Genomic DNA, 57,325 nt, shown 5'->3' on the forward strand with positions numbered 1-57,325 from the left:
TCCCAATCCAGATCGGGCTTCGAGATCATGACGCGCGGCCCCGAGATCGTGAGCGGATCGCTCATCGGGGCGATATACGTGTTCTGAGCGATGTTCACGTCGCCCTCCCAGCCCGACCAGACGATATACAGCTTGTCGTCCAGCTCCAGGACGAGGCCGTCGATCGCCCATTTGTTCGTCTCGTCCGCGATTTGTCCGCGGAACGTCCACGAGCCCATCGGATCCGCCGTATCGGCTTCCAGCGCGTACATACGGTGGTTTTCGTTCCGACCGTCGTCGGCCGCGAAATAGATGTACCATTTCCCGCGAATGAATTGAAGCTCCGGCGCCCAAATATTGGCGGAATACATCGTGTCGACCGGCGGGTACCAGACGACCTTCCGCTCCGCCTCCCGGAAATCGAGCGTCCGGGATTTCATGAGCATGACGTCCGTCCCGTTATGCGTGAACGTCATGTAGTAATATCCGTTGTTGTAAACGACGCTGGGATCGGGGGTATCAATGTCCGCGATCGTGTTTTTGAACGTGCCGCCATGGCCCGCGTAGGGCTTTGCCGCCGTCCGCTCTTCCGTTCGCTGCATGAACGTCATCCCCCCTCCTATGATACATATTGCCGCGAAAACGATAAAAAAAGCAAGCGCTTTCTTGCTACGAAAACGAAGCATCCCGCTCCGTCCCTCCCCCCTTGATCGACGGACGCCTGGGCCGCCTTCACTTAATGCCCGACTGCGTGATCGCTCTTACGAACGAGCGCTGCCCGAACAGGAACACGAGCAGCACCGGCAGCGCGGCGATCGTCGTCATCGCCATCAGCTTCCCGTACGCCTGCGTGTAGCTGCCTTGCGCCATCATCGCGATGCCCGCCGTAATGGTGCGCATGTCCGGCGACGTCGTCGCGTACAGCGGCCATACGAAATCATTGTAAATGCCCATGAACGTGAAAATGCCGAGCGTCACCATGATCGGGACGGACGACGGGAGCAGCACTTTCGCGTACACCTCCCACTTGTTCGCGCCGTCGATGCGCGCGGCCTCCTCGATTTCCTTCGGGAACGCGGCGAAAAACTGATACAGCAAAAACACGCCGAACGCGTAGGCGGTGTACGGCAGGACGAGCGCGCCGTACGTATTGATCAACCCGAGCGCGTTGAATTCCAAATACATCGGCAGGAACGTCAAGACGCCGGGGATCATAAGCGACGCGATGAACGTCGACAACAGCGTGCGGCGGAACGGCACGTCTTCGAGCCTCGCCAGCGCGTACGCCGCCATCGAGTCGATCCACAGCACGAGCGCGGTGCCGGCGATGCCGACGGACAGCGAGTTCGCGATCCACCGCGTGATCGGCACGTTCATGAGCTTACCCGTGAGACCGGCGACGAAGTTGTCGACGGTCGGCTTTTTCGGAATGAAATTCATTTGGCCGGCGAGCGCCTCGAAGTCGTTCTTGAACGCCGTGGACAGCATCCAAACGAGCGGCAGCAGAAAGACGATCGCCGCCGCGATCGCCAGCAGCATCAGCAGCGCCTTTCTCATCGCGCATCCCCCTTCTTTCCGTACGTGAACCGGTACTGCACCACGGACACGGCGATCATGAGCAGCGCCATCAGCACGGCCATCGCCGACGCGGAGCCGACTTCCTTGCGGATGAACGCCTGATCGAGAATGTTGATGAGCAGCACCTTCGTGCTGTCGCCCGGGCCGCCGCGCGTCAGCAGGAACGGCTGGGCGTAAATGTTGAACGATGCGATCGTCGACGTGATCATGACGAACAGCATGACGGGCCGGATGGACGGCAGCGTAATGTCGACGAATTGGCGCCAGGCGCCCGCGCCGTCGATCGACGCCGCTTCGTACAAATCTTCCGGCACTTCGTTGAGCGCGTTAATGAAAATGACCATATTAAAGCCGATCGTCCACCACAGCGTCGCCAGCACGAGCGCGATCCACGCCCACGGCCGCCCCGTCAGCCAAGGCACCGGGTTCAAGTCGACGCGTCCGAGCAAGCTGTTGATGAAGCCGGCGTTCGTGTCGAACATCATGAGCCAAATGACGGCCATGACCGACGCGGAGAGCGCGTACGGCACGAAATAGACCGTCCGGAAAAAGCCCCTCGCGCGCCTCGGCAGCGCGTTCACGAGCAGCGCGAGGGCGAGGCCGACCGCGATGAGCAGCGGCACCGAATAGACGACGAATTGAATCGTCGCCCATAATCCGTTAAAGAACAAGCTGTTCAAATACGTCCCGGGGGTGAAAATGCCGATATAATGCCGCAGCCCGACGAACGGATGCTCCGCGGACAGCAGCTCGAATTGATGAAGACTGATGTAAATGCCGTACAGGATCGGAAACAATAAAAACGCGGCGAAGCAAAGCAAATACGGCAGTACGAACAACGACGACGTGAATCGGGATCGCCAAGCGGCTTTGTACATCTCGAACGCCTCCTTTTCGTTATGCTTGATGAGGAAAAAGACGGGAGCCGTCGCCGATTCCCGTCTTTGCGCTTTCCTCGAACCCCGCTTATTTGTTCATCGCTTGGCGCGATTTCGCCGCCGCGTCGTCCAGCGCCTGCTGCGGATCCTTCTCGCCGAGCAGCGCGCTGCTCAGCTCGCCCCAGATCGGCTCGGCGATCGTCGGCCAATTGAGCACGTTCGGCGCGAACTGCACGTACGAGAAGCTGTCCGCGATCGCGCTGTTCGGCAGCGCTTTGAACTCCGCGCTTTCGAGCATCGGCTTCGACGCGAGCGCCTGCCCGGACTTCGCCCAATCGATCGAGTTTGAGGCGACGTATTTGAGGAAATCGCCGACCGCGTCGAGCGTCGCTTGATCGGTGAGCGTCGCCGGGATGACGAAGTTATGGGAGCCCGCGAATACCGCCTGCTTCGCTTTGCCGAGCTGCGGCATCGGCGCGATGCCGTAGTTGATGCCCGCTTCGTCGAACTGCCCCTTCATCCACGGGCCGTTAAACTGAATCGCGTTCTTGCCCTGCAGGAAGAGCGTGTTCTCGCCGTCCTGCTGCACGTTGCCCGGCGAAATGCCGCGTTCGACGAGGCTCCGCATCCACTTCACCATCTCGACCGCTTCCGGCGAATTGTACGCGACATCCGAGCCGTTCCACAGGTCGCCGCCGTTCTGCCAGACGAGCGTCGGGAAGATGAACTGCTGCGGCCACAGCGTCGGCAGCACATAGCCGTATACGCCGGCGCCCGGGTCGGTCAGCTTCTGAATCGCGTCCTCGAATTCCGCCATGTTCGACGGCGGCGCCGCGATGCCGGCCTTCTCGAACAAATCCTTGTTGTAATACATAACGAGCGGATGGATGTCGAGCGGAATGCCGTACCATTTGCCGTCGATCGTCGAATATTCGACCGGCGCTTCCACGTAATCCTCTTTCTTGATGCCCGCCGCTTGCGCGAGCGATTCCATCGGAGCCAGCTGCCCTTTGCTTACGTACGTCGGAATTTGATCCACGTGCATGATCATCAGGTCGGGGCGCTCGCCTGTCGTGCTCAGCGCCACGTCGAGCTGCTTGTAGTATTCGCCGCTGGGCTGAATGACGAAATTGACCTTCACGGCATCCTGCGAAGCGTTGTATTTATCGACCATGTCCTGCATGAACGCGCCGTCCGCGCCCGAGAACGGGGTCCAGAACAAAATTTCTTTCGTGCTCGCCGCGCCTCCGCCTCCGCCGGAGTTCGACGCGCCGGTGCCGGCGTTCCCGCCGCCGTCCCCGCTGCCGGAACCGCCCCCGGATCCGCCTCCGGAGCAAGCCGCGCCGATGATTGCTACGGACGTCACAAGCGACACGAGGCTCAGCCAACGTCTTTTCGTTTTCATTTTTCAATACCCCCATTATCGATGATGAAGGGATCGTTCCCTTTGAGTCTCATCTTACCGAGGTCGAAACCGTAGATGAATGTCGCTTTTTTGGGAGGACCGGACATATTTTTAGGTGGGGGCAGCGCTTACAAAAAGGGCAACGGACTCGCCCTCGCGCGCCGCGGGCAACCCATCGTTGGGTATGATATAATCGTACGCATCACAATGCATACCTTAGAGGAACCGGAGGCATCTCATGCTTACCTTCGAACAAAAACTGGCCGTATTCGCGTCGTTCCCCGAACTGACGCGCAAAGACGTATCGCTCGGCCGCGTCAATTTCCAATATGACCGAAGCGCCTACGACAAAAAGAATGTCGGCTACCATCTGCATCCGAACGGCAACGGCTTCGTCTACGCCGGCCGAGTGCCGGGAGCGGCGACCGACGACAAAGGCTTCGTCAACATTCGCGACTACGGCGAAGCCGAGCTGCGCGAGCTGATCGCCGCTTCGATCCGTTCGCTGTCGCCGGAGGACGAGACCGAAACCGAGCCGGAAGCGGAGGCATCGGCGGAAGCGCCGGAAGCGCCGGGACAGACGTGGAAGGACGACCAAGGCCGGACGCTGCGGCTCGCGCTCGAGGACGACCATTGGTTCGTGTACGCGGACGACCTGGTCGATTCGGCCTTCGAGACGATCGAAGAAGCCGAACAATATTTGCGCGAGGAAGGCTTCTTCCCCGCATGACGAACGAAGGACCGTCCCGTGCAGCTTCACGGGCGGTCCTTCTTTGCGATAATCGTGCGGTTGCGTCCCTGCGCCTTCGCTTCGTACAGCGCCGCGTCGGCGGCGACGAGCAGGCTTTCCTCGTCCGCGCCTCGCTCGGGGTAGTCCGCCACGCCGATCGAGACGGTGACGCTGGCGCCCGTCGGGCTCGGCGTCCGCTCCAGCGTCCCGCGGATGCGCTCCGCCGACGGGAACGCCGCCGCCGCGTCGGCGCCGGCGAGCAGCACGACGAACTCCTCGCCGCCGAGCCGGTAGCACGTCCCCCCGGACGGCAGCGCGCCGCGCACGACCCCGGACAGGAAGCGCAGCACCTCGTCCCCCACGCCGTGTCCGAACGTGTCGTTGATCGATTTGAACCGGTCGATGTCCAATATGAGCACGGCGAACGCTCCGCCGCCGGCGGTAAAGCCCGCGATCGCCTCCCGCAGCGAACGGCGGTTGCCGAGCCCGGTCAGCGGGTCGGTCATCGCCTCGGTCGTCAGCCGCTCCGCGTCCTCTTGCACCGAGCGCAAGGCGAGCAGCATCGTCTTGCCGAGCGTGTCCGCTTCGCGGTTCCAATGGCCGCGCAGCAGCGATTCCGGCACCGTACCGCCCGACGTCAGCTTGCGGGCGACGACCGACAGCGCGACGAACGGCTCCGCCATGCGCCGCGCGAGATACACCGCGACGGCGAGCAGCGCCAGACAGCTCGGCACGAGGAACATCAGCCGGTCCAGCGTATGCCGCCGCAGCTCCGCCTCGACGGCTTCGACCGGCGTCTGCACCGCGATGCTCCATCCGTTCGACTCGACCGTCGCGTAACCTGCCAGCGCCGAATCGCCGGAGTCCCCCTTCGTTGCGAGGTGCCCGTTCCCCTCGCGGGACAACGCCTCCGCGACTTCGACCTCGGCCATCCTCTCGCCGATGAGCGACGGATCCGGGTGATAGACGTAAAACCCGTCTTTGTCGACGATATATGCGTACGTGCCCGATGCCTCCTCCGTACGTCCGCCGAAGGCGTCGGACAACACATTGTCCTCCTGCAAGTACACGGTTCCCGCCAGAAATCCTCGATAGTCCCCGCCTTGCCCGTATACCGGCTCCGTAATCAAGACGATCATCCGTCCCGTCAGCGCTATGTACGGCTGAGACATGTACGGAGCTTTCAAGCGCAGCGCCTCGACGGCGGCCTTCGACGTCAACCGCTTCCCGTCGATGCCGAGATGGTCCGGCGACGAGCCGACCACGACGCCGGCGTCGTCCGCGAGCACCAGCGAATTGAACATGCGGCCCCCGTTGCGAAGCAAATCGAGATACACCCGAAGTTCGTGTTCGCCGCCGAGATCCGTCATCGCGTCGGCTCCGTACTGCAGCGTCGAACGCATCGACGTGAACATCGCGTCCATCGTCACGGCCATTTTCTGCGCGTTCTCTTGATTCAGCTCCAAGGTCGTGTCATACAGAAGCTCCCGCTCCGAGCGGTAGCCGACCGCCAGTTGGATGACGGTCGTCGTCAGCACGCTCAAAAAAACAAGCCCGCTGAATAAGATCATTAAGCTGATCTTACCAGTGGGCTTACGAAACCTTCTACCAATCATAGATCATGTCGGCCCCTCTATATCGCTCGTTCTGCGTCGCGTTCGGCGGGCAAACCTTCCAGCATCGAAGCGTTCAACGCTTTGCGGCGAAACAATTCCTGTTCCAACAGTTCGATAAATTCCCGATCCAGGGCGTATTTCAATGAATCTCGGTACACTTGAATCAATGTTTCGATCGGCAGCTTCCGAATCATAGATTCCCCTCCCCGGTACGTCTTTACTGCTATCATACCGAAGCCGGGACCGCCGCTCCACGAAAATTGACGCGCGTCAAATGGAAGCTGCCGACAACTCGCCGCGGCGCAGCGGTCGTGAAGGTTCCTATCGAAGATGCGCCCTCGAGCGGAAAGGCCTACTTTTTGGCAATGACTAATTTGTAGCCGACGCCGCGAATCGAATCGATGCGGACGCTCTGCTGGTTCATCTCCAGCTTCTTCCGCAGCGACGAAACATGCACGTCCACCGTCCGTTGCCCCCCGACGTAGTCGAAGCCCCACACGACGTTCATCAAATCGTCGCGCGTCACGACCATGCCCGGACGCTGCACGAGGTACAGCAGCACCTCGAATTCCTTCGGCCTGAGGCCGATCGACTCCCCCGCCAGCACGACTTCGTACTTCTCGGGATAAATCTTTAAATCGCCGACGGCAATGATCTTCTCCTGCCCTTCGTCGGGATCCGGGTCCGCCTCGTCGGGACGGGATCGGCGGAGCACGGCGCTGACGCGCGCGAGCAGCTCCGCCACGCCGAACGGCTTCGTCATATAGTCGTCTGCGCCCAGCTTGAGCCCCTGCACGATGTCGCTCTCCGCGTTGCGCGCCGTCAGAATGATGATCGGCGTCCGATCCCCCTGCTGACGCAGCTTGGTGAGCACCTCGAACCCGCTCATGCCGGGCAGCATGATATCCAATACGATCAGGTCGTATTTGCGGCCGGAAGCCGCAAGCAATCCGTCTCCCCCGGTTTCGGCGGTATCGACCGTGTATCCTTCTTGAGTTAAATTGTAGGAAAGCAATCGGGATAGCGTCGGCTCGTCCTCGATAACCAAAATATGATGCGGCATAGCAACCCCCGATAACCGTAATGGGTTCATACGCAGTTATAAGTTCATAGTAACATATTTGCAAAAAAAAGGAACGCCCGGATCCGTTATTGCAGCACCGGCAGCTCGATAATGAAGCGCGTGCCCATGCCGATCGCGCTCTCCACGCGAATCGTCCCCTTGTGCAGCTCGACCAAATGCTTGACGATGCTAAGGCCCAGCCCCGTTCCGCCGGAGGCGCGGGATCTCGCCTTGTCCACGCGGTAAAATCGCTCGAAGATGCGGGGCAAATCCTTCTTCGGAATGCCTACGCCGAAGTCCTGCACCGTAATGCGGACCCGCTCGTACTCGTCGGGCCGTTCCGCGTCGGTCACCATCGGCTCGACGAGCACGCGGACCCGCCCCTCGTCCTGGGAATAGTTGATGCCGTTCGACAGCAAATTGATAAAAATTTGCTGCAGCCGGTCTTCGTCCGCTTCGATATACACGTCGTTGTCGACTTGCGCTTCGAGCGCGATGCTCTTCTTCGCCGCCTCCGTCGCCATCATATGGAAGATGCGGTTGACGAACGACTTCATCTCGATCGGCGAATAATGCAGCGGCACGCGCTTCGATTCGATTTTGGACAAATCCAAAATGTCGCCGATCAGCCGGTTGAGCCGCTCGCTTTCGTCGTAAATGATCTGCAGGAACGATCTCGTCGTCTCCGGATCGTTCGCCGCTCCGCCGAGCAGCGTTTCCGCGAAGCCCTTCACCGCGGCGATCGGCGTCTTCAGCTCGTGGGAGACGTTCGCCACGAACTCGCTGCGCATCCGCTCCAAGCGGCGAATCGCCGTAATGTCGTGCAGCACGATGAGAATCCCCGAATCCTCGTCCCCCGCGAGCTTCATCGGCACGAGGTGAATGTCCATCGTCCGCTCTTCCGGATAATGGAACGCCACCTCATCGCGCAGCGGCTCCCGGCGTTCGAAGCATTCCCGAATCATCCGGCCGAGCTCGGGCTGCGTCTTCAGCGCCGTGTGCGGGCGGCCCAGCAGCTCCGCGCCGGGGAAGCCGAGCTGCTCCTCCGCCGTGCGATTGAGCAGTACGACGTCGCCCTCCCGGTCGATCATGACGATTCCGCTCGTCATGTTCTCGAGGACGCTCTTGAGCCGGCTTTCGTCCTCTTGGATTTGATTCATCTGCACCTGCAGGCTTTCGGACATTTTGTTGATCGCTTGCCCGAGCTGTCCGATTTCGTCTTGATTCGGAATCGATACGCGCGCTTTGTAATTCATGTTCGTAATCTGGTACGCGACCTTCGTCATTTTCTCGATCGGGCCCGTCAAGTTTTGCGAAATGCGGTAGGCGATAAGAGCCGTCAGCACCAGCAGCACGAGCAGGCCGAGGCCGAGGTACGCCGCGATCTGCATCGTCTCGGCGTCGAGCGGAGACAAGCTCTCGGCGAACCGGACGAAGCCGACGCCCGCCGCGCCGAACGACGCCGGCACGGCCGCGTACATCACCTGCTCCCCGACGTCCGTATCCCTGCGAATGTCGAGTCCCGCCTTGCCCCCCGCGGCTTCCGCGATTTCCGGCGGGAGCGTCTCGTTCGTGATCGCTTCGCCGCGGGAATCGCCGAGCACGCGGCCGTCCTTATCGAAGAACGTCACGCGCGCTCCGGTTTTCCGCGACAGTCTTGCCGCCTCCTCGCGGAACATTTCCCCGCTCACGGAGCGGTTGCGAACATAGTTCCAGTCGACGGTCGCGAGGTACATCTCCAGCTGCTCGACCATCCGGTTCTCGAGCGCATGAATTTGCGAGTCCCGCATGACCGAGATCGTAAAAATGCCTGCCGCAACATTGGACAGGCCGATGAAAAATATGAAAATCAGCGTTAACCGATTCCGAAATTTATTCATTATTTAAAAACGGGCTCCTTGTACGTTTCGAGCTTCTCGAACGAGCTCTTGTCGACGTCGGCGTGCAAGCTGTTGCCGTGGGCGTCCATCGTGACGATCGCCGCGAAGCCCTCTACGTTCAGATGCCACATCGCTTCCGGTATGCCGAACTCCATGAAATCGACGCCTTCGACGCTCTTGATCGTCTCCGCGTAGTACTGCGCCGCGCCGCCGATCGCGTTGAGATACACGGCCCCGTGCTCCTGAAGCGCTTTGAGCGTTTTCGGCCCCATGCCGCCTTTGCCGATGACTGCGCGGATGCCGAATTTCTTAATAATGTCGCCTTGGTACGGCTCCTCGCGAATCGACGTCGTCGGGCCCGCCGCCTTCACATGCCAGCCTTGGTCGTCCTTCAGCATGACCGGTCCGCAGTGGTACAGCGCCGCGCCGTTCAGGTCGACCGGAGCGTCGTGATCCATCAGATGCTTGTGGATCGCGTCGCGGCCCGTGTACATGCGGCCGTTCAGGATGACGACGTCGCCGACGCGCAGCGAGCGCACCTGTTCTTCCGTGATCGGCGTCGTCAGCACGACTTCGCGGCGTTCCTGCTGCGCCGGCTCTTCCTTCGCCGCCTCGTCCATCGCTTCCGCCGTGCCGCGCTCGTATACCCAATCCGTAATCGCGCCGGAGCCCGCGTCGATCAGCACGCCTTGGCGGCGGAACGCCCAGCAGTTGTACGCGACGGAGACGAAGAAGCTTGCCGGCAGACGGTTGTTGACGCCGATTTTGCAGCCGAGAAGCGTGACTTCGCCGCCGAAGCCCATCGTGCCGATGCCGAGCTCGTTCGCCTTTTCCAAAATGTACTCTTCCAGCTTCCGAAGATCTTCGTGCGGATTCACGTCGTCGACCTTGCGGAACAGCTGCTGCTTCGCGAGCTCGTAGCCCGTCGTCCGATCGCCGCCGATGCCGACGCCGATGAAGCCGGCGCTGCAGCCCTGTCCCTGCGCTTGATACACCGCGTGCAGGATGCACTTGCGGATGCCGTCGAGATCGCGGCCCGCTTTGCCGAGGCCCGGAAGCTCCGTCGGGAGGCTGTACTGAATGTTTTTGTTTTCGCAGCCGCCGCCTTTGAGGATCAGCTTCACTTCGATGTCGTCGCGCTCCCACTGCTCGAAGTGGACGACCGGCGTGCCCGGCCCGAGGTTGTCGCCGGAGTTGCCGCCGGTCAGCGAGTCGACGGAATTCGTGCGCAGCTTGCCGTCTTTCGTCGTGCGCGCGATCGCCGAGCGGATCGCTTTTTTCATTTCGATTTGGTTCGCGCCTACCGGCGTATGAACGATGAACGTCGGCATGCCCGTGTCCTGGCAGATCGGGGACACGTTGCACTCCGCCATCGTGATGTTCTTCGTGATCGTGCCCATCGACAGCGCGGCGCGCGTGCCCGCGTTCTCGCGGCTCGCTCCCGCCTTGATGGCGCGGCGGACGTCCGCCGGCAGGTTCGTCGACGTTTCGACGATCAGGTCGTATATGCTTTGTTCGAATTGATCGAGATTCATAGGTTCGCAGGTTCTCCCCTCGAGATCTATTTGGTATATCATCTATCATACCATATCCCGCACAGCAAAAAGAACCGCCGGCCGCGTCAATTTGCGGCGGAAGCGGTTCGGTTGGGGCCGTGCTGGCGGATGCGCGGCGCGGCCGGTCTCCCGGCCGCTCGATCACGGCTCGTTCGGCACGATTTCGTCGAGCGTCTTCTCGAATGACGGAGCGAGATGCCGCAGGAAATAGTCGACCTCCGGCATGCCGAGCCCTCGGAGCGACGCTTCCAGCTGCGCCTTCGCGACCGCGAATTCCCGATTGCCCGCCGTCAGCTCCGTCAGCGATTTCAAATAGGCGTCCAGCAGATCGGCCGCCTTCACCCACGCGTACAGCTCGTCGTCGTGCGAATGGATTAGCGGCGCGTACACGTCCCGCAGCTCCTCCGGGATCATGCGCACGATCTGCTCCGCCGCCGCCTCCTCGATTTCCCGGAAGCTGCGGCGCACGTTCGGGTTGCTGTGCTTAACCGGCGCGGCTACGTCGCCGACGAACACCTCCGTCGCGTCGTGGAACAGCGCGAGCGACACGACGCGGTCCGTCGGCACGCTCTTGCCGTACACCTCGTTCGCGATCGTGCATAGGAGATGCGCGAGCGTCGACACGTAGTAGGAATGTACGGCGACCGACTCCCGGTGCGTGTTCCGCATCAAGCTCCAGCGCTCGATATACCGGAGCCGGTACAGGTAGGAGAAGAAATGGCTCTCCATGCGTCCCGCGGCTTAAATCAAATTCTCGTAATACATGAGCACGAGCAGCGCGAGCACGAGAATCGAGGCGATCGTGCTGAACGTCGTCAGCTTGGACGCGTCTTCTCTGGCCGCCGCTTTGCCTTCGCCCCCGTGCGCGATAATGCGCTTCAGCGGGCCCGCGATCATGCCCGACATCGCGCCGAGCGCCACGAACAGGACGAGCACGACGACCATCCACGGCACGCTGACGCCGGCTTTGCTGATCAAGTAGCCGCCCGTCAAGAATTGAACGATGAGCAGCCACTGGCCGATCCGGTTCAATCCGAAAATGCCCTTCGCGTAACCGACCTGCGCCTGCGGATTGAGACCCGCGAGCTTGCCGGCGACGAACGGCAGGAGCAAATAAAATCCGACCGCGAGCGAGCCGAGCACATGCAAAAACAAAATAAAATCGACCATCGTGAAATTCCTCCATCCGTTGCAGTAATGTCCCATACAAAGTATAGCTTATCGAGGAATCGTTTTCCAACGGGTGGCCGAACGCTGTCCGCGTCTCGCCGCTTTCCGCCGCGGTCGATTCTCTTACTTGTCCGCTCCTCTGAACGGCGTCGGCAGCCCGTCCAGGCTGACCGCGTTTTTCGCCGCGCGGTATTCCTCTAATGCCGTCTCCCCTTTACTCTCCGCCCACCGCGTCAATGTCTCCCGGTCGCCTTCGTAGCTCATGAGCGGCACGCCGAAGCCGCAGGACGTCTGGACCTCTTCGATGCGCATCGCGACGATTTGCCTCGCGCCCGGCATCGTCGGAAACAGCGGGGCGAGGCGCTCCCACTGTTCGCTTCCCGGCAGGATGACTTCGCCCTTCCCGTACAGGCGCAGAATGTTCGGCGGCCCTTCGAAGGCGCAGAACATGATCGTGAGGCGCCCGTTCTCGAGCAGATGCGCGCTCGTTTCGCTGCCGCTGCCCGTCAAATCGAGATACGCCGCGCGGTCGCTCGACAGCAGGCGGAACACGTCGTATCCCTTCGGCGATACGTTCACGTGCCCGTCGCCGGCGAGCGGCGCCGAAGCGACGAAAAATACGTTCTGCTTGCGGATGAACGCCTCATGCTCCGGCAGCAGCGCCGGAAATCGTTTCCCCATGCTTCTCGACTCCCCGATGCGCAAACAACCCCGACGGCGCTTTCGCCGCGGGGTTGTCGCTGGATGTGTTTAGCCCGTTACGATTTTGATGACGTTGCGGACGGATTCGGCCGACTTGTCGAGCGCCGCTTTCTCTTCCGGGGTCAGCTCGATCTCGATGATCTTCTCGATGCCGCCCCCGCCGAGCACCGTCAGCACGCCCATGAACAAATTGTCGTAGCCGTATTCGCCCTGCAGCAGGGCGATCGTCGGCAGAATGCGCTTCTTGTCTTTCAGAATCGCTTCCGTCATCTGCACAAGCGACGCCGCGGGCGCGTAATAAGCGCTGCCGTTGCCGAGCAGGTTCACGATCTCGCCGCCGCCCGTGCGCGTGCGCTGGACGATCGCGTCGATCCTTTCTTTCGGGAGGAGCTTCTCGATCGGCACGCCGCCTACCGACGTGTAGCGGACGAGCGGCACCATGTCGTCGCCGTGGCCGCCGAGCACGACGCCGACGACGTCTTCGACGGACACGTTCAGCTCCTGGGCGATGAACGTGCGGTACCGCGCGGAATCGAGCACGCCGGATTGGCCGATGATGCGGTTTTTCGGGAACCCGAGCGTCTCGTTCGCGACGTACGTCATCGCGTCCACCGGGTTCGAGAGGATGATGACGTACGCATCCGGGCATTTCGCCTTGATTTGCTCGCAGACGGATTTCACGATGCCCGCGTTCGTGTTAACGAGGTCGTCCCGGCTCATGCCGGGCTTGCGCGCGATGCCGGCCGTGATGATGACGATGTCGGAGCCCGCCGCATCGTCGTAATTGGACGTGCCGACGATGTTGCTGTCGAAGCCTTGCACGGGGGACGCTTCGAGCATGTCGAGCGCTTTGCCCTTCGTCGGGTTTTCGAGCTGCGGGATGTCGACGAGCACGATGTCGCCGAGCTCCTTCTGCGCCAGCATCAGCGCCGTCGTCGCGCCCGTGAAGCCCGCGCCCACGACGGTAATTTTGTTTCTGCGGATTGCCATATAAGTAAGACCTCCCTTTGGAAAAGTTCGTACTTATCGGTATTATGCGCAAAACAGGCAAATAAGGACATCGAAAGCCCTGATTTGCCTGTTTTTATGCTGCATCGCTAGCTGCGATTAACCCATATTTTTGATCAGCAGGTTCGCGAACTCGGACGTCTTGACCTCCGTCGCGCCTTCCATGAGGCGGGCGAAGTCGTACGTCACCGTCTTGTCTGCGATCGTTTTTTCCATGCCTTTGTAGATGAGGTCAGCCGCTTCGAGCCAGCCGAGGTGCTCGAGCATCATGACGCCGGACAGCGTGACGGAGCCCGGGTTCACCACGTCGAGACCTGCATACTTCGGCGCCGTGCCGTGCGTCGCTTCGAAAATCGCGTGGCCCGTAACGTAGTTGATGTTCGCGCCCGGCGCGATGCCGATGCCGCCGACTTGCGCCGCGAGCGCGTCGGACAAGTAGTCGCCGTTCAGGTTGAGCGTCGCGATAACGTCGAAGTCGGTCGGGCGCGTCAGCACTTGCTGCAGCGCGATGTCCGCGATCGCGTCCTTGACGATTACCTTGCCTGCCGCTTCGGCAGCCTTCTGAGCCGCGTTCGCCGCGTCGGCGCCTTGCTCTTCTTTAATGCGGTCGTACTGCGCCCACGTGAACGTTTTGTCGCCGAACTCGGCTTCCGCCAGCTCGTAGCCCCAGTTCTTGAACGCGCCTTCCGTGTACTTCATGATGTTGCCCTTGTGCACGAGCGTAACGCTCTTGCGGCCGTGCTTGATCGCGTACTCGATCGCCGCGCGAACGAGACGCGTCGAGCCTTCGCGGGAAACCGGCTTGATGCCGATGCCGGACGTTTCCGGGAAGCGGATTTTCTTGACGCCCATTTCCTGCTGCAGGAACTCGATCACTTTCTTCACGTCCGCGGATTCCGCTTGGTACTCGATGCCCGCGTAGATGTCCTCCGTGTTTTCGCGGAAGATGACCATGTCGACGAGCTCCGGACGCTTCACCGGCGAAGGCACGCCTGTGAAGTAGCGAACCGGGCGCAAGCAGACGTACAGGTCGAGCTCTTGGCGGAGCGCGACGTTCAAGGAGCGGATGCCGCCGCCTACCGGCGTCGTGAGCGGACCTTTGATCGCGACGATGTACTCGCGGATCGCCGTCAGCGTGTCGGCCGGGAGCCAGCTGTTATATGTATTGAACGCTTTCTCGCCCGCGAACACTTCGTACCACGCGATCTTCTTCTCGCCTTTGTACGCCTTCTCGACCGCTGCGTCGAGGATGCGCTTGGATGCGGCCCAAATGTCCGGACCCGTGCCGTCGCCCTCGATGAACGGGATGACGGGAAAGTTCGGCACGTTCAGCTTGCCGTTCGCGTCGATCGTAATGCGTTCGCCTTCCGTCGGAAGCGCGTATTGTTCGAATTGTACCATGGTATTCATTCTCCTCCTGAGTTGGTAGATCGCGGCAGGCCGCCGCACAAGCGGAGCGGGATATCCGGCTCGTCGCCGAACGTCCCGCCCGCGGGTACCCTATTGTGAAAAAGCTTAGGCGCGCTGGTCGATCGGAACGACCTTCTGGTCCGTCGGGCCGACGTATTCGGCGCGCGGGCGGATCAGACGGTTATTTTCGTACTGCTCCAGGATGTGCGCCGTCCAGCCGGATACGCGAGAAATCGCGAAGATCGGCGTAAACAAGTCGCGCGGAATTTCGAGCGCCGTGTATACGGATGCCGAGTAGAAATCGACGTTCGGCTTCAGGCCTTTTTGGCCCGTGACCAGCTCTTCGATTTTGATCGACATTTCGTACCACTTCATGTCGCCCGTCAGCTTGCCGAGCTCGTGAGACATCTTTTGCAGATGCTTCGCGCGCGGGTCGCCGTTCTTGTACACGCGGTGGCCGAAGCCCATGATTTTTTCTTTGTTGTTCAGCTTGTCCTGAATGTAGCTCTCAACATTGTCGAACGTGCCGATTTCCTCGAGCATCGCCATGACCGCTTCGTTCGCGCCGCCGTGCAGCGGGCCGCGAAGCGCGCCGATCGCCGACGTCACGCCGGAATACATGTCGGAAAGCGTCGCCACCGTGACGCGAGCGGCGAACGTGGACGCGTTCAGCTCGTGGTCCGCGTGCAGCACGAGCGCCTTGTCGAGCGCTTCGATCGCGACTTTGTCCGGCTGCTTGCCCGTAAGCATGTACAGGAAGTTTTCCGCGACCGTCGCGCCGGCTTTCGGAGCGATCGGCTCGAGCCCTTTGCGAATGCGGTCGAACGCCGCTACGATCGTCGGAATTTGCGCCTGGAGGCGAATCGCGATTTTCTTGTTCGTATCCAAATCGGATGCGTGCGCTTCCGAATCGAACAAAGCAAGAGCCGAAACGGCCGAACGCAGCGCCGCCATCGAGTTGGCTTCCTTCGGGAAGCTGCGAAGCATATCGATGACTTGCGCAGGAACCGCTGCGTTATCGCTAAGGTCTTTCAGCAGACCGTTCAATTCTTCTCGGTTAGGCAGTTTGCCGTACCAAAGCAAATATACGACTTCTTCGTACGTGGCGTTTTCCGCGAGATCGTCGATGTTGTAGCCGCGGTACGTGAGGACGCCGTCTATAATGGAACTGACCGAAGATGTCGTCGCGACGATGCCTTCGAGTCCCTTGGTGACCGTCATGGGATCCACGCTCCTTTTTCGTAATATCATGATTCGTTATAACAACTAATTCCATGATACCGAATAACGGGCAATAATGAAACAAAATCCGGCATAAAACTTCATTATCACGATCATAAAGCATTTTTCGCGAATATTTCTTTCGTATGCAAACTCGGTTACAATATTGCTAATGTTTTCTCCGCCGCACTACCAATCCGAGGGGGACACGCGCATGGAACGCATCGGCATTATCGACATCGGCTCCAACTCGATCCGCTTGGTCGTTTACGAAATTACGGAGTCAGGCGCCTATAGGGTCATCGACGAAACGAAAGAATCCGCCCGCCTCAGCGCCCGGCTCGACAAAGACGGCCGAATCGCCGAAGGCGATTTTCAATATATCGCCGACACGCTGCGCCGGTTCCAGCTGCTGTGCGAGCACCACGGCGCTTCCCGCATTCGGGCCGTCGCCACCGCGGCGATCCGCAATTCGCCGGAGGGACACGCCATCGTCCGCGCCTTGAAGGATCGGACGGGCCTCGCGATCGAGGTGCTGTCCGGCGAAGAGGAAGCGCGGCTCGGCTTCCTCGGCATGATCAACACGATCGACATCCGGGACGGCATTCTCGTCGATATCGGCGGGGGCAGCACCGAGGTGCTGCTCTTCCGCGACCGCGCGATTCAGCGCAGCGTCTCGTTCCCGTTCGGCGCGGTCAACGCGATGAAGCGGTTCGGCAAGAACGGCGACATCGACCCCGCCGCGGCCGGCGCGATTGCCGACATGGTCGAGAAAGCGGTGCGGGACGAGCCCTGGATCGGCGAACATCCGGGCCTTCCGCTGGTCGGTTTGGGCGGTACGGCGCGTTCGTTATGTAAGCTCGATCAGCGCAATCGGAATTACTCTTTGCCGCTAACCCATTATTACCAGATGACCGAGCAAACGGTGGAAGGCTGGGTGTCGCGCCTCGTCGCGGTTCCGTTCGAGCAGCGCAAGCGGATAGAAGGACTTTCCAAGGAACGCGCGGACATTATTGTGCCCGGGGCGATCATTCTCCATACCTTGTTTCGTTTGTGCCGTGCGTCGCATTACGTGATCAGCGGCTCGGGGCTGCGCGACGGCATCTTCTTCGAGACGTTCCGCCCGGACGCGCCGCAATTCGCCAACGTTCTCGAGCACAGCGTGCATAACCTGCTCTCTCTGCACCCGTCGGTCTCCTTGAAGCACGTACTGCAGGTCGAACGGCTCGCGATGAAGCTGTTCGCCGATTTGACCGACGAGCACGGCTTCGGCGGGCGCGTCGGTACGTATTTGCACGTCGCGGCGCTGTTGTATCGAATCGGCATCTCGATCAACTATTATAACTTCTACAAGCACACGTATTACTTGATGGCGCACTCGCGAGTGAACGGGTTGTCGCACCGCGAAATTTTGCTGTGCGCCCTGATCGCCTCGTTCAAAAGCGAGAAACGGCTGAAGCCGCTGTTCTCGGCGCACCGCGATTTGCTCTCCGACGCCGATTTCGGACTGATCGTGCGCCTCGGCTCGCTGCTGCAAATCGCCGTCGCCTTGGACCGCAGCGAAACGCAGCCGATCGCCACCGTGTCCGCCAGCGCCATTGGCCGGGAGCTCGTCCTTACCGTCAAGACGCGCCATGTTTGGGACATCGAAAAGCGGGAGCTCGAAACGCTCGCCAAAGATTTCCGCAAACTGTGGGGGCTGTCGCTGCTCGTCCGGGAAGCGCCGCCCGCTACGCCTTCGGCGTAGTCGACCATTCCAAAAACTCCAGCCGGTTGCCGAACGGGTCGTCGACGTAAAAGCGCTCGACGCCCTCTTCGGCGCGCGCTTCGTCGTCGATGACGCCGACGCCGCTTCGGCGCAGATGATCGCGGAGGCTGTTGAGGTCCGCGACCTCGAACGCCGGATGCGCTTTGCGCGCCGGCGCGAAATCGGCTTGCACGCCGATATGCACTTGGTGGCGGCCGCATTGGAACCAGACGCCGCCTCTCGCGCGCAGCGGCTCCGGCTTCGGGATCTCCGCCCAGCCCAGGAGTCCGGCGAAGAAGCGGCGCGCCTCCGCCTCGCAGCCCGGGGGCGCCGCCAGCTGCACGTGGTCGATGCCGATGTAGGAAAATGACATGAGCGTTCCTCCTTCGGAGGGTGTTTCATTTAATGAAACTTTGTTTCATAATGTAGATTTTACCATATTTAGGTTTGGCGGTCACCCCGTTTTTCGCTGCGACTCCCATTTGGAGGCGTCGGCCCCCGCCCGGGCGCCCGCCCCCGCCCGCCGGCTTATGCCGGCCACTCCTCGCTGCTGCCCCGGACAAGCTCATTTCTGCGCTTATTCGCTGCCCCTCGGCCTCCGTTCACCATGGTAAAGCCAATATTGCGCCGATTTCCCGCTTTTCGCCCACCGCATCGCTGTTTAACCGCAGTTTTGCGCTTATTTGCCGCTTGCCGCCCGCCGCAGCGCTGCTTAACCGCAGTTTTGCGCCTATTTCCCGCTTTTCGCCCACCGCAGCGCTGTTTAACCGCAGTTTTGCGCCTATTTCGCGCTTGCCGCCCACCGCAGCGCTGTTTAACCGCAGTTTTGCGCTTATTTCCCGCTTGCCGCCCACCGCAGCGCTGTTTAACCGCAGTTTTGCGTTTAATCCCGCTTGCCGTCCGCCGTTTCGCTACCTTTTTTCCGCCTAGTTCACAACTGGGAAGGGTCCGCAAGCGACAATTGTCCCTTATCCGGCGCTCCCGAGGCACCACGGCGAACTGCAAGCGACAAATGTCCCTTATCCGACGCTCCCGAGCCACCACGGCGGGCTGCAAGCGACAAATGTTCCTTATCCGGCGCTCCCGAGCCACAACGGCGGGCTGTAAGCGACAAATGTTCCTTATCCAGCGCTCCCGAGGCTCAACGGCGGGCTGTAAGCGACAATTGTCCCTTATCCGGCGCTCCCGAGCCACAACGGCGGGCTGCCCCTCCCCCAACGAAAACAACCCCCTCGCATTCGCGAAGGGGCCGCCTTACCTGCAATATTCGATCATTATTCCACTTTCCAATTGCTAATCTTCAGCGCCTCGAACTGGCTGCGGATCGGCTCGCCGCCCGTGCGAACGTGCACGTACGTGCCGTTCGGCTGCAGCTCGCGCGCCTTCACGTTATCCTGCAGCGACAGATGCAGCGAATTCACGAGGTTTTGGCGCAGCTTCCGGTCGAACACCGGGCACATCAGCTCGATGCGCCGCGTCAAATTGCGCGTCATCCAGTCGGCGCTGGCGATGTATACCTCGGGGTCGCCCGCGTTTTCGAAATAGTACACCCGCGAGTGCTCCAGGAACCGGTCCACGATCGAAATGACCCGCACGTTCTGCGACAGCCCCGGCACGCCGGGCCGCAAGCTGCAGACGCCGCGCACGATCAAATCGATGTTCACGCCCGCTTGGCTCGCCGCGTACAGCTCGTCGATAATCTCTTGATTCGAGAGCGAGTTGATTTTGGCGATGATGCGCGCCGGCTTACCGGCCTTCGCGTTCTCCGCTTCGCGGCGGATCAGCTGATACAAACTGTCCCGCAGACCGTTCGGCGCCACGCTGAGCGCCTTCCAATCCCGCGGCGCCGCGTAGCCGGTAATTTCGTTGAACAGCGCCGAAGCGTCCTCGCCGATGACCGGGTGGGCCGTGAACAGCCCGACGTCGGTATACAACTTCGCGGTCGTGTCGTTGTAATTGCCCGTGCCGACATGGACGTACCGGCGCAGCCCTTTCGACTCTTGGCGCACGACGAGCAGCAGCTTCGCGTGCGTTTTCAAACCTACGAGGCCGTACACGACATGGCATCCCGCCTTCTCCAGACGGCGCGCCCATGCGATGTTCCGCTCCTCGTCGAAGCGCGCCTTCAGCTCGACGACGACCGTCACCTGCTTGCCGGCCTCGGCCGCGCGCGCCAGCGACTGCACGAGCAGCGAGTTGCCGCTGACGCGGTAGAGCGTCATTTTGATCGCGAGCACATGCGGGTCATGCGCCGCCTGCACGACGAAATCGGTGACCGCGTCGAACGATTCGTATGGGTGATGCACCAGCACGTCCTGCTTCGAGAACGCCGCGAACAAATCGCGGTTGCCGTGCTCATCCTCCTCCGCCAGCTCGCGCGGGTACACCGGCTTCACCGGCGGATACCGCAAATGGTCGTATCCGGTGAGCGTCGACGCGAACTTCATCAAGTACGTCAAATCGAGCGGCCCGTCGAACATGAAAATATGGTCGTCGATTTCGAACTCGTCCTGCAGCATCTTGAGCGCGTACGGGTGCATGCCCTTCTCGATCTCGAGGCGTACGGGCGCCCCCCAGCGGCGCTTGCGCAGCTCTTTCTCGATCTCCTCGAGCAAGTCCTCCGCGCCTTCTTCGTTCAGCGTCATATCCGCGTTGCGGGTGAGGCGGAACGCCTGCACCGCGACCGGGACGTAGCCCGTGAACAGCGAGTGGATATGCCGCTTGATGATCGTTTCCATCAGGATGAATTCGACCTTCTTGCTGTTCGGCCGCTTCGGCAGCTCGACGAAACGCGGCAAAATCGACGGCACCTGCACGAGCGCGAAGTACGGCTCTTCCTCCGCTTCGCCTTCCCGCTGCAGGACGACCGCAAGATACACGCCCAAGCTGTGAACGAGCGGGAACGGCCGGCTTTGATCGACCGCCATCGGCGTCAACACCGGAAAAACGATCTCATGGTAAAACTGATCCATCGCCTTCTGCTGCGATACGTTCATGTCGTCGTACTCCGTCACGCAGCAAATGCCCTGCTTCGCCAGCAAGCGGCTCAATTCCCGGTACGTTTTATATTGTTCATGAACGATTTCGCCCGTCCGCTTCATGATTCGTTTGACAAGCCCGGAAGGAGTATAGCCGGAGAAGTCCTTTTTCTGATACCCCGCCTTGATTTGATCGATCATGCCGGCGACCCGCACGCTCATGAATTCGTCGAAATTGGACGAAACGATCGACAAAAATTTCACCCGTTCCAACAGCGGCGTATTCGGATCTTGGGCTTCCTCCAGCACTCTTCGATTGAACTGCAGCCAGCTTAAATCGCGGTTGACGTAGCGATTGCTGACATCCCGATTCAATGCTTCTTTCCTGGTCACGCCGAACCCTCCCGTGCCGTTTCCTGTCGAATCCTGTATCCCTAAATATTACCGTTTTCTTTTTGTGCAATCATGTTAAGATTTTGTAAAACTGAACCCCCTCATTAACGCATCCACCGGATGCGCCCGGTTTCGATGCCCCGTTGGATGAAACGGAGAATCCACTTTCGGAAAAAGAACCGCGTTCCCGGAAACAACAGCAGAAACCCGACCGTATCGGTCAAAAAGCCCGGGGTGAGCAGCAGCAAACCGCCAGCGAACACGCAGATCCCGTCCAAAATGGCCAGCGTCGGGATCGTGCCCTGCGACCATTCGTTGCGCGCGTACGCGAGCACGCGGCGCGCCTCGCGCTTCGCAAGGAAGGCGCCGATGCCGCCGGTCAGCACGATCAACAGGAACGTTTGCCAGCCGCCGATCAGCCGCCCCATCTCGAGGAACAGCCAAATTTCCAGCGCGGGTACGAGTATCATCAAAACGACGATCCAACGAAACATCGGCTATTCCCCTCCTTGAGCGGCGGCGGCCCGCAATTTTTCATACACATCCGGAGCGACCTTGGGCAAGCGAACGGGCTTCCACTCGCGGTCGACCCACACATGCCGGGACGACCCGGTCGCCAGCAGACGATCCGACTCCTGCGCGAGGCGCACCTCGTACTCGAATCGAAGACGTACCGGACCGACCTCCGCGACTTTGCAGCGAACCTCCACCTCGTCGTCGTAGCGGGCGGGGCTGTGGTACTGGACCGACACGTCGACGACCGGCAGCAGCAGGCCGCGTTCCTCGATGTCGCGATACGGGAAGCCGTGCGCCCGCGTCCAATCCGTGCGGGCGATCTCAAGCCACGTCACGTAATTGCCGTGATACACGACGCCCATCTGATCCGTCTCCTGATACCGGACTCGCAGCGTGATGCTGTGCCAAGTCCCCGTCTGCGGCGCTTCCATCGCTTTTCCCCTCCGTAAAATTCAAACGGGCGGCGCCGGCCGGCGCCGCCCGATAAGCGTGCTTAGTTGTACGTCTTCGTTATTCGAATTAAAGCACGTTCGCCCGGCCGGAGTAGATGACGCCGAGCTCGGCGTACACCGATACTTCCTCGCCTTCCTTGAGCAGCGTCGTCGCGTCGTTCACGCCGACGACGACAGGCTTGCCGAGGCTGAGCGCCACGACCGCCGCGTGCGACGTAATGCCGCCGCTTTCGGTGATGACCGCCGCCGCGCGTTCGAACGCCGGAACATAATCCTTGTCCGTCGAAATCGTCACGAGGATGTCGCCCGGCTGCGTTTTGTCGAGCGCTTCTTGCGCGCTGCGCGCTACGACGACTTTGCCGCTCGCGCTTTGCGTGCCGATGCCTTGGCCTTTCGCGAGCATCTGGCCGATCTGGTGGATCTTGATGAGATTCGTCGTGCCCGAACGGCCGACCGGCACGCCCGCCGTAATGACGACGATGTCGCCGTGGCTGACGAGGCCGCTCTTCTCCGCGCTTTCGACCGACATGTTGAACAGCTCGTCCGTATTCGCCGCTTCTTCGCCTTTAATCGGGAAGACGCCGAACACGAGATTGAGGCGCCGCATGACCGATTCGTCGGTCGTAACCGCGATGATCGGCGCTTTCGGACGGTACTTGGACACCATGCGCGCCGTGTACCCGCTCTCCGTAGGCGTAATGATCGCCTTCGCGTCGAGGTCCAGCGCCGAGTTGGCGACTGCCTGCGAGATCGCTTCGGTGACGCTCGTTTGCTGCGCGTTCGCTTGGCGCAGGAACATTTCGCGGTACTCGAGCGCGGACTCCGCTTTCTCGGCGATGCGCGCCATCGTCAGCACCGACTCGACCGGATACTTGCCCGCCGCCGTTTCGCCGGACAGCATCGTCGCGTCCGTACCGTCGAAGATCGCGTTCGCGACGTCGCTCGCTTCCGCGCGCGTCGGGCGCGGCATGCGCTGCATCGAGTCGAGCATTTGCGTCGCCGTGATGACCGGCTTGCCCGCGCGGTTGCACATTTCGATCATGCGCTTTTGGACGAGCGGCACTTCTTCCGCCGGAATTTCGACGCCGAGGTCGCCGCGCGCCACCATCAGGCCGTCGGACACCTCGAGAATTTCCGCCAGGTTGTCCACGCCTTCTTGGTTTTCGATTTTCGAAATGATCTGGATATGCTGCGCGTTATGCTCTTCGAGAATGGCGCGGATTTCCAAGACGTCGCTCGCCTTGCGCACGAACGAAGCCGCGATGAAATCGATGCCCTGCTCGATGCCGAAACGGATATCGGCCGCGTCTTTCTCCGTGATGCCCGGCAGGTTGATGCGCACGCCCGGCACGTTGACGCCCTTCTTGCTCTTGATCTGGCCGCCGTTGACGATCCGGCACACGATTTCCGTGCCGTTCACTTCTTCGACCTTCAGGCCGATAAGACCGTCGTCGATCAGAATCGTGGAGCCGACGCTCACGTCCTGCGGGAGCTGCTTATAAGTGACCGGAATACGGTCTTTGTCGCCGAGAATTTCTTCCGTCGTCAGCGTGATTTTCTCGTCTTGCACGAGCTCGATCGGCTCTTCCTTCAGCTTGCCGAGGCGAATTTCCGGTCCCTTCGTGTCGAGCAGAATCGAAACCGTTTTGCCGAGCTCTTCGCGCACCTTCTTAATGTTCTTGATCCGGTTGCCGTGCTCCTCGAAGTCGCCGTGCGAAAAGTTGAGGCGGGCGACGTTCATGCCGGCTTGGATCAATTTTTTCAAATTTTCCGGGGATTCCGAAGCAGGTCCGATAGTACAAACGATTTTTGTCTTGCGCATGGTTTTTGAGCTCCTCCCTATTTTGCAACGCGTACTTCATCTATCTACGACGCCGGACGGATCTTCGCCCGCCGGCGGATCGAACGCATTCGTTCTTGTCCTCGCTCCCTGAATAAACGCACAAAGAACGCCGGGAGGTGAGTTCGATCACGCCGGCGGTCCGTTGGGCTGCAGGTCAACGCTGGATATAAGTAAACTTTCCAATCTTCCGGAATTTATGATATCGATCCTCGCGAAGCTGCTCCGGCGTCAAGGCGCTGAGCTCCTGCAGATGAGTCCATACTGCTTCCTTGATGTTCTGCGCTTGCAGGGCGATGTCGCGGTGCGCCCCGCCCTTCGGCTCCGGAACGACCTGCTCGACGATTTCGAGCTCCAGCATGTCCTTGGCCGTAATGCGCATCGCCTCGGCCGCTTGGTCCGCTTTGGACGCGTCTTTCCACAGAATCGACGCCGCGCCGTTCGGCGAAATGACCGAGTAAATCGCGTTCTCGAGCATCAGCACGCGGTTCGCGACGCCGAGCGCGAGCGCCCCGCCGCTGCCGCCTTCGCCGATGACGACGCCGATGATCGGCACCCCGAACTTCGCCATTTCCATCAGGTTGCGCGCGATCGCCTCCGATTGGCCCCGCTCCTCCGCGGCGCTGCCCGGGTACGCTCCCGGCGTGTCGATGAACGTCACGATCGGCCTGCGGAACTTGTCCGCTTGCTGCATCAGACGGAGCGCTTTGCGGAACCCTTCCGGATGCGGCATGCCGAAATTGCGCGCGATGTTGTCCTTCGTGTCTTTCCCTTTCTGATGGCCGACGACCGTGACCGGCACCCCGTTCAGCTTCGCGATGCCGCCGACGATCGCGAGATCGTCGCCGAACAGCCGGTCGCCGTGAAACTCTATGAAATCCGTGAACATGTGCTGTATGTAATCTAGCGTCGTCGGACGCTGGGCATGACGCGCGAGCTGCATCCGCTGTGCCGGCGTAATGTCGGCGTACAGTTCGGCTTCCAGCTTCGCGTACCTTTCTTCGAGTCTAGCGATTTCGTCGCTGAAATCGATGCCCCGCTCCTTGCCGAACGCCTTCAGCTCGTCGATCTTTTGACGCAGCTCGACGAGCGGCTTCTCGAACGGCATCTCACCCGGCATGCGTCGTCTCCCCTTTCGCGGCGTGCATATCGAGGAGCTGGATCAGCGTCTGCCTCATATCCTTGCGATGCACGACTTTATCGACTTGGCCGTGGGCCAGGTTAAACTCGGCGGTTTGGAAATTGTCCGGCAGCTTTTGGCGAATCGTTTGTTCGATGACGATGCGGCCGGCGAAGCCGACGATCGCGCCCGGCTCGGCGAGGATGATGTCCCCGAGCATCGCGAAGCTCGCGGATACGCCGCCAAGCGTCGGATCCGTGAACACCGAGATGAACAAACCGCCTTGCTCGCTGTGCTTCTCGAGCGCCGCGGACGTTTTGGCCATTTGCATCAAGCTCAAAATGCTCTCCTGCATCCGGGCGCCGCCGGACGTGGAGAAAATGATGAGCGGGTATTTCTTCTGCGTCGCGCGCTCGATCGCCCGGGTAATTTTCTCCCCGACGACCGACCCCATGCTGCCGCTGAAAAAGTCGAAGCTCATGACGCACAGCACGACAGGAAAGCCCCCGATCGTCCCTTCGCCGGTGACGACCGCGTCGAGCAGGCCGCTCTTCTCCTGCTGCTGTTGCAGCTTCTTCGCGTACCCCGGGAAGTCGAGCGGATCCTCGGACACCATGTCGGCATCATACTCAAAAAGACGGCCCTCATCCATCGTCAACTCGACGCGCTCTAAAGCGTTCAGCTTATGGTGATGACCGCAGGAGGTGCACACCTTGAGGTTCTTTTCGACCTCTTTGCTGAATTGAATGTGGCCGCATTTGGGGCATTTATTCATTAATCCTTCGGGAATGTCATGTTTCGCATTCGGCGAGGGAATCGTTGCGTATTTCCGTTTGTGGGAAAACCAATCTCTTATCACCAAGCACACCTCACAGAAGCAATTTCGAAATCCCATGTCGTCCGGCGTATCGAGCGATTGCGACCGGGCGGTTCAGCGTCTACATATGCAGAATCGCGGTGAGCACTTCCTGCACGTCGTTCACTTCCCCTTCGGGGACTAAAATTTCGAATTGCTGTTTCGTCAAGTTAATCGGCCGAACTTGGACGAGAAACCCCTCTTCCGTCAGTTTCTGTCGGATGCGTTCCGCGATCTTTGCCGTGGGCGCGATATAGATGACCGTCCACATGGTGGCAACCTCCTGACGCGTAATAAAGCCTGTACCAAAAAGGGGCGTCGCCGCCCGTACGAAGAACTATAATAGCATAAGTACCTAGAACATCATAGCATAACCGTGGAATTTTGGGCAAGGAAGGCGGCTTGGGCCCCGTCTATGCGCCTTTCTGTGCGCGGCGGGGAAAGGCGGTTCGGGCTCGCTGGCTTGGGCCCGTTGGCCGGCGGGGATAGCGGCTTTGTCGGCAGCCGGCACAACCATGGGCGGCGGCAAGGGAGGGGCTGTCACGCCGCCTATGCGCCTGACTTTCGCGATACGTCGACGGCGGCTTATAGGTAGGGGCTTCCCTTCTTTTGGGAATACCCCTACCTTATTTTGTGTACTCGCTACCCATCTTCCCGCCAACCCGCCTACTTTCGCGTTATGCCGGCGGGACGGCTTTGTCGCCAGCATCCATGGGCGGAAGCAAGGGAGGGGCTGTCACACCCCCACCCCGCCCACCTTCTCGGTACGCCGGCGGCGGCCTTATGGGTAGGGGCCCCCAGCGCCGAAGCCGGCTGCTTGTCCGTGCCGGAGGGGCTGCGTGCGGCGCGCCCAAGCGCGGCATTGCCGCGCCGCCGCTCGCGCAGCTTCGCGCAGGCGGACCTGCCGCGGCCGCGAAACCGTACGCGCCCGCCGCCTTCCCGTTAGCCTGCGCCGTACTGCCGCGCGTTCGGATCCTGGTGCGCGATGCGCGCCGACGCCGCCGCGGCGAGGCCGGCCGTAAGGTCGTCCAAGAACACGTGGATTCCGTTCGCCCGATGATTCAATTCGTTGATAAGGCCCGGCTTCACCTTATCCAGGTAGCCGAAGCTCGTCAGCCCGATCATGCCGTACACGTTCGTTATGCCCAAGGCGAGCGTCTCGTCGACGCCGTAGAGCGATTCGTCGTTTTCCATCAAGCTCTGAAGCGGTTCGGGCAGCAGTCCCTGCTCCGCCAATTGGTCCAAGGCGATGCCCGTGATCAGCACGTACTGCACTTCGCGCTTCTCCAACACGGCAAGCACGCTGTCCAAACAATCCTCAAGCGTCAACCGATCGTTGTAGGGCTTCTGCAACTGAAGTACAATTTCGGCGATTCGCTCCAAAGCGACGCCACGGGAAGCCAACGCCTGTAAAATCCACTCCGGCGGCATAAAAAATCTCCTCCTTCGTCCGCACCGTAGCACACGGCCTTATCGCCCCGCATCCCCGCGCAGTAACGCGGCGGACAAGCTCGATACCGATGTGAATACCAATGTATGCGGCAAAGGAGGAAACATGATCTCATCCCAAAAAAATTCACGGACCTGCAGTGCGCAAAGACGCCAGTGCGCCGAGTCCCCGCCGAGAAGAAGCGAGACAGCGGAAGCAGCCGCCCGGCGAACGGCGCGCGGCCGGCTACTTCCGCTTCACGGCGCCTTCGCCGAGCAAACGCTCGAGCTGCTTCGTCAGCACCGTCGTCACCTCGACGCGATAATCGACGCTCAGCTCCAGCAGCTTCGACTCGCGCTCGTAAAACAGCGCCACGCTCGAGCGGCCCGGATGCTTCTTCAGCAGCGACTGCAGCCTGTGCAGAATGCCAGGCTTCTCTTTGTCCGGCGCGATTTTCAAAAACAGCGTGCCTTCGTCCACCGTTCGGCTCGGCGCCGGGGCCGGCTTCGGCTCGGGCGCCGGCCGCGCGGGCCGCGGCGCGCCTGAGCCGCCAGCCGCGCCCGCACCGCCAGGGCCGCCCGAACCGCCAGCCGCGCCGGCACCGCCGGCTGGAGCCGCCCCCCGGGCGCCCCCGCCGAACCGCCGCGCCCCCGCGCCCGCGGCCCGCCGAACGGCGCCGCCGGCGCGAAGCCGCGCGAGCAGCGCGGCGTCGTCCATCGCGAACAGCTGCGAGGCGATCAGCTTCACGTCTTCGTCGCCGTGCTGCACCTTCGCCGCGACCGCGCAGATGACGCCTTTGCCCGCTAGCGACGAGCTCGTTTTCCACGTTTCCGGAAACAGCACGACCTCGACCCCGCTGACGCGGTCTTCAAGCTCAAGGAACGCCATCTGCTGCCCTTTGCGCGTGACGATCGGCTTCACCGACAGCACCATACCGAACACGACGACTTCCGTGCCCTCCTCGAGCTCCGACAGACGATGAATCGGCAGCATGTCGTACTCGTCGTACCAAGACGCGTACTGATCCAGCGGATGGCCTGTCACATACAAGCCGAGAAGCTCTCGTTCGTGCTCCAGCATCTCCATGCGGGTCATCGGCCGGATGTCGGGCATCTCGATCGTCCAGTTCGTGCTTTCGGACAAGCCGAACAGCTGAATCTGCAAATCTTCGCGCTCCTTCTTCCACTTGGCCGCCGCCTCGACCGCCTCGTCCAGCACGGCGAGCAGCTGCGCCCGGTGGCCCGGCAGCGAATCGCACGCTCCCGCGGAGATGAGCGACTCGAGCACGCGCTTGTTGCACACCCGCAAATCGACCCGTCGACATAAATCGACGAAATCGCGGAACGGTCCGCCCGAAGCTCGCGCCGACAAAATCGATTCGATCGCCTGCGTCCCGACGTTCTTCACCGCGGCGAGGCCGAAGCGAATCGCTCCCCCCACGCGAACGCCCGCCGCGCCCGCGCCGTCGTCCGCCGCCGTGCCGTCCGCCGCCGTGCTGCCGCCCCCGTCCCCGGCCACCGGCGTAAACAGCACGCCGCTCTCGTTCACGTCCGGCGGCAGCACCGGAATGCCCATCCGCCGGCATTCGTCGACGTATTCGGCAGCCTTCCGCTGGTTGCCGAGGTTCGCCGTCAGCATCGACGCCATGAACTCTACCGGATAGCGCGCCTTCAAATACGCCGTCTGGAACGCCAGCACAGCGTACGCGGTCGCGTGCGCGCGCGGGAAGCCGTAATCGGCGAACCGCACGATCATGTCGTACACCGCGTTCGCGTCCTCCTCGGCGTATCCCTGCCGTACGCTGCCCGCGACGAACGCCGCCCGCTGCTCGTCGAGCACCTCGCGCTTCTTCTTCGACACCGCGCGCCGGAGCAAGTCCGCTTCCCCGAGCGTAAAGCCCGCCATGGTAGAAGCGATCTGCATAATTTGCTCCTGGTACACGATAATGCCGTACGTATCGCGCAAAATTGGCTCGAGCGACGGATGCGGATACGTCACCGCGACCTTCCCGTGCTTGCCCGCGATATACTTCGGGATGAACTCCATCGGCCCCGGCCGGTACAGCGCCAGCACCGAAATAATATCCTCGAACCGGCTCGGCTTCAGCTCCCGCAGCACCCGCCGCATGCCCGTCGACTCGAGCTGGAACATGCCGGTCGTTTCGCCGCGGCCGAGCACCTCGTACGTCAGCGGATCGTCGTCCGGCACCTGCCGCCAGTCGACCGTCACTCCGCGCGCATCGCGCAGCCAGCCGAGCGTCCGCTCGATGATCGACAGCGTGCGCAGCCCGAGGAAGTCCATTTTCAGCAGGCCGATCGCTTCCAAATGCTCCATCGAATACTGCGTCAGCGCCGCCTGCGTCGTCCCTTCCTGCAGGGCGACCACGTTCGTCAGCGGCTCGCGCGAAATGACGACCCCCGCCGCGTGCGTGGACGCATGGCGAGGGAAGCCTTCGACCTTCAGCGCCATGCCGACCAAAGCGCCGACCTTCGCGTCCCGCTCCGCCCACGCCTTCAGCTCCGGCACGACGCGCAGCGCCTCCGCGATCGTCATCCCGAGCGAGTTCGGAATCAGCTTCGCCACCCGATCGACGTCGCCGAACGGCACGTTGAGCGCCCGCCCGACGTCCCGAACCGCGGCGCGCGCCGCCATCGTCCCGAACGTGATGATTTGCGCCACGCGCTCCCGGCCGTATTTGCGAACGACGTAGTCGATGACCTCGTCCCGCCGCTCGTCGTTGAAGTCGATATCGATATCGGGCATCGTCACGCGCGCCGGATTCAGAAACCGCTCGAACAGCAGGCCGTACCGGATCGGGTCGACGTCCGTGATGCCGAGGGCGTACGCGACGAGACTGCCCGCCGACGATCCCCGCCCGGGACCCGTCGTAATGCCGCGTTCATGCGCATACCGGATAAAATCCCATGTAATCAAAAAATAGTCCGAATACCCCATCCTGTGGATCGTGTCCAGCTCGAAGCGCAGCCTCCGCCGCAGAGCGTCTTTGAATTCGGCGTCGTGCAGCCGGTCCGCGTACCGCCGCCGCAAGCCCTCGACGCACAACGTTTTCAAATATTCGGGGCTGTCCATCCCGTCCGGCAGCGGCGAAAACTCGGGCAGCACGCTGCGGCCGAGCTCGAGCTCGACGCTGCACCGTTCCGCGATGCGCACGCTGTTCGCGATCGCCTCGGGCACATGCGGGAATAACGCCGACATTTCGTCCGCGTTTTTCAAATAAAGCTGATCGGTCGTATAGCGGAACCGCTGCGGGTCGTCGACCGTCTTGCCCATGCCGATGCACATGAGCACGTCCTGCACGGCCGCGTCCTCCCGCACCGCGTAATGGACGTCGTTCGTCGCGACGAGCGGCACGCCCTTTTCCCGGGAAATATCGACAAGCTGCGACAGCAGTTTCCGCTGCTCCAGCAGCCCGTGATCCTGCAATTCGATGAAATAGTCGTCGCCGAACAGCGCCTTGTATCGATCTACCGTCGCGCGCGCCTCGTCCGCCCGGTCCGCCAGCAGCTTCTGCGCCACCTCGCCCTTCAGGCAGCCGCTCAGCACGATCAGCCCTTCCGCATGCTTCTCCAGCAGCGCGAAGTCGATCCGCGGGCGGTAGTGGAACCCTTCCAGATGAGCCGCCGACGAAAGCCGCAGCAAATTCCGGTATCCCTCCAAATTTTTCGCGAGCACCGTCAAATGGTACGTCGGGTTGTCCTCCCGAGCGCTCTTATCGCGCATCGACACCGCCGCAACGTAAAACTCGCACCCGAGAATCGGCTTGACGCCGGCCTCGCGGCACGCTTTATAAAACGGCACAGCCCCGTACATCACCCCGTGGTCGGTCAATGCCAGCGCGGGCATGCCGAAATCGGCCGCGCGTTTCGCCAAATCGGCGATTCGGGCGGCGCCGTCCAACAGGCTGTATTCGCTGTGCACATGCAAATGGACAAAGGAACTCATGTTCGCATCACCGAAAATATTGTATCATATTGCGCGCGTCTTGTCCCATACATATAAAAGAGAAGCTTCGGAAGAGGAGGAACAGCCGTGTCCGCGACCGATTTTTTGTCGAAGGCGATTCAAGATTTCTTCGTGGCGTTCGGCGTCGTGTTCGGGGCGTCGATGCTCGCCGGCATGAGTTCGATTTTGACGATGCAGCCGCCGGGACCGGCGGAAACGATGCGCCAGCTGTCCGAGAACGTGAAAATTTGGGCGGTCGTCGTCGCCATCGGCGGCACGATCGATCCGATCCGGTTCATCGAGCATTCGGTGACCGAGGGCTATTTTTCGCCGGCGGCGAAACAAATCATGCTCATCCTGTGCGCGTTCCTCGGCGCCCATTCCGGCACCGAGCTCATCCGCTGGATGGTCGCGCCGAGGTAACGGGCCGATGCGCGTGCCGAACCTGCAGCGCTCCCCGTCGTTCATGCAGGGGATCGGCCTGCTGCTGTGCGGAGTCGTGTTCGGAGCCGCCGTCATGACCGGCGTCGCCCAGCGGACGGTGCAGGAGCTGCAGTACGATATCGACCGGTTGGAAAAGGAAAATCGTTCGCTGACGGATCAAGTCGCCAGTTACGAAAAGGTGAAAAACCGCCGCAACGTCATCGACCGCACCTCCGTGCGCTGGGACCCGGAGCAGAAGGATCTCGGCAAAGCGACGCACGCGGAGCTCGAGGACCGCATCGGGGCGGATTTGCTTAAGCTCATAGGCCAGCCCGTGCATGCGGACATGTATACGCTGTACCGGGAGCTGATCAACGGCAAGGTGTATTACGGCGTGGGCGACAAAGATTACCGCATCCGGCTGACCATGCTGTCCGTCGTCGGGACGGAATGCATCGTGTTCGTTCGAGCGGATGAGTTTTTACCGGAATGAACCGGGGGGCGGCCGCATTGATTTTGCCGCGGAAAAACGGTACAGTGGTGACGCGTTCCATTTTTCCGAAAGTCAGGTGGCTGGTCATGATTTACATCTTTTATGCGGGCATCGTGGTATGCTGCGTGCTCTCCGTCATATTCAGCTTCCGTTCGCGTCGGGCCTCCGACCCGAACGTTCGCGGACTGAACGCCGCGCGCATGAATTTGTCGAACGGCGCGCTGCTCATCCTCGCTTCGCTCGTACAGTTTCTGCTGTTCGAGCCGGATACGGTCCGCATCGTCGTCGGCTCGCTGTTTCTGCTGATCGGCGCGTTCAACGTGTTCGCCGGGTTCCGCAATTACGGACATTTTTCCCGCAAATAAGCTACATCTGGTCGATCAGCTGCGCCGTTAGGATCGCCTTGGCGACGAGGGACGAGCCCAGATGCACCTCGACGTCGACCTTGCCGAACTTCCGGCTCAGCTCGATCAGCTGCGGGCGGACGACGATTTCGTTATCGATTTGGAGCGGCTTCAAGAAAAACGTCGACATGCTGTCGAGGACGAGGTCGCCCTTCTTGACGAGCTTGATCGCGCGGAACGCCGACTGCGACATGAGCGTCGTCAGCACGCCTTCGGAGACGGTGCCGAACGACGACGTCATCTGCGGCGTGATCGTGCCGCGGAACGCGACCCGCCCGTCCGCCTCCCGCTCCTCTTCGAACGACGACAGGATCAAATCCTCGATCGTCTCGCCGATCTGCGGCTGCTTCTGGATAAACTGCATCCCCTTCAGCACGTCCTGCCTCGAAATAATGCCGATCAGCTTCCGGCCGTGATCCGTCACGGGCAGCTGCTCGACGCCCTCCCACACCATCATGTGCGCGGCCGACGCGACCGACGTTCGCGCGCCGACCGTGATCGGGCTTTTCGTCATCACTTTGTCGATGCGGTCGTTCGGCGACGAGCCGACGACGTCCTTCGACGTCACCATGCCGATCAACCGGTGGTGATCGTCCACGACCGGGAAGCGGCTATGCCCCGACTGCTCCACGGCGGCGTTCCAGTCCGCGACGGTCATTTGCCCGCGCAGCGTCATCGTTTCCTCGCTCGGGATCATAATGTCCTCGACGAGGAGGATTTTCTTTTTGATCAGCCGGTCGTAAATGGCGCGGTTGATGAGCGAGGCGACCGTGAACGTGTCGTACGAGCTCGAAATGATCGGCAGCGCCAGCTCGTCTGCCTGCTTGCGGACCGCCGTGCTCGCGCCGAAGCCGCCGGTGATGAGCACGCCCGCGCCGAGCTCGAGCGCCACGCCGTGCGCTTTCTCCCGGTTGCCGACGATGAGCAGGCTGCCGGCGTCGATGTACTTCACCATCGCTTCGAGCTGCATGGCGCCGATGACGAATTTGCCGAGCGTTTTGCCGAGGCCTTCGGCTCCGCCGAGCACCTCGCCGTCGACGATGTTCACCACCTCGGCGAACGTCAGCTTATCGATATTGTTGCGAGCCTTCGGCTCGATTCGGACGGTGCCGATCCGCTCCTTCGTCGCCACCAGTCCCGACGCTTCCGCCTCTTTGATTGCCCGGTACGCCGTCCCTTCGCTGACGCCGACGTCTTTTGCGATTTTCCGCACCGAAATTTTGTCTCCGACCTTCAGCGCTTGAATATATCGAATGATCTGCTCATGCTTCGTCATCGTCTCTTGCGTCGTCAAATCCAAGACTGTTACACCCCAATTTCCGCATCTGTACCATTCTGTTTCATTATAGCGTGAAAGCGGCGCCGTTGCACGAGATTTCCGCGTTCGGCGCCGCAAAAGAAAAAACGCCCCGAAGGGCGTTGCGCGCGGCGATGCCGCTAGGATTGCCCGCCGCGGCGGGCGATGCGCCGTTCGAGCAGCTGCGCGAGCTGGCGGCGCCGGTGGCGCTTCACCCGGTCGAGCTGCGCGGCGGTTTCCTCGTCCACGCGAAGGATCGCGTGGAGATGCGACGCGACGATGGCGAGCGCGAAGAGAATCCACACGATGCCGAACACTGTCGGCAGCGTCCAGCCTTGCCCGATTTCAAGGCGCGGCACGGCGTAAATGAGCATGCCGAGCGCGATGCTCATATACACGATGTTTTTCGTCGTTCTGTTCATGGGTACGTTCCCTCCCGTTTTGACCGCTTACGCTCATTGTATGAGACAGGCCGGGCGAATAGACCCGGCCGGCGGGCCGCGGAGGCGGGCGTGAGGCGGCAGAGTGCGTCCTCCCCCTCGTTGGCGGCGGTCACCCCAGCGTTAAGCGAGTTAAGCGCAAAAGTGCAGCTATTTCGCATGCGGACGGCGGTTCCCCAAGCATTAGGCGCAAATGTGCGGTTATTTCCCGTACAAGCGGCGATCACCCAAGCGTTAGGCGCAAAAGTGCGGCTATTTCGCGTTCAAGGGGCGATCACCCAAGCGTTAGGCGCAAAAGTGCGGCTATTTCGCGTTCAAGCGGCGATCACTCAAGCTTTAGGCGCATTTGTGCGGCTATTTACCGTACAAGCGGCGATCATCCAAGCGTTAGGCGCAAATGTGCGGCTATTTCCCGCACAAGCGGCGATCATCCAAGCGTTAGGCGTATATGTGCGGCTATTTCGCGTGCGTACGGCGGTTTCCCAAGCATTAGGCGCAAAAGTGCGGCTAATTCCCGTACAAGCGGCGATCACCCAAGCGTTAGGCGCAAAAGTGCGGCTATTTCCCGTACAAGCGGCGATCAGCCAAGCGTTAGGCGCTAATATGCGCTTATTATCCCCTCCAGCCGCCGAACGAGGCCCAAACCGCCGCGTTTTCCGCCCCCCGCCCAAATTTCTCCGCGATTCACCTTCATCCTTAGGCACTCATATGATGTTTTAGTCTATGTCGCCTAACTCCTCGAAGTCGGAAGGAGAACCCTTATGTCCAAAACCAAAGTCAGAATCAAGGTTGCATCGGTCCGGTCCGGCGAGCCGGCGGACGATCACGCGGTATGGGTGAGCTCCTCGCTTCTGCGCAAATGGGGCGTCGAGCCGAACCAGTCGGTCAACCTGCGGTTCGGCGCGTTCCGCAGCTACGTCAGGGTCATGCCGGCGGCGAAGACGCAGTACGTCCGCGTCGGCGCAAGCCTCGCCGCGAGCATGGGCCTGTCCAACGGCGCGCAGCTTCGCGCCGCCTATCGGCCCTCGACGCAAACGCTCGCCATCGGGCCGTTGATCGGCGTCATCATGTCCCGCGCTTCGCCCGATGAGTCGAACCGCCCGTTCGGCGACATGACCGCATTCTGCCGCGAGCTGGTCGACGCCGCGAAGGCGGAAGGCGCGTTCGTTTACTTCTTCCCCCCGTCGGGCATCGGCTCCGACCGCGGCACGATTCAAGGGTGGACGTACTCGAACGGCTGGCGCCGGAGCGACTTCCCCGTGCCGGACGTGCTGCACAACCGGTTGACGTCAAGAAAGCTGGAAAACCTGGAAAGCGTCCAACAGCTGTTCAAAGAAGCGAAATCCCGCTACGGCACGCAAGTGTTCAACGAGAAATATTTGGATAAAACCGAAGTGTTCGCCGCGCTGCGGCGCGAGGTGGCGCTGCACCGGTACTTGCCGGAATCGCACGCGTTCACGGGCTACGACACGTTGAAAGCGATGGCGGCGAAACACCGGATCCTGTTCTTGAAACCGATCCGCGGCTCCCTCGGCAAAGGCATCATCCGCCTCGTGCGCCACGAGACCGGAGGGTACGCCGCCCACTTCAGCGAACCGACCGGCACGCGGCGCGCGATGTACCCGTCGCTGGCGAAGGCGTACGCCGTCGTATCGCAGCGGATGAAGCGGCAAAAGTTCCTCATCCAGCAAGGACTGCAGCTCGCCGCGGTCGACGGCCGGCCGATCGACTTCCGCGCGCTGACCCAGAAGGGGCTGACCGGCGAATGGGGCGTCACGTCGATCGTCGGACGGATCGCCGGGCCGAACCACTTCGTCTCGAACCTCGCGAAGGGCGGCACGATCGCGCCGCTCAAGACGGCGATCGCCAGGTCCAATCTGCCCGCCGGACGGAAGGCGGCGGCCGCGGCGTCGCTGCGCAAGGCGGCCGTCGAGATCGCGAAAGGCGTCGACAAGACGATCGACGCGCACTTCGGCGAGCTCGGCGTCGACCTCGCCGTCGACCAAGGCGGCCGCGTGTGGCTGCTCGAGGTCAATTCGAAGCCGTCGAAGAACGACAACACGCAGCTGACGACCGGCAAAATTCGCCCGTCCGTCAAAACGCTGATCCAATACGCGCGGCATCTCGCGCGGTTGTGAGCGCACCGAGGAGGCGAACGAGATGAATTCTGAGGCAGCGAACGGCCCGGCGTATCTCGGCATCCTCGTCACGGCGAAGCGCGGGAGCGGCGCGCCGTTCTCGAGCCGGGCGTTTTACCGGCGGCTGGACGCGGCGGCGCGCTCGCGCGGCTTCGCAACGTACGTGTTCGCGCCTGAATGGATCGATTGGGAACGCAAACAAATCCGCGGCTACGCCTACGACGAGTCGTCGGGCGAATGGACGCGCGGCCGCTTCCCGTTCCCGCGCGTCGTGTATGACCGCGCCTTCTTCCGCACGAAAGCCGAGCTCGACCGGCATCGGGCGCTGCTGCGGCGGCTGACCGCGGAGCGAGGCGTCGAGCTGCTCGGCCTGTGCCTCGGCGGCAAGCTCGAGGTGCACCGCCTGCTCGCGAAGGACCCCGAAACGGCGGCCCTGCTGCCGGCGACGGCGCGATACACCGGCCCCGGCGCGCTCGCGCGGTGGCTGAGGGAACGCGGCGAGGCGGTGCTGAAGCCGAACGGCAGCTCCCACGGCCGCGGCGTATTCCGGCTGCGGCGGATCGGACCGGACGCGTACGAGGCGCGCGGCCGCACCCGCGCCAACCGCCCCGCGGCGTACCGCTTCGGCAGCCTGAACGCGCTGCTCCGGTGGGTCGACCGGAGGCTCGTGGCCGACAGCCGCTTCCTCGTGCAGGCGTACTTGACGCTGACGGCGAACGACGGCGCCCCCTATGACATACGCGCGCTAGTGCAGAAAGACGGCGAAGGCCGGTGGCGGCTCACCGGCGCCGCCGCCCGCGTCGGCGCGGTCGGCGGGCTGACGTCGAATCTGCACGGCGGCGGAACGTCCCGGGAGGCGGCGGATTTCTTGCTTGAACAGTTCGGCGAGGCGGAGGCGGAGCGGATCCTCGAGTCGATCCGCGCTGCGTCCATGGCCGTGCCTCGAGTGCTCGAGCGCTGGCACGGCCCGCTCCTCGAGCTCGGCATCGATTTCGGCGTCGATCGGCGCGGGCGGGTGTGGCTGCTCGAGGTCAACTCGAAACCAGGAAGAATGTCATTCGCTCGGCTTCACGATCAAAGCGTAAGAATCGCGGCCGTGACAAGTCCGATTCGCTATGCACGGTACGTCTTGGACCGGCAACTAGGAGGACAGATCAATGAGTTTGACGGTAAGCAAGATTCATTTTACGAGAAGAACGGATAGAGCGGTGTATCTGACCCCTGCGCTGGCCAAGGAGCTGCGGCTCCGCGGGGGCGGCACGGTGGACGTCAAGCTCGGCGGCAAAACGGTGACGGCGCAGGTGAAAGCGCAGAAGGGCAAAGGCCGTCATCTGTACTTGCCGGCCGCCATTCGCGAGGCGATCCGCGCGCCGAAAACCGGCAACATTTATTTGTCGACGGCGGACGGCGGCACGACGGTGCGGATCGGCCCGTTGATCGGCGTATTGACGAGCGGCGGCGGCACCGCGGCGCGGCCGTTCGGCTCGCGCACGGGGCTCATCCGGGAGCTCGTGCGCGCCGGCAGCGGCAAAGCGTACGTGTTCGCCTTCACCCCGAAGGACGTCGACTGGGACCAGAACACGGTGCTCGGCTACTTCGCCGATCCCGACGGCGGCTGGTCGCGGCGCACGGTGCCGCTGCCCGACGTCGTTTACAACCGCCTGGCGAGCCGAAGCGCGGACGTGTCGCTCGGCATGGAGCAATTGAAGCAGCGCTTCCTGCGCCGCAACATTCCGATTTTCAACTGGAGCTTTTATAACAAGTGGGACGTCTACCGCATGCTCGAAGACGAACCGGAAGCGTATAAGCATGTGCCCGAATCGACGTTGAACCCGACGCCGGAGCAAATGCGGGAAATGCTGCGCCGCCATAAGTTCATTTATTTGAAACCGACCGGGGGCAGCCTCGGAAAAGGCATATACCGCATCACGTACGCGCCCGGCAAAGGCTATTTCGCCCGCTTCCGAAGCAACGGCAAAAACACGTTGCTTCGGTTTCAAAACTTCTCCAGCCTCATGACGATGCTCGGCGCCTCGAGCGGGCGGCTCCGCCGCTACGTCGCGCAGCAAGGGATTCGCTTGATCGACATCGAAGGCAATCCGATCGATTTCCGCTTTCACCTGGTGCGCAATCAGAGCAATCAATGGGTCGTCGCGGGCATCGGGGCGAAGATGGCCGGCCGGGGCAGCGTGACGACGCACATCAAAAACGGCGGCACCCTCATGACGCCCGAGCAGGCGCTCGGCCGCGTGTTCGGCGACAAGGCGAGCGACGTGCTCGACCGCATGAAGAACGTCTCCATCAAGCTCGCGGAGGCGATCCAAAACAACTCCCGCCATCACGTCGGCGAGCTCGGCTTCGACCTCGGCGTCGACACGAACGAGCATATTTGGATGTTCGAAGCGAACTCCAAGCCGGGGCGCTCGATCTTCAAGCACCCCGCACTGAAGGAAGAAGGGCGCGAAACACTCTCCCTCGTCTTCCAGCATTGCCTCTATCTCGCGAAGTTTCGCAAGAGGGGGAATGCGTAAATGGCGTGGCTGACGCAACCCGAGCGCGAGGGCTCGCCCGCGCCCCGCGCGGCCGTTCCCGTCGCCGCGATTCTCACGTATCGCGACGGCACCCGCATCTTTCGCGGCAACCGCGACAATTTCATCGATCTGTTGCGCACCGCGAAGGAAGAAGGCGTCGTCGCCTATATCGTCGCGCAGGACGATCTCGACGTGAACGCATCCACGATCAAAGGGTACGTGTATTCGCCCTCGAAGAAAAAATGGGTGCGCGGCGAACGGCCGTTCCCGAACGTCGTGTACAATCGGATTCCGTACCGCAAATTCGAGCAGCTGCCCGAAGTGCAGGAGCTCATCAAGGCGTGCTTGCGCCATCCGGACATCCGCTTTTTCAATCCGTCCTTCTTCAGCAAATGGAGCTTGTTCGAATGGCTGAACGGCTCGCGCCTCACTCGGCGCCATATCCCGGAGACGGTGAAGCTGAACGGCCTTCACGACTTCACGCGCATGGTGCGCAATCACCGGATCGTCTACCTGAAGCCGGTGAAGGGCAAAGCGGGCAAAGGCATCATGAAGGTCCAGCGCCTGACCTCCGTCAAACGGCCGCAGGGCGCCGCCCAATACCGGCTGACGTGCCAAAGCGCCGAAGGAACCGAATCCGCCGTGTACGACTCGATTCCGACCATGTACGAGACGGTGAAGCGCACGATGGACGGGAAGGAATATATCGCCCAGCAGGGCATCTCGCTCGCCTCGGCGGGCGGGCGGCCGTTCGACCTTCGGGTGCTCGTGCAGAAGAGCGCCAAAGGCGAATGGCGCGTATCGGGCATCGGCGCCCGCGTCGCCGGGGAGTCGAGCATCACGACCCACGTCCCCCGCGGCGGCTCGATCGGCGATCCCGAGAAGCTGCTGACCCATGTGTTCGGCGCGGCCTCGGCGCGCGCGACGCTGCAGACGGCGCGCGAGACGGCGCTGGAGCTCGCGGCGCAAATCGAGAAAGGGGCCGGTCACACGCTCGGCGAAATGTCGATGGATCTCGGCGTCGACAAATCGGGAAAGCTGTGGTTTTTCGAAGCGAACTCGAAGCCGATGAAATTCGACGAGCCGCATATCCGCGAAACGTCGCTGCGCCGATTGGTCCGGTTTTGGAAATACCTCGTGAACCAGCCGACCGAACGTTCGGCCCGCCTTGCGGAGCTGCCGGCGTCCGGCGGCGAGGGGGCGCGGCGGGGGCGCGGGCGCGGGCGCGCGCGGCGCGCGGGCGTCGAAGGGCGGCGCGGGGGCGCCGCGAAACGAAGGAGGCGGTAGCATGGCGGGCACGTTCCGACTTGGCGTCATGGCTCTCTATTTGAACGGCAACCGGCTGGAGGAGCTCCCTTTCTTCCGCCGGCTGCTGAAGGAAGCGAGACGAATGGGCATCGAGGCGTACGTGTATACGCCGGAAGACGTCGATGACGGCAAGCGCCGCGTCCTCGCCCACGTCTATGAAGAAGGGCGGGGCTGGCAGCGGCGGTGGATGCCGTTCCCGGACGTCGTGTTCGACCGGTGCCGGTACCAAAACACGCCCCGCTTCCGCAAGCTCCGGGAATTTCGCGGGCGGTACGGCGACCTCTTGTACATGAACCGCCCGCTCGCCAACAAATGGGCGATTCACCAGCTGCTCCACAAAGACAAGGACATCCGCCCCCACCTGCCGGAATCCGTCATGTACCGCGGCGCCGGCGCCTTGGCGGACTTCGTGAAGAAACACGGCATCGCGTTCGTCAAACCGGTCAACGGCACCGGCGGACGCGGCGTCGTCCGCATCGAGCGCGCGGGCGACGGACGCTTCCAAGTGCGAGGCCGCGACAAGCAGCGGCGCATTCTGCCGAAGCTGCGCGGGTCGGCGGAGGGCGTCGGCCGGCTCATCGCGCGGCTCGGTCTCGCCGACAATTCGCTGATGCAGCAGGGCATCGAGCTGACGCTGCCGAACGGGCGGGTGCACGATTACCGAATGCTCGTGCAGAAGACGGGAGAGGGCCGCTGGGAGGTGACCGGCTGCGCGGGACGCGTCGGCGCCGAGCGGAGCGTGACGTCGAACTTGCACGGGGGCGGCAAAGCGGTCGCCGCAGGCAAGCTGCTCCGGAAGACGTTCGGCAGCGAATCGAAGGCGTCGGCCGTCGAGGAAGACATGCGCGAGCTGGGCCTCCTCGTCGTGAAACGGCTCGAGGACCATTACCGCGACATGTGCGAGCTCGCGCTCGACCTCGCCGTCGACCGCGACGGACGGGTATGGCTGCTCGAAATCAACCCGAAGCCGGCGCGCGAAGTGTTCCGCCGCATCGGAGAGTCCGAGACGTACCGCCGCGCCATCCGCACGCCGGTCGAATACGCGCGATGGCTGTACGAGCGCGAACGCAAAAAATGACGCGAAGGAGCCTCGCTCCCTCGCGTCATCGTTTGTCTGTCGTTTTATTTCGTCGTCTCCGCAATCCCCAGCAGGTCCAGCAGCTCGGGGAACGCCCGAATCCGCATCTCGGCGCCGCGCAGCTCGTCCTGCGGCACGCCGAACGCGGCGTACTCGCATCCGACGACGGGCAGACCGTTCTTGCTGCCCGCCTCGACGTCGGACGACCGGTCGCCGACCATCCAAGCCGAAGCCACCTCGTGCCGGTCCAGCAGCAGCCGCACGAGGTCGACCTTCGAAGCCGTACGGAATTCTCCTGCGGAGTACAAGCCTTCGAATCGGTCCGCGATGCCGAGCGCCTTGGCGACGCCTTTCACATACGGCTCGAGGCCGTTGCTCGCGACGAACAGCCGGTAGCCTTCTTCCTGGAGCTTCCGCAGCGTCTCGTCGACGCCCGGATACAGCTCTCCCGCGCCTGCGCCGAGCAGCGCGAGCTGCTCTTCCAACAGCAGTTCGTCCATCCGCAGGCGCGTCCGTTCGTCGGAGTTCGGGAGCACCCGGCTCCAAATGTCCTTCAGCAGCATGCCGAGCGAGCCGAGCAGCACGTCGGCTGACGGCATCGCATCACGCGTCAAGCCTTCGCCCGCGAGGCGCGCGTACGCCCGCTCGAACGCGGGCACGATGTTCGATTCCGTTCGAAACAGCGTGCCGTCCATATCGAAAATGAGCGCTTGCGGTGTTCTCTCTACCATATCCGTTACTCCAAACGTATTTTGATTTTCAGCAGTCCGACCTTCACCATCGCCTGATATATGATGACGACGATCGGTCCGAGAATGAGCCCGATCGCACCGATGAGCTCAAAGCCGACGTACAAGCTGATCAGCGTCGGCAGGGCGCCGATGCCCATTTGCTCCCCGAGAATTTTCGGTTCGACGATGCGGCGGAACACCGTAATGACGATGAACAGCACGAGCAGCCCGATCGCAAGACGCGTATCGCCGATGAAAGCCGAGTACGCCGCCCACGGCACCAGGACGGAGCCCGTGCCGAGTACGGGCAATATGTCGACGACGATGATGAGGAACGTGATCGCCAGAGCGTACCGGACGTCCAGCAGCAGCAGACCCCCGAAGGCGATCAAGAACGTCATGCCGCTCAGCATGAACTGCGCGCGGATGAAGCCGAACAGCGCGCTGCGCAAATTGAGCAGCACCTCCGCGATTTTATCCCGCGATTTCTCTTCGAAAAACGACAGGAACGAATGTTGGATCGTCGCCATGCTGAAGCTGAATAAATACAGCGCGACGAAAAACACCAAGAAATAAATGAGCACGTTCGGCAGCGTCTTGAGCACGTCGAACGTATAGCCCGACAGCTGCGTGGCGACACCCTGGAGCGAGCGGATTTGCCCGTTCGCGTAAACGCGGATGTTTTCCGCGACGTCCGGGGGCATGTTCACCGTCAGCGTCTCGAGCCGCGCGACAGCCTCGAGCACCAAGGCGTTCAGTTCGTTGTAGTCCAAGTTGCGGATGAGCGCGATAATTTCGGAGACGATCTTGGCGATCAATAAATAAATGATTCCGAGCACCGCCGCCACGAACGCCGTGCACGTAATCGTCCCTGCAGCGATGCGGTTCATTTTCAAATAGCGCATGATCAGCCCGTTCAGCGGTTCAAGGAAAATCGCGAACACGAGGGCCAGCAAAAACGGAGAACCGACCGTGAACAGAGCGTACAGGAACGCTAAACCAAGAGTTATAATCAGTACGTTTCTAAGCACTGCTACACCCCGATCGCTATAAAATTGCCTTGCGCTGCAAAAAATCGACGTCGCGGTAATACATATCGGCGACCAGCAGATTCGGACCGCAGCAGTTCGCCGCCGGGCAATGGCAGCTCACCTTGCGCTGCAGCGGATGCTCGGTCCATCGATCGAACAGCTCGTCAAGCGAATCGTTCTGCACGTTGCCGACCGGCGGCACGTCGGAGAAGTCGGTCACGGTGACGTCGCCCGTGAACGTATTGACGTTGAGCCGGTTGCGGCCGTCCGGATCGTTGCGGACGGTGACGTTCGGCTCGGCCGCGAGCCGCCGCACGAGCTCCCGGTCCTCCGGGCTCTGACTGCAAGCGAAGAACGGCAGCGTCCCGAACAGCATCCAGACCGAACGGTCCCGCGCGTCGAGCAGCGTCTTCACGGCGGCCCGCAGATCGTCGATCGGCAGCATCGGCAGCTTCGACGCGAAAGCGCTCGGGTACATCGGGTGCACCTCGTGCCGGCGGCAGCCCATCTCGACGACATGGCGGTGAATGTCCGCGATGGACTGATGCGTCCGGTAGTTGATCATCGATTCGGCGGAGACGAACGCGCCCCCGTCCGCGAGCTTGCGCGCGTTCTCGATCATGCGGTCGTACATGCGCGAAGCAGTTTCGAGCCCGATCGAGCGGCCGGCGTTCGCGAAGCCGATCCGGTGGAAATCTTCCGGGCCCAAATAGTTATACGAAATGTGGAACACGTCGATATAAGGAGCAAGCGTCTCGTACCGACCGAAATCGAGCGTCAGATTCGTATTGATTTGCGTGCGGACGCCGCGGCTCTTCGCGTACTGCAGCAGCGGCACGATATAATCTCGCATCGATTCCGCGTCGTACGACGGTTCGCCGCCGGTGACGCTGATCGTCTCGAGCCGCTCGACTTCGTCAAGCCGCTTCAGCACCGTCTCAAGCGGAATGCGCGGGCCTTCCTTCTGCACCAGCGCGTCGCCGACGGCGCAATGCTCGCAGCGCATATTGCATAAATTCGTAACGGTAAATTCCACGCTCGTGAGCACATGTCTGCCGTACCGTTCCAACGAACGGATCGGATCCCAAGGGTCTAGCAATCGTTGTACGTTCATATTACACCTCGTATTTTATTGTACCTGAAACGAAACGATTTTGGAAACCAAACCGATACGTTGACATATCGGGCGCGGCGGCGCATCGCTTCCGCGTTCTTCGGAGCCGTCGCCGAAAAATACGAAAGCTCCGGTTCTTGGAACCGGAGCTTAGCCGCGTTACGCGCTGATTTCGGGGAACGAGACGTTCACGTCTTGGATATAAACGGTCAGCGATTTGGATAAATCCACTTCGTACGGCGCGACGCGGCGCCCTTCCCCGTCGTACAGCACCCGAACGACCGGCCGCTGCGGCGAGACCGCGTTCACGTCGACGACGACGCCGATTTCGCCCCCGTTCAGACCGACGAGCATCCCGATCGGGTAGATGGCGACTTTATCGCGGAACATTTCGATTTTGGACAAGTCGTACAGCGTGCCCGCGCCGGCGTACAGCCGCTCCATCGCTTCGTGCGGCAGCATCGCGTTCCGGTATACCCGGTGCGTCGTCATGGCGTCGTACGAATCCGCGAGCGCGACCCATTGGGCGTACTCTTGGATCTCGCTGCCCGCGATGCCCCGGGGATAACCCGTGCCGTCCAGCCGCTCGTGATGCTGCAGGGCGATATGAGCCGACAATAGCGGCACGTTGGGCTCGTCCTTCAGCATTTTGAAGCCGACCGTCGTGTGCGTCTTGATCAGTTCGAACTCTTCCTGCGTCAAACGGGAGGGCTTCAGCAACACGTCCTGCGGGAGCGCCGTTTTGCCGATGTCGTGGAGCAGCGCGCCCAGCGCAAGGGTGTACAGCTCGCTCCGTCCGTAACCGTACGCTTGCCCGAGAATGGATGAATAAATGCAGACGTTCACGGAATGCTGGAACAAATAATGGTCCGAGGCGTGAATGTTGACGAGCATCAGCATCGCGTCGCTGCTAGCGGTGATGTCGTCCAAAATCATGTCGATGACGGAGCGGAACGCGCGTCCGAGCTGCAGCCCGTTGACGGAGCGCTTCCGCATCGCGTTGTCCATGAGATGGCGGAATTGCGTCCGCACTTCGTTGACCGCGCGAGCCCTCGTTTCTTGGGAGACGATGTCCCGGAACACCAAATCCTCCGTACGCTCATCCTCTACATATATGAAACGGATGCCGAACCTCTCGAGCCGGGCCAGCATCGATTCCGTCAGCTCCATGCGCGCCCCCAGCAGGACGAGCCCGTCGTCGCTGAAGATCGCCTTCCCGAGCCGCATGCCCGGCTTACACAACTGCACTGGCAATAAAAGCATACCGTTCCCTCGCTTTAGTTTCAGGTCTGGATTCGCCCGGTTCGCCCGATGGAACGGCTGCTGCCGGCTTCAGTCGGCCGGCCGATATCTCGGCCGCTCGGCTTCCGCGATCCACTTCTCCGCCATCGGCGAGGAGAGCGCCCCCGCCAGCAAATCCCTTATAAATTCCGGAAGGTGGTACACGATTTGTTCCCCTTCCGCCATCGATTCGTAACCGACCTTGAACGTAAACATGTCGATCGTGCCGACGCGGTACAGCCGGTCGTCGTCGAGCGGCTCGCCGCCGACGCGGACCGCCGACACGCGGGCATCCCCGCCGGCGCGCGCGACGTCCACCTCGACGCCGTCCAAGCAGAGCGCGCCGAGCACTTTGCCGCGGAAGCCGAAGCCGCGCACCGTCATCCCGCGGCGCTCCGCGTCGAGCGATTGCTCGATCGCCCGCCGCAGCGACGCGCCGCGCAGCAGCATGACGCACGGGTTGATCGGATGCGGGCAGATCGCGTGCACCGCCGCCGCGGTCACGTCGCCGCTCGGCAAGCCGCCGAGCAGCTGCCCGGCGTTGACGACGCCGATCTCGGCGCCGCAGTGGCGGCGCAGCGCCATCGCCAGCAAATTGCCGAGCGGCGATTCCCGATCCTCCGCGGCGTCGAGCGGCCGAGGAAGCCGCGCCACGACCCGGTTCATCGCCGCGGCGGCCGCCGCGGCGTGCCGGGCGATCGTCCCCGCGATCGCCGGATCCGGCTTCGCGTCCGACACGTCCTCCGCCCCGCCGGCGCAGTGCGCCACGCGCCGCGTCCGCCGATCGACGTGCAGGCGGGCGACGCCGACGTGCGTGCCGAACTTCCCGGCAGCCCCGATATATGTATCGCCGATCCGCTCCAGCTCCGTCATCAAATGATGCGTATGCCCGCCCAGAATGAGGTCGATCCCCGGCACCGTCTCCGCCAGCAAGCGATCGTGCATCAAGCCCAGGTGGCTGAGCGCGACGACGACGTCCGCCGCTTCCTCCCGCCGCAGCCGCTCCACCTGCTCCCGCGCCGCCGCGTACGGATCCGTCGCCTCCCAGCCGAGCTCCTTGTAGAAATCGTTGTACGCCGCGGTCAAGCCGAAAATGCCGAACCGGATGCCCTCGCGCACGAGGACGTGCCGCGGGCGGATCCACGCCCCCGCGGCCGAACCGGCCGCGGGCCGCAAATTGGCGACGACCGTCGGGAAGGCGGCGCGCCCGTACAACGTCCCCAGCGTCTCCGCCGAGAACGTCAGCCCCTCGTTGTTGCCCGGCACGGCCGCGTCGTAGCCGGTCGCGTTCATCACGTCGATGTTCGCTTCGCCCATCGTTCCCTCGGTTTCGAGGCGCACTCGATCCATGTGATCGCCGATATCGAAACGGAGCAGCCGCTCCGGCGGCTGCTCCCGTTCATAGGCTTCGAAGAACGAACGAATGCGCGGCATCGACTCGAATACGCTGTGCAGATCATTCGTGTGCAAAATTACGAACTCGATCCTATCGTTCATGCTTCCCTCCGCCGTGTAACGCCGCTCTCAGCCTAGCGGCTTTGCATCCACCTTGTTCTCATCAGTCTAGCATATTTTTCTATCCTTTAACATGGGGACGGCCGTTGATATAATATAGGAAAACGCTCGCACAAAGGGGAATGCGCATGACCGAAGCCATGTTCGTCATTACGGAAGAGCCGATCGACGTCGCCGCCGTTTGCGCCAAGGCGATCGCGCCGGAGCAGGGCGCCACGCTCGCGTTCGTCGGCACGACGCGCGAATGGACGCACGGCAAGCGCACCGTGCTGCTGGAATACGAAGCCTACGCTCCGATGGCGATCAAAGCCATGGAGCAGATCGGCGAGGAAATCGCGGCGCGCTGGCCCGGCGCCCGCTGCGCGATCACGCACCGGATCGGCCGCGTCGACATCGCCGAGGCGAGCGTCGTCATCGCCGTATCCGCCCCGCATCGGGACGTGTGCTACGAGGCGAGCCGCCACGCGATCGAACGGTTGAAACAGATCGTGCCGATCTGGAAGAAGGAAGTATGGGAAGACGGCACGGAATGGAAGGGCGCGCAAACCGGCCCTTGGAATCCGCTCGCCTAACGAACGCGCGGCGCGCCCCGGATGCCGATTCCTCTCGGCCCGGGGCGCGCCGTTTTCGCGTCCGCAGCGTTCAATACGCGACTCGCTTCGCCCGAATGAACGTCCTTTTCCAATAAGCTTTGTTGATGCTGCCGATCTGAACGCCGTTCTTCGGCGCCGAGTTCGCGTGGATCATTTTGCCGCCGCCGAGGTAGATCCCCACATGCCCGACCGTCTTGTTCGTCTTAAACCGGCCCGGCACGTAGAAAAACAGCAGATCGCCCTTGCGCAAGCTTTTGCGCGATACCGTCCTGCCGACGCGAGCCTGCGCCCGGGACGTCCGCGGCAGGTCGATGCCGTATTTGCCGTATACGTATTGCGTGAAGGAGGAGCAGTCGAACCGGTTCGTTCGCGGGTACGGTTTGGCGCCGAACTTGTATTTCACGCCCATATACCGATTCGCCGTCCGCAGCAGCGCGTTGATGTTGATGTTTTTGAGCGCCGGCACGGCCTCCGGGTCCGCCGCGGCCGCCTCGAGCGACGGCAGCGCGGGCGCCAGCGCTTCTCCGCCCGCGAACGCGCCTTCCGCGTCTTCCCCTTTGAACGGATCGTTCGGATCGTCGGCGAAATCGAGCGACGGATCGACGTCCGCGTCTTCTCCCTCCGGGTCTCCTTCGACCGTCGTATCCGACGGATAGATGAGGAGGCCGGTTTTCCCGGGCTCGGCCACCAGTTCCTCGTCGAATAGGTCGAGCACGCTCGACACCGGGATCATCAGCGAGCCGTTAATCATTTTCGGCGCGGCCGGCAGCTGGAACGGTTCGCCCTCCGCCTCGGCCTGCGTGCTGCCCGGCGTCAACCGGAACTGCACGTCCTTGTCGCCGATCTCGCGCGCTCCCTGCGCGTCCGTCTCGTAATGCTCGAACTGCATCAGCTTGACGAGCTGATCCAAAGAAACATACTTTTCTCCGCCGTCTCTTACGTAAGACAACGTCACCGGCCGATGTCGATCGACGGTTTGCGTCTGCAGCGCGCCGAACCCCGCCCCGTTCCCCGCGTTGAGCGGGCGAACCGGCAGCGTCGGGAACGGCGATCGCGGATCGTCGGCGTCGATCAGCGGCCCGCCCTTCCGCGCGTCGCCGGCGCGCTCCCGGGCCGTCGACATCGGCGTGCGAGCTCCCGCCGCGCCGAGCGCCGAGACGCCGCCTTCCGTCCCCCTCGCCGGGCCGCCCTCGTTCGCTCCCGCGCCGCAAGCCGTCACCGCCAAGGCGACCGCCAGCGCGAGCGACGTCGTTTTCCAAAGGCGCATCATCGAAGCACCCATCTCCTTTTGGTGGTATGAATCAGTAAAGCGTCGTTCGGAAATAGGGTGAGATACACCGGCCCAAAATATGCAATCGTTCGGGATCGTGCCGGTCCCGAACGGGGTATGCTATGATAAGAACGAACGACAAACTATGGAAAACGCGGAAGGAGGGGCGTACATGCGCAACACTTCGTCGACCGCCGCGCTGGCGCTCGGCATCGCCGCTTGCATGTGCAACCTGATCATCGTCCTGCTCCCGATCGGCATCCTGCTCGGCATCGCGGCGATCGTCGTCGCTTTGGCGGGCTCGTCCCGTTCGAGGGGAGAAGGAAGACCGGCCCTCGCGCTGTCGGCCGTTTCGTTCTTGATCGCCGCCGTATGGGCCCTGACCGCCGCGGCGATGTTCTGGATCGATCCGACGCTGCTCGCCTGATCACGCCAAAAACCCGCCCGCGCCGATGGCGGCGCAGGCGGGTCGCAGCATTACGGGTCCCGCTTCTCGATCGTGTTCTTGACGCCCGAATACGCGCCGATCGCCGACAGCCCCATCACGAGGCCCGCCAGCGCCGCTTGCTTCGGATCGTGCGGCGCAACGTAGACGAAACCGCCGATCAGACCGAGCGCCAGCGCGACGGCCGGCTGATACCGCGGTCCGACGCCCAGCTTCGTCGCCACCCCGACGAGCGCGACGATCAACGGAATCAAAGCAATGTCATAGGCTTGGAACTCCATGACTCGCTTCACCTCCCCTTCCGTACAACCTATGCGGGAAGAGGACCATCGGCGTGGGCCAAAGGTGCGGCGGGTTACTTCGAAGAGCGCCGTCTGGCGTAAGCCCGGACGCTGTTGAACAAATACGACGACGACGTGACGATCATTAAGATGCCGACGAAGAAAGGCCAACCGGTGCTCGTAAACAAATGATACAAGCCCTGCGGCCATAACACGAGCGCGATCACGATGGACATCACCAAATCCCGCATGAATCGCATCCCCCTTATACGAACTTCGCAATAGGCCGGAAGACGAAATGCCGCGACTGGGAACTTTTACTCTTTCTTCCATCTTAGAACAGAAAGACGCCCGAAGCAATGCCCGTGTTACCCGGTCACCCTCGCGACGCCTAAGGCGAAATGATGCCATAAAATATGTTCCACTTGATCGCCCATCGACTCTTCGCACTCCACGATCAAAATGACCTCGGAGTTTTTCCCGCGCAGCAGACGCGCTTTCTGCTTGATGACCTTATAATAAAACAGGTCGATCAAGACGCCCAGCGCGAAGCCGCCCCCGGCGCCGATCAATCCGCAGTAGATCGGTCCCAATGGCAGCTTGAACCCGACGCTGGCTCCGATGACGGCGAACGCCGTTCCGAGCGCCGAGCCCGTACCGATTAAGGAAACGCCGTCTTCATTGTGGATGCTGTCGAACAGCCGGGGTTCCACCTTCCGATTCGTCAGCGGTACTGCGAAGATCTTCTCTCTCCGAATACCGCTCTTCTCCAAGAAACTGATCGCGAGCTCGAGGTTCGTGGTATGCTCGAAGGTCGAAAAAATTTGAATCATGATGTACCCCACTCTTCCTTTCATGACTCGGAACGTGCGATGTTGAAAGTTGCGGATTAGATACTTTTTCTGCTCCTCGTCAAACAGCTTGTTGTTTTCCACCGTGTTCATGTATGAATCGTACGCCGCAAATCCCCACATAGAAGGCATATACATAAGCCATTGTTTATCGAGCACGGCCGTAGCCCCCGGAATGTTCCCATCAAACAGGAAGTGAACGGCGACCAGCGTCTTCGAGTAATAAAGAAATACGATCGTCCAAACTAACGAAAAACTCGCCATGACGATGCGATGAATATGCAGCTGCCCTAGGCCCGGCATAAAGAGAGACCATAAGACGCTTAAACCGGGCTTTCGTTTATCTAAGTAATTGATTTCCAGCGCGCCAAGGACGAAGCTATTGAAAGGGGCATCCTCCCGGATCGCCAATAAGGCCACTTTGTTCATATCGACGCATGTTCGGTAGCTGTCCCATATTCCGAAGATGAACACCGGAATGTACATCAGCATCCACCTTGTATCCAGCACCGACTTCGCCATTTCAATTTCCCCGCAAAAGGTATACACCATGGCAAGATTGATTTTCGCCTGATAGTTGACGAACACTTCCCAGATGAACAAAACCAAGCCGCGCAAATACTTGCTTAACAGCAGATGGCCGAACCCGGGAAAAGCCGCAGACCACCAAGCGATTAAATATGGATTCCGCAGGTGAAATTGGGTCGTTCCCGCGATACTCACATGAGCTTTGTATCGACGATATTCGTTTCCAAGGTTCCTGAAGTTATCCATATCGCACATTCCTCGCAGCAGTTAGCTTGGTGTTATATGTTTTCCAACATGTGGAGATTCATTCAAAAAGTTCGCAGTTTTCGGATGATCGCGCGGACAATAAATAAATTGACGATCAACACCAAGAAAATCAGCGGATACGACAGGGCGGAGTACCAAAGCTGCCAACCGTTGTAGTAGAAAAAGTCGGTCTTCACTGTGAACCATTCGAAGGTCAAGGAGAAAGCAACCCATCCCGCCATATAAACGATTTTTCGTCCAACGGTAGACGGGAGGAAGTTTAAGAAGAGGAAGCTGACGACCGGAAAATACAGCGCGATCGCCAGCAAGCCGAGCCATTGAAACCCTGGAGCGATGTAGCCGTACATGTCGTAATGTAAATCGAATACAACGTCCGTCGTGATGCCGTACGCATATGCGAACATAGAAGTGGCGTAAATTTCGATACCGGTCAATCGTTTCGGGGCGAGCCAGGCGATGAAATAAAACAAGATAAATGCGGCGAACACATACACCATTCGGTAGACACCCTCCGGCAGCAATATCCAACCATTTCGCCGTTAGCATGCTCACGAACGAGCCGGACCATACTCGCCGCCGCCGATAAGAAAAAACGCGCCCGAACGGATTCGTCGTAACGAACCCGCCCGGACGCGCCAGGACGGCCTATGTCGTATGATTAACCGATGCTGCCTTCCATCTCGAACTTGATGAGACGGTTCATTTCGACCGCGTATTCCATCGGCAGTTCCTTCGTGAACGGCTCGATGAAGCCCATGACGATCATCTGCGTCGCTTCGGCTTCGGACAATCCGCGGCTCATCAAGTAGAACAGTTGATCCTCGGATACTTTGGATACCGTAGCTTCGTGCTCCAGCGTGATGTTGTCGTTCATGATCTCGTTGTACGGGATCGTGTCGGACGTCGACTCGTTATCCATGATCAGCGTATCGCATTTGATGTTCGCTTTGGAGCCTTCGGAGTTACGGCCGAAGGAAGCGAGACCGCGGTACGTCACCTTGCCGCCGTGCTTCGAGATCGACTTCGAGACGATCGTCGACGTCGTGTCCGGGGCGAGGTGAAGCATCTTCGCGCCTGCGTCTTGGTGCTGGCCTTTGCCCGCGACCGCGATGGAGAGCACGCTGCCCTTCGCGCCGCGGCCTTTCAGCACGACCGCCGGGTATTTCATCGTCAGCTTGGAGCCGATGTTGCCGTCGACCCATTCCATCGTCGCGTTCTCTTCCGCGACGGCGCGCTTCGTGACGAGGTTGTAAATGTTCGGCGCCCAGTTTTGAATCGTCGTGTAGCGGGCGCGGGAATTTTTGAGGCACAAAATTTCGACGACCGCGCTGTGCAGCGAGTTCGTGCTGTAAATCGGCGCCGTGCAGCCTTCGACGTAATGAACGAATGCGTCTTCGTCGACGACGATGAGCGTACGCTCGAATTGACCCATGTTCTCGGAGTTGATCCGGAAATACGCCTGGAGCGGAATTTCCACTTTGACGCCCTTCGGCACGTAGATGAAGCTGCCGCCGGACCATACCGCGCTGTTCAGCGCCGCGAACTTGTTGTCGGACGGCGGAACGACGGTGCCGAAATATTTCTTAAACAGCTCCGGATGCTCGCGAAGCGCCGTGTCGGTGTCCATGAAGATGACGCCTTGGTCTTCGAGATCCTTCTGCATGCTGTGGTAGACGACCTCGGATTCGTACTGAGCCGATACGCCGGCGAGGAACTTCTGCTCCGCCTCCGGAATGCCGAGCTTATCGAACGTTTCCTTGATTTCCGAAGGAACCTCTTCCCACGTCTTGCCCTGCTTTTCGGACGGCTTGACGTAGTACTGGATGTCGTTAAAGTCGAGATCGTCCAGGTTGCCGCCCCATTTCGGCATCGGCATTTTGTGGAACTGCTCCAGCGACTTCAGTCGGAACTCGAGCATCCAATCCGGCTCGCCTTTCATTTCCGAGATTGCGCGGACGATGTCGGCGTTCAGGCCTTTGCCGGTTTGGAAGACGGCTTTGTGCTCGTCGCGGAAGCCGTATTTGTAATCGCCGATTTCGGGCATTTGCTTCGCCATCGATAAACCCTCCCCTTAGTTTCGTAATTGATCGTATATCTTAACGGTTTTGTTCCGATTCTACGCCTTTGCGGAGCGCGTTCCATGCAAGTGTAGCACACTTGATGCGCGCGGGGAACTTATTTACGCCGCCGAGCGCTTCCAGGTCCTCGTACTCGTCGAATTCGACAGGTTCGCCCTTCATGAGCGCGGAGAACTTCTCCGCCAGCGCCAGCGCTTCCTCCAGCGACTTGCCCTTGACCGCTTCGGTCATCATCGAGGCGGACGCCATCGAAATCGAGCAGCCTTCGCCTTTGAACTTCGCGTCTTGGACGACGCCGTCCTCGATGCGCAGCTTAAGCGAGATGCGGTCGCCGCACGTCGGATTGTTCAGCTCGATCGTCATCGCGCCATCCGCGAGCTCGCCTTGGTTGCGCGGGCTTTTATAATGATCCATGATGACGCGGCGGTACAGATCATCCAATTGCATGGCCGAAGTACTCCTTTGCTCGTAGTAACGAGTCTGCCAGGCGGTCGATATCCGATTCGTCGTTGTACAGATAGAAGCTCGCCCGCGCCGTCGCGCTCGCCTTGAGCCAGCGCATGAGCGGCTGGCAGCAGTGGTGGCCCGCGCGGACGGCGACGCCGTCCGCGTCCAGCACGGTCGCGACGTCGTGCGGGTGCACGTCGTCGAGGTTGAACGTGACGAGCGAGGTGCGGCCTTGCGACGGACCGTACACCGTCACGCCGTCCATCGAGGACAGCTTCTCGTACGCGTACGCCGCCAGCCGGCGGTCATGCGCTTCGATGTTGTCCATGCCGATCTCGGTAAGGAAATCGATCGCCGCGCCGAGGCCGACCGCCCCGGCGATGATCGGCGTGCCCGCCTCGAACCGCCAAGGAATTTCTTTCCACGTCGCGTCGAACAGATCGACGTGATCGATCATTTCGCCGCCGAATTCGATCGGCTCCATCGCCTCGAGCAGCTCGCGTTTGCCATAGAGTGCCCCGATGCCTGTCGGGCCACACATCTTGTGGCCGGAGAAGGCGAAGAAGTCGCAATCGAGCTTCTGGACGTCGACCTTGAGATGCGGCGCGCTCTGCGCCCCGTCGATGAGCACCTTCGCGCCGTGCTTGCGCGCGAGCGCGATGAGCTCTTCGGCCGGATTGACGACGCCGAGAACGTTGGACAGATGCGTGAACGCGACGATTTTCGTGTTCGGCGTAATCGTGCGCGCCGCGCCTTCGAGATCGAACGAACCGTCGTCGTTCACCGGCAGATGCTTCAGCGTCGCTCCGGTCGCTTTCGCCGCCTGCTGCCACGGAATGAGATTCGCGTGATGCTCGATCGGCGTTATGACGATTTCGTCGCCCGGTTTGCATACCGCACGCGCATAGCTCATTGCCACCAGATTGATCGCCGTCGTTGCGCCGCGAGTGAATATGATTTCCGACGCCGAACGAGCGTTCAGGAAGCGCGCCACCTTCTCGCGCGCGCCTTCGTACGCGTCGGTCGCGCGCGTGCCGAGCGTGTGGACGCCCCGATGCACGTTCGCGTTGTCATGCTCGTAATACCGCTTGACCGCTTCGATGACTTGGCGCGGCTTCTGCGACGTCGCCGCGCTGTCGAGGTACACGAGCGGATGCCCGTTCACCTCTTGGTCTAGGATCGGAAACAACGACTTCAGATCCGCGGCCGAGAAGCTCATCGTCCGAGCTTCCTTTCGACCAAGGCGCTAAGCTGCTCGCGCAGCGATTCGAGCGGAATTTCTTCGATGACCGGGTAGAGGAAGCCGTAAATAATCAGGCGCTCCGCCTCGGTCTTCGAGATGCCGCGAGACATTAAGTAGTACACTTGCTCCGGGTTGACTTGGCCGACGCTCGCGGCGTGGCCCGCCGTCACGTCGTCCTCGTCGATGAGCAGGATCGGGTTCGCGTCGCCGCGCGCCTTCGGGCTCAGCATCAGAACGCGTTCCGTCTGCTGACCGTCGGCCTTCGTCGCGCCGTGCTCGATCTTCGTAATGCCGTTGATGATCGCCGTCGCTTCGTCGCGCATGACGGCGCGCGTGATCATGTCGCTCGCCGACGATTTGCCGAAGTGAACGGCGCGGGTCGTATAGTTCAGCTTTTGCTGGTTGATGCCGACCGAGATGACCTTCATGTCGGACGTCGAACCGTTGCCTTTGAGAATCGAATACGTTTCAGCGGCGCCGTTGCCGTGGCTCAGCTCGCCTACGATCCACTCGACGCGGGCGTCGTTGTCGATGATCGCGCGGCGGTAGTTGAGGTCGGTCACGTGCTCGCCGAGGTCGTGCACCGTCGCAACGCGGACGCGGGAGCCCGGCTTCGCGAACACCTCGAGGACGCCGTTATGCATGAGCGGCGTGCCGGAGGCGGCCGACAAGTAGTTGTCGACGTAGGTGACGGAGCTGTGCGTGTCGGCGACGATCAAGACGTGCGGCGCGAACGTCGCTTCCGGCGATTCGGAGTAGAAGATCGCTTGGATCGGGTCTTTCACTTCGACGTTCTTCGGCACGTACAGGAACAATCCGCCGTTCCACAGCGCTGCGTGCAGCGCGGTCAGACGGTTTTCGTCTTTCTTGACCGCCTGCATGAAATATTGCTGCACGAGCTCCGGATGGTCCGCAGCCGCTTGCTCGAGGCTCTTCAAGATGACGCCTTGGCTTTCGAGCTCTGGAGAGATGCGGACGTACACGACGCTGGAGTCGTGCTGCACGAGCAGATTCGGGCTCGGGTTCTCCCCGATGAGCGTCGCGAGATCCCCCGGCAGCTCGGCCGCGTTCTCGACCGTCTTCGCGGCGCGGTATGCGCCGAAGCCGCCCAGCTCCCAGCGGTCGATGCGCGTCTTCTCGAGCTTCGGCAGCTCAAGCGTCGACGCAAGCGCCAGCGCCTCCGCGCGAAGCTGGGACAGCCATGCCGGCTCCTGCTTCGACGAGGCGATGGAGGAGAAAGTGTTGTTATCGATGGTTAACGTTTCGGTCGTCAATGGGTCCGCCTCCTTACGAGAATTTCGGAGCGGTGGTGTTCTTCGGCACGACGAATTCTTCCTTGTCATTGCCTACCGTCTCGTCTTCGATGCCAAGCTCTTCCTTGACCCAATCGTAGCCTTCCGCCTCGAGGCGCTCCGCGAGCTCCGGACCGCCGGATTTCACGATTCGTCCTTGCATCATGACATGAACGAAGTCTGGCTTAATATAATTTAACAACCGCTGATAGTGCGTGATGATGAGGAACGAACGCTCCGGAGAACGCATCGCGTTGACGCCTGCGGCGACAATCTTCAAGGCGTCGATGTCGAGGCCCGAATCGATCTCGTCGAGAATGATGACGCGCGGCTCGAGCACCATCATTTGCAAAATTTCGTTCCGCTTTTTCTCGCCGCCGGAGAACCCTTCGTTCAAGTAGCGGTGCATGAACTGCGGATCCATCTCCAGCTCTTTCATTTTCGCTTCCATCTGGCGAATGAATTTGATCAGCGAAATTTCGTTGCCTTCGCCGCGGCGCGCGTTGATCGCGCTGCGCAGGAAGTCGGCGTTCGTCACGCCTGTGATTTCGCTCGGGTACTGCATGGCGAGGAACAAGCCCGCCAAGGCGCGCTCGTCGACGCCCATCTCCAGCACGTCTTCGCCGTCGAGCGTCACGCTGCCGCCTTCGACTTCATATTTCGGGTGACCCATGAGGGTGGAGGCGAGGGTCGATTTGCCCGTGCCGTTCGGACCCATGATCGCGTGCACTTCGCCGCCTTTGATCTCGAGGTTGA

Annotated in this window: 54 protein-coding genes and 1 pseudogene (2 of these 55 only partly in view); 12 read left to right on the top strand and 43 right to left on the bottom strand. The window is 61.3% G+C overall.

Features of this window, described 5'->3' with window-relative positions; genetic code table 11:
• From VE009_RS01370 to VE009_RS01385, 4 genes are all read right to left on the bottom strand, one after another.
• Positions 1-581: the beginning of a family 43 glycosylhydrolase gene (locus tag VE009_RS01370; RefSeq protein WP_325005592.1), read on the bottom strand. 1,090 nt of this gene lie to the left of the window's left edge; 581 of the gene's 1,671 nt are visible here — the first part of the coding sequence; it begins with the start codon at positions 579-581; the stop codon falls past the left edge of the window.
• A gap of 130 nt (positions 582-711) precedes the next feature.
• A complete protein-coding gene (locus VE009_RS01375; protein WP_325005593.1) occupies positions 712-1,536 on the bottom strand; it encodes a carbohydrate ABC transporter permease in 825 nt (274 codons plus the stop codon).
• Positions 1,533-2,435: a sugar ABC transporter permease gene (locus VE009_RS01380; RefSeq protein ID WP_325005594.1), complete on the bottom strand. Its 903-nt coding sequence runs from the start codon at positions 2,433-2,435 to the stop codon at positions 1,533-1,535. The genes VE009_RS01375 and VE009_RS01380 overlap by 4 nt, the downstream gene beginning before the upstream one ends.
• A gap of 88 nt (positions 2,436-2,523) precedes the next feature.
• Positions 2,524-3,840 (bottom strand): ABC transporter substrate-binding protein, encoded by a 1,317-nt coding sequence (locus VE009_RS01385; protein ID WP_325005595.1) that lies wholly within the window; start codon positions 3,838-3,840, stop codon positions 2,524-2,526.
• A 238-nt stretch (positions 3,841-4,078) separates the two neighbouring features.
• Here VE009_RS01385 and VE009_RS01390 point away from each other — a divergent pair, with 238 nt between their 5' ends.
• Positions 4,079-4,570: a hypothetical protein gene (locus VE009_RS01390; RefSeq protein ID WP_325005596.1), complete on the top strand. Its 492-nt coding sequence runs from the start codon at positions 4,079-4,081 to the stop codon at positions 4,568-4,570.
• Positions 4,571-4,596: 26 nt separating this feature from the next.
• Here VE009_RS01390 and VE009_RS01395 read toward each other — a convergent pair whose 3' ends face one another.
• The 11 genes from VE009_RS01395 to citZ form a co-directional block, all read right to left on the bottom strand.
• Positions 4,597-6,141 (bottom strand): sensor domain-containing diguanylate cyclase, encoded by a 1,545-nt coding sequence (locus VE009_RS01395; protein ID WP_325005597.1) that lies wholly within the window; start codon positions 6,139-6,141, stop codon positions 4,597-4,599.
• Between the two features lie 62 nt (positions 6,142-6,203).
• Positions 6,204-6,380 carry a sporulation histidine kinase inhibitor Sda gene (gene sda, locus VE009_RS01400; protein ID WP_325005598.1) on the bottom strand — a complete coding sequence of 59 codons (177 nt, stop codon included), beginning with the start codon at positions 6,378-6,380 and terminating at the stop codon, positions 6,204-6,206.
• Positions 6,381-6,538: 158 nt separating this feature from the next.
• The gene (locus VE009_RS01405) at positions 6,539-7,249 is read right to left on the bottom strand and encodes a response regulator transcription factor (protein ID WP_325005599.1); all 711 of its coding nucleotides are present in this window, start codon (positions 7,247-7,249) and stop codon (positions 6,539-6,541) included.
• An 86-nt stretch (positions 7,250-7,335) separates the two neighbouring features.
• Positions 7,336-9,129: a two-component system histidine kinase PnpS gene (gene pnpS, locus VE009_RS01410; RefSeq protein WP_325005600.1), complete on the bottom strand. Its 1,794-nt coding sequence runs from the start codon at positions 9,127-9,129 to the stop codon at positions 7,336-7,338.
• The gene (locus tag VE009_RS01415; RefSeq protein ID WP_325005601.1) at positions 9,129-10,664 is read right to left on the bottom strand and encodes a fumarate hydratase; all 1,536 of its coding nucleotides are present in this window, start codon (positions 10,662-10,664) and stop codon (positions 9,129-9,131) included. Before VE009_RS01415 ends, pnpS begins: the two co-directional genes overlap by 1 nt.
• Positions 10,665-10,826: 162 nt before the next feature.
• Positions 10,827-11,414 (bottom strand): 5'-deoxynucleotidase, encoded by a 588-nt coding sequence (yfbR, locus tag VE009_RS01420; protein ID WP_325005602.1) that lies wholly within the window; start codon positions 11,412-11,414, stop codon positions 10,827-10,829.
• Between the two features lie 12 nt (positions 11,415-11,426).
• Entirely contained in the window at positions 11,427-11,855 is a 429-nt protein-coding gene (locus tag VE009_RS01425; RefSeq protein ID WP_325005603.1) for a hypothetical protein, read from the bottom strand.
• A 123-nt stretch (positions 11,856-11,978) separates the two neighbouring features.
• The gene (locus VE009_RS01430; protein WP_325005604.1) at positions 11,979-12,536 is read right to left on the bottom strand and encodes a pyridoxamine 5'-phosphate oxidase family protein; all 558 of its coding nucleotides are present in this window, start codon (positions 12,534-12,536) and stop codon (positions 11,979-11,981) included.
• Positions 12,537-12,605: 69 nt separating this feature from the next.
• The gene (gene mdh, locus VE009_RS01435) at positions 12,606-13,547 is read right to left on the bottom strand and encodes a malate dehydrogenase (protein WP_325005605.1); all 942 of its coding nucleotides are present in this window, start codon (positions 13,545-13,547) and stop codon (positions 12,606-12,608) included.
• A gap of 117 nt (positions 13,548-13,664) precedes the next feature.
• Complete coding sequence (gene icd, locus VE009_RS01440; RefSeq protein ID WP_325005606.1) at positions 13,665-14,966, bottom strand: NADP-dependent isocitrate dehydrogenase; 1,302 nt, start codon at positions 14,964-14,966, stop codon at positions 13,665-13,667.
• A 114-nt stretch (positions 14,967-15,080) separates the two neighbouring features.
• Positions 15,081-16,196 (bottom strand): citrate synthase, encoded by a 1,116-nt coding sequence (citZ, locus tag VE009_RS01445; protein ID WP_325005607.1) that lies wholly within the window; start codon positions 16,194-16,196, stop codon positions 15,081-15,083.
• A 214-nt stretch (positions 16,197-16,410) separates the two neighbouring features.
• Between citZ and VE009_RS01450 the strand changes: the two genes are divergently transcribed.
• Positions 16,411-17,943: a Ppx/GppA phosphatase family protein gene (locus VE009_RS01450; protein ID WP_325005608.1), complete on the top strand. Its 1,533-nt coding sequence runs from the start codon at positions 16,411-16,413 to the stop codon at positions 17,941-17,943.
• Here the strand turns inward: VE009_RS01450 and VE009_RS01455 are convergent.
• From VE009_RS01455 to VE009_RS01505, 11 genes are all read right to left on the bottom strand, one after another.
• A complete protein-coding gene (locus tag VE009_RS01455; RefSeq protein WP_325005609.1) occupies positions 17,927-18,316 on the bottom strand; it encodes a VOC family protein in 390 nt (129 codons plus the stop codon). The genes VE009_RS01450 and VE009_RS01455 overlap by 17 nt on opposite strands.
• Before the next feature lie 229 nt (positions 18,317-18,545).
• Entirely contained in the window at positions 18,546-18,797 is a 252-nt protein-coding gene (locus VE009_RS01460) for a hypothetical protein (RefSeq protein ID WP_325005610.1), read from the bottom strand.
• A 420-nt stretch (positions 18,798-19,217) separates the two neighbouring features.
• Positions 19,218-21,314 (bottom strand): polyphosphate kinase 1, encoded by a 2,097-nt coding sequence (gene ppk1, locus VE009_RS01465; protein WP_325005611.1) that lies wholly within the window; start codon positions 21,312-21,314, stop codon positions 19,218-19,220.
• A 104-nt stretch (positions 21,315-21,418) separates the two neighbouring features.
• A complete protein-coding gene (locus tag VE009_RS01470) occupies positions 21,419-21,808 on the bottom strand; it encodes an FxsA family protein (RefSeq protein WP_325005612.1) in 390 nt (129 codons plus the stop codon).
• 3 nt (positions 21,809-21,811) lie between these two features.
• Positions 21,812-22,261, bottom strand: a complete 450-nt coding sequence (locus VE009_RS01475; RefSeq protein WP_325005613.1) for a thioesterase family protein — start codon at positions 22,259-22,261, stop codon at positions 21,812-21,814.
• An 88-nt stretch (positions 22,262-22,349) separates the two neighbouring features.
• Entirely contained in the window at positions 22,350-24,104 is a 1,755-nt protein-coding gene (gene pyk, locus VE009_RS01480) for a pyruvate kinase (protein WP_325005614.1), read from the bottom strand.
• A gap of 175 nt (positions 24,105-24,279) precedes the next feature.
• A complete protein-coding gene (locus VE009_RS01485) occupies positions 24,280-25,242 on the bottom strand; it encodes an acetyl-CoA carboxylase carboxyltransferase subunit alpha (RefSeq protein ID WP_325005615.1) in 963 nt (320 codons plus the stop codon).
• On the bottom strand, positions 25,232-26,137 hold the full coding sequence (gene accD, locus VE009_RS01490; RefSeq protein ID WP_414694756.1) for an acetyl-CoA carboxylase, carboxyltransferase subunit beta: 906 nt from the start codon (positions 26,135-26,137) through the stop codon (positions 25,232-25,234). Before accD ends, VE009_RS01485 begins: the two co-directional genes overlap by 11 nt.
• Before the next feature lie 43 nt (positions 26,138-26,180).
• Positions 26,181-26,369: a glutamate decarboxylase gene (locus VE009_RS01495; RefSeq protein WP_325005617.1), complete on the bottom strand. Its 189-nt coding sequence runs from the start codon at positions 26,367-26,369 to the stop codon at positions 26,181-26,183.
• Positions 26,370-27,040: 671 nt separating this feature from the next.
• Positions 27,041-27,529 carry a phosphatidylglycerophosphatase A gene (locus tag VE009_RS01500; RefSeq protein ID WP_325005618.1) on the bottom strand — a complete coding sequence of 163 codons (489 nt, stop codon included), beginning with the start codon at positions 27,527-27,529 and terminating at the stop codon, positions 27,041-27,043.
• A gap of 244 nt (positions 27,530-27,773) precedes the next feature.
• Entirely contained in the window at positions 27,774-31,490 is a 3,717-nt protein-coding gene (locus VE009_RS01505; RefSeq protein ID WP_325005619.1) for a DNA polymerase III subunit alpha, read from the bottom strand.
• An 87-nt stretch (positions 31,491-31,577) separates the two neighbouring features.
• Between VE009_RS01505 and VE009_RS01510 the strand changes: the two genes are divergently transcribed.
• The 3 genes from VE009_RS01510 to VE009_RS01520 all read left to right on the top strand — a co-directional run bounded on the left by VE009_RS01510 (position 31,578) and on the right by VE009_RS01520 (position 32,771).
• Entirely contained in the window at positions 31,578-31,913 is a 336-nt protein-coding gene (locus VE009_RS01510) for a YtrH family sporulation protein (protein WP_325005620.1), read from the top strand.
• Between the two features lie 7 nt (positions 31,914-31,920).
• Positions 31,921-32,406 (top strand): hypothetical protein, encoded by a 486-nt coding sequence (locus VE009_RS01515; RefSeq protein WP_325005621.1) that lies wholly within the window; start codon positions 31,921-31,923, stop codon positions 32,404-32,406.
• An 86-nt stretch (positions 32,407-32,492) separates the two neighbouring features.
• The gene (locus tag VE009_RS01520; RefSeq protein WP_325005622.1) at positions 32,493-32,771 is read left to right on the top strand and encodes a YtpI family protein; all 279 of its coding nucleotides are present in this window, start codon (positions 32,493-32,495) and stop codon (positions 32,769-32,771) included.
• A gap of 1 nt (position 32,772) precedes the next feature.
• Here the strand turns inward: VE009_RS01520 and VE009_RS01525 are convergent, their stop codons facing one another.
• Entirely contained in the window at positions 32,773-34,086 is a 1,314-nt protein-coding gene (locus tag VE009_RS01525) for a DRTGG domain-containing protein (RefSeq protein ID WP_325005943.1), read from the bottom strand.
• 161 nt (positions 34,087-34,247) lie between these two features.
• Entirely contained in the window at positions 34,248-34,529 is a 282-nt protein-coding gene (locus VE009_RS01530) for a hypothetical protein (protein ID WP_325005623.1), read from the bottom strand.
• Between the two features lie 779 nt (positions 34,530-35,308).
• Here VE009_RS01530 and VE009_RS01535 point away from each other — a divergent pair.
• From VE009_RS01535 to VE009_RS01555, 5 genes are read left to right on the top strand one after another with little or no spacing between them, the layout of a single operon-like run.
• Entirely contained in the window at positions 35,309-36,685 is a 1,377-nt protein-coding gene (locus tag VE009_RS01535; RefSeq protein WP_325005624.1) for a YheC/YheD family protein, read from the top strand.
• Positions 36,686-36,707: 22 nt separating this feature from the next.
• Entirely contained in the window at positions 36,708-37,889 is a 1,182-nt protein-coding gene (locus VE009_RS01540; RefSeq protein ID WP_325005625.1) for a YheC/YheD family protein, read from the top strand.
• Positions 37,843-39,216, top strand: coding sequence for a YheC/YheD family protein (locus VE009_RS01545; RefSeq protein WP_325005626.1), 1,374 nt, complete (start codon positions 37,843-37,845; stop codon positions 39,214-39,216). The genes VE009_RS01540 and VE009_RS01545 overlap by 47 nt, the downstream gene beginning before the upstream one ends.
• The gene (locus tag VE009_RS01550; protein ID WP_325005627.1) at positions 39,217-40,503 is read left to right on the top strand and encodes a YheC/YheD family protein; all 1,287 of its coding nucleotides are present in this window, start codon (positions 39,217-39,219) and stop codon (positions 40,501-40,503) included.
• A gap of 1 nt (position 40,504) precedes the next feature.
• Complete coding sequence (locus VE009_RS01555; protein ID WP_325005628.1) at positions 40,505-41,602, top strand: YheC/YheD family protein; 1,098 nt, start codon at positions 40,505-40,507, stop codon at positions 41,600-41,602.
• A gap of 44 nt (positions 41,603-41,646) precedes the next feature.
• Here the strand turns inward: VE009_RS01555 and VE009_RS01560 are convergent, their stop codons facing one another.
• The 5 genes from VE009_RS01560 to VE009_RS01580 form a co-directional block, all read right to left on the bottom strand.
• Entirely contained in the window at positions 41,647-42,333 is a 687-nt protein-coding gene (locus VE009_RS01560; RefSeq protein WP_325005629.1) for an HAD family hydrolase, read from the bottom strand.
• Positions 42,334-42,338: 5 nt separating this feature from the next.
• Positions 42,339-43,364, bottom strand: coding sequence for a sporulation integral membrane protein YtvI (gene ytvI / locus VE009_RS01565; RefSeq protein WP_325005630.1), 1,026 nt, complete (start codon positions 43,362-43,364; stop codon positions 42,339-42,341).
• A 16-nt stretch (positions 43,365-43,380) separates the two neighbouring features.
• A complete protein-coding gene (yfkAB, locus tag VE009_RS01570; RefSeq protein WP_325005631.1) occupies positions 43,381-44,478 on the bottom strand; it encodes a radical SAM/CxCxxxxC motif protein YfkAB in 1,098 nt (365 codons plus the stop codon).
• Between the two features lie 159 nt (positions 44,479-44,637).
• Complete coding sequence (locus VE009_RS01575) at positions 44,638-45,741, bottom strand: HD-GYP domain-containing protein (RefSeq protein ID WP_325005632.1); 1,104 nt, start codon at positions 45,739-45,741, stop codon at positions 44,638-44,640.
• A 69-nt stretch (positions 45,742-45,810) separates the two neighbouring features.
• Positions 45,811-47,256 carry a bifunctional UDP-sugar hydrolase/5'-nucleotidase gene (locus VE009_RS01580; protein ID WP_325005633.1) on the bottom strand — a complete coding sequence of 482 codons (1,446 nt, stop codon included), beginning with the start codon at positions 47,254-47,256 and terminating at the stop codon, positions 45,811-45,813.
• 164 nt (positions 47,257-47,420) lie between these two features.
• Between VE009_RS01580 and VE009_RS01585 the strand changes: the two are divergent.
• Positions 47,421-47,846: pseudogene (locus VE009_RS01585) on the top strand (molybdenum cofactor biosynthesis protein MoaE); the annotation flags it as partial.
• A 70-nt stretch (positions 47,847-47,916) separates the two neighbouring features.
• On the opposite strand, the gene VE009_RS01590 reads toward VE009_RS01585, so the two are convergent.
• Positions 47,917-49,137: an NlpC/P60 family protein gene (locus VE009_RS01590; protein WP_325005634.1), complete on the bottom strand. Its 1,221-nt coding sequence runs from the start codon at positions 49,135-49,137 to the stop codon at positions 47,917-47,919.
• A 172-nt stretch (positions 49,138-49,309) separates the two neighbouring features.
• On the opposite strand from VE009_RS01590, the gene VE009_RS01595 reads away from it, so the two are divergent.
• Positions 49,310-49,564, top strand: a complete 255-nt coding sequence (locus VE009_RS01595; RefSeq protein WP_325005635.1) for a hypothetical protein — start codon at positions 49,310-49,312, stop codon at positions 49,562-49,564.
• A 50-nt stretch (positions 49,565-49,614) separates the two neighbouring features.
• On the opposite strand, the gene VE009_RS01600 is transcribed toward VE009_RS01595, so the two are convergent.
• The 9 genes from VE009_RS01600 to sufC form a co-directional block, all read right to left on the bottom strand.
• Entirely contained in the window at positions 49,615-49,863 is a 249-nt protein-coding gene (locus VE009_RS01600; protein ID WP_325005636.1) for a hypothetical protein, read from the bottom strand.
• 74 nt (positions 49,864-49,937) lie between these two features.
• A complete protein-coding gene (locus tag VE009_RS01605; RefSeq protein WP_325005637.1) occupies positions 49,938-50,114 on the bottom strand; it encodes a hypothetical protein in 177 nt (58 codons plus the stop codon).
• Between the two features lie 117 nt (positions 50,115-50,231).
• Positions 50,232-51,488 carry a hypothetical protein gene (locus tag VE009_RS01610; RefSeq protein ID WP_325005638.1) on the bottom strand — a complete coding sequence of 419 codons (1,257 nt, stop codon included), beginning with the start codon at positions 51,486-51,488 and terminating at the stop codon, positions 50,232-50,234.
• A gap of 62 nt (positions 51,489-51,550) precedes the next feature.
• Positions 51,551-52,006 carry a hypothetical protein gene (locus VE009_RS01615; RefSeq protein WP_325005639.1) on the bottom strand — a complete coding sequence of 152 codons (456 nt, stop codon included), beginning with the start codon at positions 52,004-52,006 and terminating at the stop codon, positions 51,551-51,553.
• A gap of 161 nt (positions 52,007-52,167) precedes the next feature.
• Positions 52,168-53,565 (bottom strand): Fe-S cluster assembly protein SufB, encoded by a 1,398-nt coding sequence (sufB, locus tag VE009_RS01620; protein WP_325005640.1) that lies wholly within the window; start codon positions 53,563-53,565, stop codon positions 52,168-52,170.
• A gap of 40 nt (positions 53,566-53,605) precedes the next feature.
• Positions 53,606-54,034 (bottom strand): Fe-S cluster assembly sulfur transfer protein SufU, encoded by a 429-nt coding sequence (sufU, locus tag VE009_RS01625; protein WP_325005641.1) that lies wholly within the window; start codon positions 54,032-54,034, stop codon positions 53,606-53,608.
• Positions 54,021-55,253 carry a cysteine desulfurase gene (locus VE009_RS01630; RefSeq protein WP_325005642.1) on the bottom strand — a complete coding sequence of 411 codons (1,233 nt, stop codon included), beginning with the start codon at positions 55,251-55,253 and terminating at the stop codon, positions 54,021-54,023. Before VE009_RS01630 ends, sufU begins: the two co-directional genes overlap by 14 nt.
• Positions 55,250-56,551: a Fe-S cluster assembly protein SufD gene (gene sufD, locus VE009_RS01635; protein WP_325005643.1), complete on the bottom strand. Its 1,302-nt coding sequence runs from the start codon at positions 56,549-56,551 to the stop codon at positions 55,250-55,252. The genes VE009_RS01630 and sufD overlap by 4 nt, the downstream gene beginning before the upstream one ends.
• Positions 56,552-56,564: 13 nt before the next feature.
• A protein-coding gene (sufC, locus tag VE009_RS01640; protein ID WP_325005644.1) for a Fe-S cluster assembly ATPase SufC crosses the window boundary here: on the bottom strand, positions 56,565-57,325 show its 3' portion. Its footprint extends 73 nt past the window's final position; 761 of the gene's 834 nt are visible here — the last part of the coding sequence; its start codon lies beyond the right edge, outside the window; the stop codon is at positions 56,565-56,567.

It is taken from the genome of Paenibacillus sp., from assembly GCF_035645195.1.
Classification (GTDB): Bacteria; Bacillota; Bacilli; order Paenibacillales; family YIM-B00363; genus Paenibacillus_AE.

Excerpts from the sequence above, each read along its gene's own strand:
- VE009_RS01375 (WP_325005593.1), bottom strand. The coding sequence starts at position 1,536 with ATGAGAAAGGCGCTGCTGATGCTGCTGGCGATCGCGGCGGCGATCGTC.
- VE009_RS01380 (WP_325005594.1), bottom strand. The coding sequence starts at position 2,435 with ATGTACAAAGCCGCTTGGCGATCCCGATTCACGTCGTCGTTGTTCGTA.
- VE009_RS01385 (WP_325005595.1), bottom strand. The coding sequence starts at position 3,840 with ATGAAAACGAAAAGACGTTGGCTGAGCCTCGTGTCGCTTGTGACGTCC.
- VE009_RS01390 (WP_325005596.1), top strand. The coding sequence starts at position 4,079 with ATGCTTACCTTCGAACAAAAACTGGCCGTATTCGCGTCGTTCCCCGAA.
- VE009_RS01395 (WP_325005597.1), bottom strand. The coding sequence starts at position 6,141 with ATGATCTTATTCAGCGGGCTTGTTTTTTTGAGCGTGCTGACGACGACC.
- sda (WP_325005598.1), bottom strand. The coding sequence starts at position 6,380 with ATGATTCGGAAGCTGCCGATCGAAACATTGATTCAAGTGTACCGAGAT.
- VE009_RS01405 (WP_325005599.1), bottom strand. The coding sequence starts at position 7,249 with ATGCCGCATCATATTTTGGTTATCGAGGACGAGCCGACGCTATCCCGA.
- pnpS (WP_325005600.1), bottom strand. The coding sequence starts at position 9,129 with ATGAATAAATTTCGGAATCGGTTAACGCTGATTTTCATATTTTTCATC.
- VE009_RS01415 (WP_325005601.1), bottom strand. The coding sequence starts at position 10,664 with ATGAATCTCGATCAATTCGAACAAAGCATATACGACCTGATCGTCGAA.
- yfbR (WP_325005602.1), bottom strand. The coding sequence starts at position 11,414 with ATGGAGAGCCATTTCTTCTCCTACCTGTACCGGCTCCGGTATATCGAG.
- VE009_RS01425 (WP_325005603.1), bottom strand. The coding sequence starts at position 11,855 with ATGGTCGATTTTATTTTGTTTTTGCATGTGCTCGGCTCGCTCGCGGTC.
- VE009_RS01430 (WP_325005604.1), bottom strand. The coding sequence starts at position 12,536 with ATGGGGAAACGATTTCCGGCGCTGCTGCCGGAGCATGAGGCGTTCATC.
- mdh (WP_325005605.1), bottom strand. The coding sequence starts at position 13,547 with ATGGCAATCCGCAGAAACAAAATTACCGTCGTGGGCGCGGGCTTCACG.
- icd (WP_325005606.1), bottom strand. The coding sequence starts at position 14,966 with ATGGTACAATTCGAACAATACGCGCTTCCGACGGAAGGCGAACGCATT.
- citZ (WP_325005607.1), bottom strand. The coding sequence starts at position 16,196 with ATGACGGTCACCAAGGGACTCGAAGGCATCGTCGCGACGACATCTTCG.
- VE009_RS01450 (WP_325005608.1), top strand. The coding sequence starts at position 16,411 with ATGGAACGCATCGGCATTATCGACATCGGCTCCAACTCGATCCGCTTG.
- VE009_RS01455 (WP_325005609.1), bottom strand. The coding sequence starts at position 18,316 with ATGTCATTTTCCTACATCGGCATCGACCACGTGCAGCTGGCGGCGCCC.
- VE009_RS01470 (WP_325005612.1), bottom strand. The coding sequence starts at position 21,808 with ATGTTTCGTTGGATCGTCGTTTTGATGATACTCGTACCCGCGCTGGAA.
- VE009_RS01475 (WP_325005613.1), bottom strand. The coding sequence starts at position 22,261 with ATGGAAGCGCCGCAGACGGGGACTTGGCACAGCATCACGCTGCGAGTC.
- pyk (WP_325005614.1), bottom strand. The coding sequence starts at position 24,104 with ATGCGCAAGACAAAAATCGTTTGTACTATCGGACCTGCTTCGGAATCC.
- VE009_RS01485 (WP_325005615.1), bottom strand. The coding sequence starts at position 25,242 with ATGCCGGGTGAGATGCCGTTCGAGAAGCCGCTCGTCGAGCTGCGTCAA.
- accD (WP_414694756.1), bottom strand. The coding sequence starts at position 26,137 with ATGGGATTTCGAAATTGCTTCTGTGAGGTGTGCTTGGTGATAAGAGAT.
- VE009_RS01495 (WP_325005617.1), bottom strand. The coding sequence starts at position 26,369 with ATGTGGACGGTCATCTATATCGCGCCCACGGCAAAGATCGCGGAACGC.
- VE009_RS01500 (WP_325005618.1), bottom strand. The coding sequence starts at position 27,529 with ATGCCGCCGGAGTGGATTTTACAGGCGTTGGCTTCCCGTGGCGTCGCT.
- VE009_RS01505 (WP_325005619.1), bottom strand. The coding sequence starts at position 31,490 with ATGAGTTCCTTTGTCCATTTGCATGTGCACAGCGAATACAGCCTGTTG.
- VE009_RS01515 (WP_325005621.1), top strand. The coding sequence starts at position 31,921 with ATGCGCGTGCCGAACCTGCAGCGCTCCCCGTCGTTCATGCAGGGGATC.
- VE009_RS01520 (WP_325005622.1), top strand. The coding sequence starts at position 32,493 with ATGATTTACATCTTTTATGCGGGCATCGTGGTATGCTGCGTGCTCTCC.
- VE009_RS01525 (WP_325005943.1), bottom strand. The coding sequence starts at position 34,086 with ATGACGAAGCATGAGCAGATCATTCGATATATTCAAGCGCTGAAGGTC.
- VE009_RS01530 (WP_325005623.1), bottom strand. The coding sequence starts at position 34,529 with ATGAACAGAACGACGAAAAACATCGTGTATATGAGCATCGCGCTCGGC.
- VE009_RS01535 (WP_325005624.1), top strand. The coding sequence starts at position 35,309 with ATGTCCAAAACCAAAGTCAGAATCAAGGTTGCATCGGTCCGGTCCGGC.
- VE009_RS01540 (WP_325005625.1), top strand. The coding sequence starts at position 36,708 with ATGAATTCTGAGGCAGCGAACGGCCCGGCGTATCTCGGCATCCTCGTC.
- VE009_RS01545 (WP_325005626.1), top strand. The coding sequence starts at position 37,843 with ATGAGTTTGACGGTAAGCAAGATTCATTTTACGAGAAGAACGGATAGA.
- VE009_RS01550 (WP_325005627.1), top strand. The coding sequence starts at position 39,217 with ATGGCGTGGCTGACGCAACCCGAGCGCGAGGGCTCGCCCGCGCCCCGC.
- VE009_RS01555 (WP_325005628.1), top strand. The coding sequence starts at position 40,505 with ATGGCGGGCACGTTCCGACTTGGCGTCATGGCTCTCTATTTGAACGGC.
- VE009_RS01560 (WP_325005629.1), bottom strand. The coding sequence starts at position 42,333 with ATGGTAGAGAGAACACCGCAAGCGCTCATTTTCGATATGGACGGCACG.
- yfkAB (WP_325005631.1), bottom strand. The coding sequence starts at position 44,478 with ATGAACGTACAACGATTGCTAGACCCTTGGGATCCGATCCGTTCGTTG.
- VE009_RS01575 (WP_325005632.1), bottom strand. The coding sequence starts at position 45,741 with ATGCTTTTATTGCCAGTGCAGTTGTGTAAGCCGGGCATGCGGCTCGGG.
- VE009_RS01580 (WP_325005633.1), bottom strand. The coding sequence starts at position 47,256 with ATGAACGATAGGATCGAGTTCGTAATTTTGCACACGAATGATCTGCAC.
- VE009_RS01590 (WP_325005634.1), bottom strand. The coding sequence starts at position 49,137 with ATGATGCGCCTTTGGAAAACGACGTCGCTCGCGCTGGCGGTCGCCTTG.
- VE009_RS01595 (WP_325005635.1), top strand. The coding sequence starts at position 49,310 with ATGCGCAACACTTCGTCGACCGCCGCGCTGGCGCTCGGCATCGCCGCT.
- VE009_RS01600 (WP_325005636.1), bottom strand. The coding sequence starts at position 49,863 with ATGGAGTTCCAAGCCTATGACATTGCTTTGATTCCGTTGATCGTCGCG.
- VE009_RS01605 (WP_325005637.1), bottom strand. The coding sequence starts at position 50,114 with ATGCGGGATTTGGTGATGTCCATCGTGATCGCGCTCGTGTTATGGCCG.
- VE009_RS01610 (WP_325005638.1), bottom strand. The coding sequence starts at position 51,488 with ATGGATAACTTCAGGAACCTTGGAAACGAATATCGTCGATACAAAGCT.
- VE009_RS01615 (WP_325005639.1), bottom strand. The coding sequence starts at position 52,006 with ATGGTGTATGTGTTCGCCGCATTTATCTTGTTTTATTTCATCGCCTGG.
- sufB (WP_325005640.1), bottom strand. The coding sequence starts at position 53,565 with ATGGCGAAGCAAATGCCCGAAATCGGCGATTACAAATACGGCTTCCGC.
- sufU (WP_325005641.1), bottom strand. The coding sequence starts at position 54,034 with ATGCAATTGGATGATCTGTACCGCCGCGTCATCATGGATCATTATAAA.
- VE009_RS01630 (WP_325005642.1), bottom strand. The coding sequence starts at position 55,253 with ATGAGCTTCTCGGCCGCGGATCTGAAGTCGTTGTTTCCGATCCTAGAC.